This is a genomic window from Halorubrum orientale, assembly GCF_059623105.1.
Genome location: NZ_JBSPSR010000004.1, coordinates 57,672 through 113,026 on the forward strand (window position 1 = coordinate 57,672; position 55,355 = coordinate 113,026).

The 55,355-nt window shown below is 65.5% G+C and carries 56 protein-coding genes, 1 tRNA gene and 1 pseudogene (2 of these 58 cut by a window edge); 23 read left to right on the forward strand and 35 right to left on the reverse strand.

The annotated features are described in order from the left end of the window. The 5 genes from ACWUI7_RS05130 to ACWUI7_RS05150 all read right to left on the reverse strand — a co-directional run. Positions 1-230, reverse strand: the beginning of a protein-coding gene (locus tag ACWUI7_RS05130) for a chemotaxis protein CheC (RefSeq protein ID WP_496641155.1). Its footprint begins 1,006 nt before the window's first position; only the first 230 of its 1,236 coding nucleotides appear in the window; it begins with the start codon at positions 228-230; the stop codon falls past the left edge of the window. Then, the gene (gene cheY, locus ACWUI7_RS05135; protein ID WP_435161199.1) at positions 230-583 is read right to left on the reverse strand and encodes a chemotaxis protein CheY; all 354 of its coding nucleotides are present in this window, start codon (positions 581-583) and stop codon (positions 230-232) included. The genes ACWUI7_RS05130 and cheY overlap by 1 nt, the downstream gene beginning before the upstream one ends. 99 nt (positions 584-682) lie before the next feature. Then, positions 683-1,243, reverse strand: coding sequence for a DUF7500 family protein (locus tag ACWUI7_RS05140; RefSeq protein WP_496641156.1), 561 nt, complete (start codon positions 1,241-1,243; stop codon positions 683-685). Between the two features lie 78 nt (positions 1,244-1,321). Beyond that, entirely contained in the window at positions 1,322-2,299 is a 978-nt protein-coding gene (locus ACWUI7_RS05145) for a flagellin (RefSeq protein ID WP_496641157.1), read from the reverse strand. A 2-nt stretch (positions 2,300-2,301) separates the two neighbouring features. Continuing rightward, entirely contained in the window at positions 2,302-2,892 is a 591-nt protein-coding gene (locus tag ACWUI7_RS05150) for a flagellin (RefSeq protein WP_496641158.1), read from the reverse strand. A gap of 425 nt (positions 2,893-3,317) precedes the next feature. Between ACWUI7_RS05150 and ACWUI7_RS05155 the strand changes: the two genes are divergently transcribed. Beyond that, a complete protein-coding gene (locus ACWUI7_RS05155; protein WP_496641159.1) occupies positions 3,318-3,656 on the forward strand; it encodes an ArsR/SmtB family transcription factor in 339 nt (112 codons plus the stop codon). Between the two features lie 122 nt (positions 3,657-3,778). On the opposite strand, the gene ACWUI7_RS05160 is transcribed toward ACWUI7_RS05155, so the two are convergent. Beyond that, complete coding sequence (locus tag ACWUI7_RS05160; protein WP_496641450.1) at positions 3,779-4,507, reverse strand: RAD55 family ATPase; 729 nt, start codon at positions 4,505-4,507, stop codon at positions 3,779-3,781. Positions 4,508-4,685: 178 nt separating this feature from the next. Here ACWUI7_RS05160 and ACWUI7_RS05165 point away from each other — a divergent pair, with 178 nt between their 5' ends. Beyond that, positions 4,686-5,249, forward strand: a complete 564-nt coding sequence (locus ACWUI7_RS05165; RefSeq protein WP_496641160.1) for a HalX domain-containing protein — start codon at positions 4,686-4,688, stop codon at positions 5,247-5,249. A gap of 69 nt (positions 5,250-5,318) precedes the next feature. On the opposite strand, the gene recJ is transcribed toward ACWUI7_RS05165, so the two are convergent. Continuing rightward, positions 5,319-6,743 carry a RecJ family nuclease gene (gene recJ / locus ACWUI7_RS05170; protein WP_496641161.1) on the reverse strand — a complete coding sequence of 475 codons (1,425 nt, stop codon included), beginning with the start codon at positions 6,741-6,743 and terminating at the stop codon, positions 5,319-5,321. A 147-nt stretch (positions 6,744-6,890) separates the two neighbouring features. On the opposite strand from recJ, the gene ACWUI7_RS05175 reads away from it, so the two are divergent. Both ACWUI7_RS05175 and metX read left to right on the forward strand, forming a co-directional pair. Continuing rightward, entirely contained in the window at positions 6,891-8,204 is a 1,314-nt protein-coding gene (locus ACWUI7_RS05175) for an O-acetylhomoserine aminocarboxypropyltransferase/cysteine synthase family protein (protein ID WP_496641162.1), read from the forward strand. 2 nt (positions 8,205-8,206) lie between these two features. Beyond that, positions 8,207-9,502 (forward strand): homoserine O-acetyltransferase MetX, encoded by a 1,296-nt coding sequence (gene metX / locus ACWUI7_RS05180; RefSeq protein ID WP_496641163.1) that lies wholly within the window; start codon positions 8,207-8,209, stop codon positions 9,500-9,502. Between the two features lie 48 nt (positions 9,503-9,550). Here metX and ACWUI7_RS05185 read toward each other — a convergent pair whose 3' ends face one another. After that, complete coding sequence (locus ACWUI7_RS05185; RefSeq protein ID WP_496641164.1) at positions 9,551-10,039, reverse strand: DUF5807 family protein; 489 nt, start codon at positions 10,037-10,039, stop codon at positions 9,551-9,553. A gap of 303 nt (positions 10,040-10,342) precedes the next feature. Between ACWUI7_RS05185 and ACWUI7_RS05190 the strand changes: the two genes are divergently transcribed. Continuing rightward, on the forward strand, positions 10,343-12,790 hold the full coding sequence (locus ACWUI7_RS05190; protein ID WP_496641165.1) for a DEAD/DEAH box helicase: 2,448 nt from the start codon (positions 10,343-10,345) through the stop codon (positions 12,788-12,790). On the opposite strand, the gene ACWUI7_RS05195 is transcribed toward ACWUI7_RS05190, so the two are convergent. Next, entirely contained in the window at positions 12,791-13,618 is an 828-nt protein-coding gene (locus tag ACWUI7_RS05195; RefSeq protein ID WP_496641451.1) for an MBL fold metallo-hydrolase, read from the reverse strand. It abuts the gene before it with no gap. Between the two features lie 98 nt (positions 13,619-13,716). Between ACWUI7_RS05195 and ACWUI7_RS05200 the strand changes: the two genes are divergently transcribed. Next, on the forward strand, positions 13,717-14,757 hold the full coding sequence (locus ACWUI7_RS05200; protein WP_496641166.1) for a succinylglutamate desuccinylase/aspartoacylase family protein: 1,041 nt from the start codon (positions 13,717-13,719) through the stop codon (positions 14,755-14,757). A gap of 4 nt (positions 14,758-14,761) precedes the next feature. Here the strand turns inward: ACWUI7_RS05200 and ACWUI7_RS05205 are convergent, their stop codons facing one another. The 4 genes from ACWUI7_RS05205 to ACWUI7_RS05220 all read right to left on the reverse strand — a co-directional run bounded on the left by ACWUI7_RS05205 (position 14,762) and on the right by ACWUI7_RS05220 (position 18,220). Beyond that, on the reverse strand, positions 14,762-15,292 hold the full coding sequence (locus ACWUI7_RS05205) for a Tfx family DNA-binding protein (protein WP_496641167.1): 531 nt from the start codon (positions 15,290-15,292) through the stop codon (positions 14,762-14,764). A gap of 152 nt (positions 15,293-15,444) precedes the next feature. Beyond that, positions 15,445-15,909, reverse strand: coding sequence for a TRAM domain-containing protein (locus ACWUI7_RS05210; RefSeq protein WP_496641168.1), 465 nt, complete (start codon positions 15,907-15,909; stop codon positions 15,445-15,447). A gap of 53 nt (positions 15,910-15,962) precedes the next feature. Then, positions 15,963-16,310 carry a hypothetical protein gene (locus ACWUI7_RS05215; RefSeq protein ID WP_496641169.1) on the reverse strand — a complete coding sequence of 116 codons (348 nt, stop codon included), beginning with the start codon at positions 16,308-16,310 and terminating at the stop codon, positions 15,963-15,965. A gap of 38 nt (positions 16,311-16,348) precedes the next feature. Then, positions 16,349-18,220, reverse strand: coding sequence for an acetyl-CoA carboxylase biotin carboxylase subunit (locus tag ACWUI7_RS05220; RefSeq protein ID WP_496641170.1), 1,872 nt, complete (start codon positions 18,218-18,220; stop codon positions 16,349-16,351). Positions 18,221-18,304: 84 nt separating this feature from the next. On the opposite strand from ACWUI7_RS05220, the gene ACWUI7_RS05225 reads away from it, so the two are divergent. Next, the gene (locus tag ACWUI7_RS05225) at positions 18,305-18,592 is read left to right on the forward strand and encodes a DUF7987 family protein (RefSeq protein WP_496641171.1); all 288 of its coding nucleotides are present in this window, start codon (positions 18,305-18,307) and stop codon (positions 18,590-18,592) included. Between the two features lie 7 nt (positions 18,593-18,599). Here ACWUI7_RS05225 and ACWUI7_RS05230 read toward each other — a convergent pair whose 3' ends face one another. Both ACWUI7_RS05230 and ACWUI7_RS05235 read right to left on the reverse strand, forming a co-directional pair. Continuing rightward, the gene (locus ACWUI7_RS05230; protein ID WP_496641172.1) at positions 18,600-18,983 is read right to left on the reverse strand and encodes a DUF8022 family protein; all 384 of its coding nucleotides are present in this window, start codon (positions 18,981-18,983) and stop codon (positions 18,600-18,602) included. A gap of 1 nt (position 18,984) precedes the next feature. Next, positions 18,985-20,529, reverse strand: coding sequence for an acyl-CoA carboxylase subunit beta (locus ACWUI7_RS05235; protein WP_496641173.1), 1,545 nt, complete (start codon positions 20,527-20,529; stop codon positions 18,985-18,987). A 426-nt stretch (positions 20,530-20,955) separates the two neighbouring features. Here ACWUI7_RS05235 and ACWUI7_RS05240 point away from each other — a divergent pair, with 426 nt between their 5' ends. The 3 genes from ACWUI7_RS05240 to rpl12p are packed head-to-tail and all read left to right on the forward strand — an operon-like array spanning position 20,956 to position 22,976. After that, the gene (locus ACWUI7_RS05240) at positions 20,956-21,594 is read left to right on the forward strand and encodes a 50S ribosomal protein L1 (protein ID WP_496641174.1); all 639 of its coding nucleotides are present in this window, start codon (positions 20,956-20,958) and stop codon (positions 21,592-21,594) included. Beyond that, a complete protein-coding gene (locus ACWUI7_RS05245; protein WP_496641175.1) occupies positions 21,591-22,625 on the forward strand; it encodes a 50S ribosomal protein L10 in 1,035 nt (344 codons plus the stop codon). Before ACWUI7_RS05240 ends, ACWUI7_RS05245 begins: the two co-directional genes overlap by 4 nt. Before the next feature lie 15 nt (positions 22,626-22,640). Continuing rightward, the gene (rpl12p, locus tag ACWUI7_RS05250; protein ID WP_496641176.1) at positions 22,641-22,976 is read left to right on the forward strand and encodes a 50S ribosomal protein P1; all 336 of its coding nucleotides are present in this window, start codon (positions 22,641-22,643) and stop codon (positions 22,974-22,976) included. A gap of 595 nt (positions 22,977-23,571) precedes the next feature. Here rpl12p and panB read toward each other — a convergent pair. After that, the gene (panB, locus tag ACWUI7_RS05255) at positions 23,572-24,363 is read right to left on the reverse strand and encodes a 3-methyl-2-oxobutanoate hydroxymethyltransferase (protein WP_496641177.1); all 792 of its coding nucleotides are present in this window, start codon (positions 24,361-24,363) and stop codon (positions 23,572-23,574) included. A 129-nt stretch (positions 24,364-24,492) separates the two neighbouring features. On the opposite strand from panB, the gene ACWUI7_RS05260 reads away from it, so the two are divergent. After that, the gene (locus ACWUI7_RS05260) at positions 24,493-24,792 is read left to right on the forward strand and encodes a DUF5822 domain-containing protein (RefSeq protein ID WP_496641178.1); all 300 of its coding nucleotides are present in this window, start codon (positions 24,493-24,495) and stop codon (positions 24,790-24,792) included. A gap of 49 nt (positions 24,793-24,841) precedes the next feature. Here ACWUI7_RS05260 and ACWUI7_RS05265 read toward each other — a convergent pair whose 3' ends face one another. The 4 genes from ACWUI7_RS05265 to larE all read right to left on the reverse strand — a co-directional run bounded on the left by ACWUI7_RS05265 (position 24,842) and on the right by larE (position 28,168). Next, complete coding sequence (locus tag ACWUI7_RS05265; RefSeq protein WP_496641452.1) at positions 24,842-25,420, reverse strand: HAD family hydrolase; 579 nt, start codon at positions 25,418-25,420, stop codon at positions 24,842-24,844. 178 nt (positions 25,421-25,598) lie between these two features. Further along, positions 25,599-26,813, reverse strand: a complete 1,215-nt coding sequence (locus ACWUI7_RS05270; protein ID WP_496641179.1) for an alanyl-tRNA editing protein — start codon at positions 26,811-26,813, stop codon at positions 25,599-25,601. A gap of 108 nt (positions 26,814-26,921) precedes the next feature. Continuing rightward, complete coding sequence (locus ACWUI7_RS05275; protein ID WP_496641180.1) at positions 26,922-27,200, reverse strand: glutaredoxin family protein; 279 nt, start codon at positions 27,198-27,200, stop codon at positions 26,922-26,924. Next, positions 27,197-28,168, reverse strand: coding sequence for an ATP-dependent sacrificial sulfur transferase LarE (gene larE / locus ACWUI7_RS05280; RefSeq protein ID WP_496641181.1), 972 nt, complete (start codon positions 28,166-28,168; stop codon positions 27,197-27,199). The genes ACWUI7_RS05275 and larE overlap by 4 nt, the downstream gene beginning before the upstream one ends. A gap of 125 nt (positions 28,169-28,293) precedes the next feature. On the opposite strand from larE, the gene ACWUI7_RS05285 reads away from it, so the two are divergent. Beyond that, entirely contained in the window at positions 28,294-30,282 is a 1,989-nt protein-coding gene (locus ACWUI7_RS05285; RefSeq protein ID WP_496641182.1) for a MutS-related protein, read from the forward strand. Positions 30,283-30,310: 28 nt separating this feature from the next. Here the strand turns inward: ACWUI7_RS05285 and uvrA are convergent, their stop codons facing one another. After that, positions 30,311-33,265 carry an excinuclease ABC subunit UvrA gene (gene uvrA / locus ACWUI7_RS05290; protein WP_496641183.1) on the reverse strand — a complete coding sequence of 985 codons (2,955 nt, stop codon included), beginning with the start codon at positions 33,263-33,265 and terminating at the stop codon, positions 30,311-30,313. Between the two features lie 49 nt (positions 33,266-33,314). Continuing rightward, a complete protein-coding gene (locus tag ACWUI7_RS05295; RefSeq protein ID WP_496641184.1) occupies positions 33,315-35,531 on the reverse strand; it encodes a twin-arginine translocase subunit TatC in 2,217 nt (738 codons plus the stop codon). 96 nt (positions 35,532-35,627) lie between these two features. Between ACWUI7_RS05295 and tatC the strand changes: the two genes are divergently transcribed. After that, positions 35,628-36,791: a twin-arginine translocase subunit TatC gene (gene tatC, locus ACWUI7_RS05300; RefSeq protein WP_496641185.1), complete on the forward strand. Its 1,164-nt coding sequence runs from the start codon at positions 35,628-35,630 to the stop codon at positions 36,789-36,791. Between the two features lie 533 nt (positions 36,792-37,324). Here the strand turns inward: tatC and ACWUI7_RS05305 are convergent. Next, a tRNA-Val gene (locus tag ACWUI7_RS05305) sits at positions 37,325-37,398 on the reverse strand. 138 nt (positions 37,399-37,536) lie between these two features. On the opposite strand from ACWUI7_RS05305, the gene ACWUI7_RS05310 reads away from it, so the two are divergent. The 6 genes and pseudogenes from ACWUI7_RS05310 to ACWUI7_RS05335 all read left to right on the forward strand — a co-directional run bounded on the left by ACWUI7_RS05310 (position 37,537) and on the right by ACWUI7_RS05335 (position 42,709). Beyond that, positions 37,537-38,586, forward strand: a complete 1,050-nt coding sequence (locus ACWUI7_RS05310; RefSeq protein WP_496641186.1) for an AAA family ATPase — start codon at positions 37,537-37,539, stop codon at positions 38,584-38,586. Positions 38,587-38,588: 2 nt separating this feature from the next. After that, positions 38,589-39,251: a protein sorting system archaetidylserine decarboxylase gene (locus tag ACWUI7_RS05315; protein ID WP_496641453.1), complete on the forward strand. Its 663-nt coding sequence runs from the start codon at positions 38,589-38,591 to the stop codon at positions 39,249-39,251. 128 nt (positions 39,252-39,379) lie between these two features. Beyond that, positions 39,380-39,565, forward strand: a pseudogene (locus ACWUI7_RS05320) (HVO_2922 family protein); the annotation flags it as partial. Between the two features lie 73 nt (positions 39,566-39,638). Further along, positions 39,639-40,682: an ABC transporter ATP-binding protein gene (locus ACWUI7_RS05325; RefSeq protein WP_496641187.1), complete on the forward strand. Its 1,044-nt coding sequence runs from the start codon at positions 39,639-39,641 to the stop codon at positions 40,680-40,682. Then, positions 40,679-41,476 (forward strand): ABC transporter permease, encoded by a 798-nt coding sequence (locus ACWUI7_RS05330; protein ID WP_496641188.1) that lies wholly within the window; start codon positions 40,679-40,681, stop codon positions 41,474-41,476. The genes ACWUI7_RS05325 and ACWUI7_RS05330 overlap by 4 nt, the downstream gene beginning before the upstream one ends. Before the next feature lie 81 nt (positions 41,477-41,557). Further along, positions 41,558-42,709 carry a DNA primase gene (locus ACWUI7_RS05335; protein ID WP_496641189.1) on the forward strand — a complete coding sequence of 384 codons (1,152 nt, stop codon included), beginning with the start codon at positions 41,558-41,560 and terminating at the stop codon, positions 42,707-42,709. A gap of 15 nt (positions 42,710-42,724) precedes the next feature. Here the strand turns inward: ACWUI7_RS05335 and ACWUI7_RS05340 are convergent, their stop codons facing one another. The 7 genes from ACWUI7_RS05340 to ACWUI7_RS05370 all read right to left on the reverse strand — a co-directional run bounded on the left by ACWUI7_RS05340 (position 42,725) and on the right by ACWUI7_RS05370 (position 48,368). Then, positions 42,725-42,937 (reverse strand): DUF7472 family protein, encoded by a 213-nt coding sequence (locus ACWUI7_RS05340; RefSeq protein WP_496641190.1) that lies wholly within the window; start codon positions 42,935-42,937, stop codon positions 42,725-42,727. A gap of 92 nt (positions 42,938-43,029) precedes the next feature. Beyond that, on the reverse strand, positions 43,030-43,551 hold the full coding sequence (hjc, locus tag ACWUI7_RS05345; RefSeq protein WP_496641191.1) for a Holliday junction resolvase Hjc: 522 nt from the start codon (positions 43,549-43,551) through the stop codon (positions 43,030-43,032). 103 nt (positions 43,552-43,654) lie between these two features. Next, on the reverse strand, positions 43,655-44,203 hold the full coding sequence (locus tag ACWUI7_RS05350; RefSeq protein WP_496641192.1) for a hypothetical protein: 549 nt from the start codon (positions 44,201-44,203) through the stop codon (positions 43,655-43,657). A 66-nt stretch (positions 44,204-44,269) separates the two neighbouring features. Beyond that, positions 44,270-46,324 carry a receiver/sensor box histidine kinase gene (locus tag ACWUI7_RS05355; RefSeq protein ID WP_496641193.1) on the reverse strand — a complete coding sequence of 685 codons (2,055 nt, stop codon included), beginning with the start codon at positions 46,322-46,324 and terminating at the stop codon, positions 44,270-44,272. 78 nt (positions 46,325-46,402) lie between these two features. Next, the gene (locus ACWUI7_RS05360) at positions 46,403-47,062 is read right to left on the reverse strand and encodes a DUF2238 domain-containing protein (RefSeq protein ID WP_496641194.1); all 660 of its coding nucleotides are present in this window, start codon (positions 47,060-47,062) and stop codon (positions 46,403-46,405) included. Further along, positions 47,059-47,703 (reverse strand): hypothetical protein, encoded by a 645-nt coding sequence (locus ACWUI7_RS05365; RefSeq protein WP_496641195.1) that lies wholly within the window; start codon positions 47,701-47,703, stop codon positions 47,059-47,061. The genes ACWUI7_RS05360 and ACWUI7_RS05365 overlap by 4 nt, the downstream gene beginning before the upstream one ends. A 62-nt stretch (positions 47,704-47,765) precedes the next feature. Continuing rightward, positions 47,766-48,368: a metal-dependent hydrolase gene (locus ACWUI7_RS05370; RefSeq protein ID WP_496641454.1), complete on the reverse strand. Its 603-nt coding sequence runs from the start codon at positions 48,366-48,368 to the stop codon at positions 47,766-47,768. A gap of 107 nt (positions 48,369-48,475) precedes the next feature. Between ACWUI7_RS05370 and ACWUI7_RS05375 the strand changes: the two genes are divergently transcribed. Next, positions 48,476-48,937 (forward strand): hypothetical protein, encoded by a 462-nt coding sequence (locus ACWUI7_RS05375; RefSeq protein ID WP_496641196.1) that lies wholly within the window; start codon positions 48,476-48,478, stop codon positions 48,935-48,937. A gap of 16 nt (positions 48,938-48,953) precedes the next feature. On the opposite strand, the gene ACWUI7_RS05380 is transcribed toward ACWUI7_RS05375, so the two are convergent. Beyond that, positions 48,954-49,685 (reverse strand): ZIP family metal transporter, encoded by a 732-nt coding sequence (locus tag ACWUI7_RS05380; RefSeq protein WP_496641197.1) that lies wholly within the window; start codon positions 49,683-49,685, stop codon positions 48,954-48,956. A gap of 142 nt (positions 49,686-49,827) precedes the next feature. On the opposite strand from ACWUI7_RS05380, the gene ACWUI7_RS05385 reads away from it, so the two are divergent. From ACWUI7_RS05385 to ACWUI7_RS05395, 3 genes are all read left to right on the forward strand, one after another. Continuing rightward, positions 49,828-50,334, forward strand: a complete 507-nt coding sequence (locus ACWUI7_RS05385; RefSeq protein WP_496641198.1) for a universal stress protein — start codon at positions 49,828-49,830, stop codon at positions 50,332-50,334. Positions 50,335-50,445: 111 nt separating this feature from the next. Further along, positions 50,446-50,880 (forward strand): universal stress protein, encoded by a 435-nt coding sequence (locus tag ACWUI7_RS05390; protein ID WP_496641199.1) that lies wholly within the window; start codon positions 50,446-50,448, stop codon positions 50,878-50,880. 146 nt (positions 50,881-51,026) lie between these two features. Further along, positions 51,027-51,515, forward strand: coding sequence for a hypothetical protein (locus ACWUI7_RS05395; RefSeq protein ID WP_496641200.1), 489 nt, complete (start codon positions 51,027-51,029; stop codon positions 51,513-51,515). 503 nt (positions 51,516-52,018) lie between these two features. Here ACWUI7_RS05395 and ACWUI7_RS05400 read toward each other — a convergent pair. The 4 genes from ACWUI7_RS05400 to ACWUI7_RS05415 form a co-directional block, all read right to left on the reverse strand. Then, the gene (locus ACWUI7_RS05400) at positions 52,019-52,240 is read right to left on the reverse strand and encodes a hypothetical protein (protein WP_496641201.1); all 222 of its coding nucleotides are present in this window, start codon (positions 52,238-52,240) and stop codon (positions 52,019-52,021) included. A 179-nt stretch (positions 52,241-52,419) separates the two neighbouring features. Beyond that, on the reverse strand, positions 52,420-53,781 hold the full coding sequence (locus ACWUI7_RS05405; RefSeq protein WP_496641455.1) for an NAD-dependent succinate-semialdehyde dehydrogenase: 1,362 nt from the start codon (positions 53,779-53,781) through the stop codon (positions 52,420-52,422). Positions 53,782-54,043: 262 nt separating this feature from the next. Continuing rightward, positions 54,044-54,811: an SDR family oxidoreductase gene (locus tag ACWUI7_RS05410; protein ID WP_496641202.1), complete on the reverse strand. Its 768-nt coding sequence runs from the start codon at positions 54,809-54,811 to the stop codon at positions 54,044-54,046. A 105-nt stretch (positions 54,812-54,916) separates the two neighbouring features. After that, positions 54,917-55,355: the final stretch of an HTTM domain-containing protein gene (locus ACWUI7_RS05415; protein ID WP_496641203.1), read on the reverse strand. The gene runs 1,163 nt beyond the window's last position; the window shows 439 of its 1,602 coding nt (coding positions 1,164-1,602); its start codon lies off the right edge, out of view; it ends in the stop codon at positions 54,917-54,919.

The window sequence follows — 55,355 nt, forward strand, 5'->3', positions numbered from 1 at the left end:
GCGAGCACGGCCGCACCAGAGAGCCCGCCGGAGAGCCCGACGCGCACGCCGACCCACTCGCCGTCTGTGGCGGCCGCGGCCGGCGAGCCGTCGGCGGCTGCGACGCTCACACCCGTCACTTCGACGGCGAGCGCGGTCCCCGTCAGATCGGTGAGTGCGGCCGCGGCTCGCTCCGCTCCTCGCTCGGCGAGGCGGTTGCACGCGCCGAGCGCCCGGACGTCGACGCGCATCAGACCGCCGACCCAATTGCGTCGAGGACGTTCGGCTTCTGGAACGGCTTCGTGATGTACCCCTCAGCGCCGGCTTTGATCGCGGCTTTCATTTGCTCTTCCTGGCCGACGCTGGTACACATGATCACGGTCGCATCGGGGTCCGCGCCCGTGATCTCACCCGTCGCTTCGATCCCGTCGCGGATCGGCATCACGATGTCCATCATCACCACGTCCGGACCGTGCTCGTCGTACAGGTCCACCGCCTCGACCCCGTTTTCGGCCTCGCCGACGACCTCGAACGCGTCGTCGAGGATCTCCCGGAGGAGACTCCGCATGAACTCCGAGTCGTCTGCGATGAGTACGCGCGTCATGTACGACACACGGGCCGAACGAGCACTTAATCGCTCGCCCCCGGCTATCAGTAATGAGAATATACTGCCGACAGCGTGACCGTCCTCGCCGCGTCGCGGTCAGTCGATGCGGAACCCACCGGCGTCCTCGGCGGCCCGAACGAGGTCGGCGATCGAGTCGTCCGGTGCGAGGTCGTGGGTCGCCGCAAATGTCTTGATCGCTCCCGGCGGCACGTCGACCGGGCTATCGACGGCGGCGAGCAGCAGGCCGAGCGCCTCCGGCGGCGGTGACTCCGGACCCGCCGCGGCGACGAACCACGAACAGAGCGCGTCGAACGTCGCCGTCACGTCGTTCGAGACGAGCCGGTGACGAGCGGTGGTGCCCTCCGCGTGGAGGGTGAGGTCGACCCCATAGGTGAAGCCGTCGTCGTCGAACGACCCCTCGAGCCAGTCGTTGACGACCGCCTGCGTCACCTCGCTGCCGGCACTAGTGGCGTCCTCGGCGGTCGCATCGTCGCTCGCGCCCGACCGATCGGCCGGCTCGGGATCCGGAGCCGGATCGACCGTGGGGCGGCCCTCGGTGCCGACGACGTACCGGCTCTCGCCGATCTCGACAACGCTCTCGTCATCGGTAAAGTCGAGTTCGTCCGGATCGGCCGGCGGTGCGCCGTCGTCGGTCATACTGGCTGTGTCGGTGGGTGTGAAAATAGGCGTTCCGGGGAGCGGAATCCAGCGAGCGCGTGTCGGTGCGCTCGCGTGTTACAGGAGTACCGCCTCACCAACCTCACTGAAGAGGTCGGGAGCGCTGAGTTCGATGCGCGTCGTCGCCCCGGCGGGCGAGACGATGTCGACCGTCGCATCGTCGCCTTGCCCGAACGCGGTACCGTCCTCGAACGCGCCCGCGTCTGGGTTGGCGACGATCGTGTAGTCGTCGTTCTCGCTCAGGACGGGTTCGTCGACGAAGGTGTCGCCGTCAGTGGGCCGCACGGCGAACTCGTTCGCCCCAAGTTGGGAGGACTCGAACAGCGCGGCCGCAGAGTCTTCCCCATCGACGGTGACGGTGATGTTTGCGACCTCCGTCGTCTCGTCTTCGGTCAACGAGCTGTTGTACAGTTTGACGGTTATGTTGCTGCTGGCGTTAATCGTCTTCCCAGCGCGACTATCGTCAATATCAGTTATATTGATATTCTGGATTCCGTCGTCAGTAATGTTAGAGTTGTTGATCGTTCCATTAGCGATATCAGTACCGCTATCTTCGACGATCACTCGGAGCCTCCGATCGTCTGACTCCATCCCGTCAAGTCGATTGATGTCGCCTATTTCGACGTCGAACTCTCTGGTCTCGTTGATCGTGCCGTTTTCGTACGGACCGACCGCCAGTATCTTCGCGTCGGTGAACACGAGGTTCTCTTGCCCGCCAGGCCCGACGACCTGCAGGGTCGTCTCTGCTAGATCGATCTGGTCTGCACCGGGCGCGCCGGTGACCGCGATGCGGAGTTCATCGAGCGTCTCTGGAGGATCTGCGACGATGCCCACCTCACTGTTCACGTTGATCCGCTCTGAGACGAGTGCCGTGCTGTCTTCGCCCGTTGCCTCTGCTTGCGTCTGGAGGAACCCGGCGGTGTTGATCAGGACGCCGGCGGCGATCGCCGCCACCAGCACCATCGCGATGAACACGATGAGCGTCCCGATCCCCACCTGACCCCGTTCCTCGGGTGTGGTGATTGCTTCGAACATGGTTATAGCCTCACTGAGTTTTCGACCACAGTGCTTGGAATCCGGATCTCCGTCGTCATCGTCGCGCCGCTCTGCGTGGTGAACGTTACCGTCAGCGCGTCGCCTTCTCCGAGCCCGTACCCGAGGTCGTCGGCGGCGTTGACGCCGTTGCTGTCGGTGAGCGCGATCGTGACCTCCGCGCGGTCGCTCGCGTCGGTGAGCACGTTGTCCTCACCGCCGGTGAAGATGGTGACGTTCGTGACGTTACTGCTCAGGTCGAACGTCTCCTGCCCGCTCGTTCCCGTCATCTCGACCGAGACGGTGTTGAGATCGATGTTGTCCGCTCCGGGCGACCGCGCCAGAACGAACGTCAGGTGATCGACCGTCCCGTCTGCAGGGTCACTGAGGTACCCCGACTGACTGACGACCTGCAGGCGATCACTCACCTGCTGTGTGCTGTCTTCGCCCGTTGCCTCCGCCTGCGTCTGGAGGAACCCGGCGGTGTTGATCAGGACGCCGGCGGCGATCGCCGCCACCAGCACCATCGCGATGAACACGATGAGTGTCCCGATCCCCACCTGACCCCGCTCCTCCGCTCGGTTCGGTTCGAACATGGTTTGCTGTGAGCCCGCGGCCACCCCGAGGGCGTTATCAACGCAAATCCAGAAGATCTACATAAACACTCCCCGCCGATTATTCATCGTGATAAAACGGCGCATGCTAGCGGTTTTTGGGTTATTTTACAGCTATATATTCTAAATAAAGTCTCCGGCCACTCTGTGAGCCCTGTGTACAGCCGGTGACAATTCTGGCGACGGATCGACGAAGCGGCTAGTGATGCAGTCCCAAGACGCCGTCAACCAGCCGCCGGTGCTATCAGCGTCGAGAACGCGGTCTGTCTCGGTCCGACACACGCCAAGACACGAACCCGAGTCGGAGCGACTTGATTCGAAGACGACACGAGGGTGTCGACGACGCCTCAACCGCCTCACCGACCCACCGACATCTTTTTGTTCTAAAACTCAAGAGTGATATTGGTATGTCCGGGGACGAACTGATCGAAGTGCTCGGGAACAAGTACAACACGGACATCCTGACGGCCACCGCGGAGGCGAAATCCGCCCAGGACCTCAGCGACGAGCTCGGCGTCCCCATCGCGACGTGTTACCGCCGCATCGATGAGCTCGAGGACGCGGAGCTCATCGAGCTCCACGACCGACCGCTCTCGGCCGAGCACCGCCGCGTGAAGGTCTACCGCCGGACGGTCGATGGCGTCGCGGTCGACTTCCGCGAGGAACTCTCCGTCGAACTCGAAGAACGCTCGGTGGTCAAAAACCGTCTCGACGAGGTGTGGCGGGACCTCTCTGCGACGCAGTGACCGGATGTTCTGTCACACACCGAGACCAACTCGATACCGACGAAGTCGTCGTGGACACGTCGTAGTCGAGAAGAAATGCGACAGCCGTTTCCACCCCGCGTACAGACCCAGCGTCGGGACGCTCAAAACGACGGGCCGTCAGACTGGCTCATCATCGAGAATCCGCCGGCGCGTTCGTGGACGGTGATACCGCCATGACCGATCTCCATCGGGAAGATGTCCGTGTCGATGTCCTGTTTTCGCATCTTCGCCACCCACACGTACCGGGTGACGCCGGACTCGGTCGGCGTCTGGATGAAGTAAATGTTGCCGTCCGTGAGGAAGTTCTCCAAGCCGACCTCGGTGTCCGGAAACACCGCTCCCTGCTCAGCGATCAAAAGCGAGGTGAGTCCGTTCGCTTTGAGGATGTCCGAGAACTTCAGCAGGTAGGTCCGCTTTTCGTGTTCGTCCTCGAAAAAAAGCTGAAACATCGACAGCGAGTCGAGCACCAGTCGGTCGAACTCACCGCCCTCGACGGTCTCTAACAGCCGGTCAACGGCGGTCGAGAAGTCGGTCTCACGGAGCATCTCGCGTTTGTCTAACACGACAATCTCGCCGTCGTCGACGAGGTCTTCGAACCCCTCGAAGCCGACGGAGGTCGCGGCGGCGCAGATGTCGGCTTCGTCCTCCTCGAAGGAGACGTACACCCCGCGTTCGTCGTGGTCGGTCGCGCCCGTGTAGAGGTACTGGATACCGAAGATGCTCTTACCGGTGCCTGGATTGCCGGAGACGAGAACGGTCGACCGCTCCGTGATGCCGCCGGAGAGTATCGAGTCGAGGCCCTCGACGCCCGTCGAGACGAGGTCGGTCATCATCTAACCGACTCACGCAGGCTACGTATACTATGTGGTCCCGCCCGGCACCGTCCGAACCGATCCACGACGCCGACACAACCCTCGTTCGCTCGTAGGCGATACACTTATTCAGAGCTACGCCACGGATAACGTATGATACGAGGGGGCGTCGCAGTGCGTCACGGGGGAACGAGGCGTGAGTGAGGCGTCGGTCCTCGTCGTCGAGGACGAACCCGAGATCGCCACGCTGTACGAGCAGTTTCTCGACGATCGGTACGACGTGACCGTCGTGTCGACGGTCGAAGCAGCCGTCGAGACAGTGAGCTCGTCCTTCGATGCCGTGTTGCTTGACCGACGACTCCCCGACGGCGAAGGTAGTGAGGTGTTGACACACGTGCGGTCTGCGGGACACGACTGTCGGGTGGCGATGGTGACGGCCGTCGAGCCCGACTACGACATCATCGAAATGGGGTTCGACCTGTACGTGACGAAGCCCGTCGACCGCGAGAGTCTCCAAACCGCACTCGAGACGCTGCTCGCGCGATCGCAGTACGACGACCTGCTCCGGGAGGCGGCCGCGTTGGCGAGCAAGCGCGCGGTCCTCGAGGCACAGCGCGCGCCCGAGCAGCTCGAAGCGAACGCGGCGTACACGCGCCTCGTCGACCGACTCGAGGCCATCGATACCGACATCGACGACACCGCAGCGTCGCTGTCGCCCGCTGACTACCGGACGATGTTCCGCGACCTCGGTCGGCGCTGAGGCGACGATACGGTGGCGGCAGATACCGATGGACAACACAGCGACGAGAGACAGGGGAAGCGACCACGGTCACGAAAGCTGATCGCCGACGAGTGTGTTCGCCTGTTCGAGGAACACGTCACGCGCATCAGCCGGGATCGTCGCCCCGGCGGCGACGTCGTGACCGCCACCGTCACCGCCGACCGCACGGCTCGCGTCACGCATCACGGCCGAGAGGTCGAGCCCGCGCCGAACGAGGAGACCGGTTCCACGCGCGGAGACCTTCAGTTCCGTGGCGCTCGCCTCCGCGAAAGCGACCACGGGTTTGCTGCGGTCGACCGCCGACGAGCTAGCGGCCATTCCCGCGACGATCCCGACGATCGTCTCTCGAATGCGCGAGCCGGCGTCGAACCACTGGATGTTCGGCTCGTCGGTTACGCCCTCTGTCTTGACCCACTGAAGCCCCTCTGAGAGATTCCGTCGGTGTGATCGGAGCAGCCGATGCGCCTCCTCAAGTGCGGCGTCGCGATCACCGAGACACACCGCCAAGCCGACGTCGGCGCGGTCGTAGCGGGCCGTGGCGTTGAGCAGCGTCGAGAACTCGCTCACGTCGCGCAGGGCCGTGCCGACCGTCTCGTTGAGAAGCGTGTACGACGTCCCGACGAGTGCGTCGACCCGATCGGCTGGCACACCGGAGGAGACTGCCCGACGGATCAGCGCGGAGGCGAGCGTCTGTCGCTCCGCGTCAGTGAGATCGACCCACCGTCGCCAATCGCCGTCGGCGTCGGTCGCATCGACGTCGACGTCGCGGAGGAACTGGATCGCTCCAGCCTGGTCCCCGGAGATGCCTGGAATACGCACGTCCGAGGCGTACTCGAGAAGCTTCGGGAGCGGACGCGTCTGGCGGCCGTAGAGGTCGATGTCGGTCCGGCTCTGCAAGACGCCTGCGTCGACGCCGTCGGCGACGATAGCTTCGTTCGCACCGACGAGCCCACCGCCGCCATCCTGCATGTCGCCGACTGCACCGACCACCGCCAAGGCCGCGAGGTCGCGGTTGTCGACGGAGGGCCCCTCAAGCGCGCGGGCGAGGACGTAGCTCGCGCCCGCTCCAGAGAGCTCGCTCGCGCCATCGATCCCCTCGAGTAGTGGATTGAGATGGTACTGCGTGTCTGTATCGGCTGGTTGGTGGTGGTCTGCGATCACGGGAACGAAGTCGCCGCGTGTCTCGTGGGTGGCGATGGCGTCGAGCTGGCCGGACCCGAAGTCGGTGAATAATACGACCTCGTGGTCACGCGCGGCGATTCCCGCTATCGCATCGTCGTCGAGCTGTTTCTCGAAGACGACCTCGTGGGCGATAGACGCGCGTGCGAGCGCCGACGACGCGATCGCGGCGCTCGTGAGGCCGTCGGCGTCGATGTGCGAGACGAGGAGGACCCGGTCGGCCGCGCGAAGGCGGTCGGCACAGGCGTCGGCGCGTCCACGAAGGTCGGGGATCGGAGAGTCTGCGGCGGCCATCACGAACGAGGTGGGGCGTCATCGGGTATAAACACACGTCTCAGCCTCGACGACCACGTCGGGAGTCCACCGTCGCTTCGGCCGGAGTCCGGCAGTGATTGCCGTAACTGGCAGTTATATCCGGCTCAAGAGATATGCGCTACATACATGACACGCGGGTTTAGGACGCAGAGCCTCCACGCCGGTACGACACCTGACCCGGCAACGGGGGCGCACGCGACGCCGATCCACCAGACGACGTCGTACGTGTTCGAGGACGCAGACGTGGCGGCGGACCGCTACGCCCTCAGAGACGACGGCGACGTTTACTCCCGCGTCTCGAATCCGACGGTCCGCGCGCTCGAAGACCGCCTCGCCGTGCTCGAAGGAGGGTCAGGGGCCGTTGCCACCGCGTCCGGCATGGCCGCGTTCGACGCAGCCGTCACAGTGCTCGCACAGACCGGCGACTCTGTGGTCGCAAGCGCGGAGATGTACGGTGGCACGGCGACGTACCTCGAGACAATCGCGAACCGACGGGGCATCGAAACACGTCTTGTCGAGACCACCGACTACGCGGCGTACGCCGACGCGATCGACGAAACCACCGCCTTCGTCCACGTGGAGACGCTCGCGAATCCCTCACTCGTGACGCCGGACCTCGAGCGTGTCGCCGACATCGCCCACGATCACGCAGTCCCGCTTTTTGTCGACAACACGTTCGCGACCCCGGCACTCTGTCGGCCGGTCGAACACGGCGCAGACGTCGTCTGGGAGTCGACGACGAAGTGGATCTCCGGGAACGGTACAACCGTCGGGGGGATCCTCGTCGACGGCGGTACGTTCCCGTGGGACCATCCCGAGGCGGACTACGCAGAGCTCTCCGGGGAATCACCAGCATTCCCCGTCGACTTCGTCGACCGATTCGGCGACACGGCCTTCGCGAACGTCGCCCGCCAGCGAGGCGTTCGTCCAATCGGCGGCCAACAGTCGCCGTTCGACGCCTGGCAGACGCTTCGGGGCGTCGGGACGCTCCCGCTTCGGATGGACCGCCACTGCGAGACGGCCCGATCCGTCGCCGAGTTCTTGCGGGCGGACGACCGCGTCGACTGGGTGACGTACCCGGGATTCGACTCGCACCCGACACACGAGAACGCGGCGCGGTACCTTGACGGCTACGGGGGAATGATCACCGTCGGCCTCGCAGGCGGGTACGAGGCGGCGAAGACGCTGTGTGAGTCCGTCGAACTCGCGAGCTTCCTCGCCAACGTCGGGGACGCGAAGACCCTCGTTATCCACCCCGCCTCGACGACCCACGCACAACTCGAAGAACCGGCACAGCGAGCCGCCGGGGTCACTCCCGACATGGTTCGGCTCTCGGTCGGCATCGAGGCTGCCGACGACGTAATCACCGACCTCGATGCCGCACTCGAGACGGCAACGGCGACGGCAGCGAGTAGATCGCGACACGACGAGGGGGCGTAATCGTGGCCGCGACACCCACCGATGCCGGCGTCGCCTCGCTCGGGTCGTTCACCTTCGCGTGTGGACAGTCGATCCCGGAGCTGACCGTCGCCTACGAGACGTACGGCGAGTTCGACGGCGACAACGTCGTATTAGTGTGTCACGCGCTCACCGGTAGCCAGAACGTGGCGCGCACGCCAGACCGTGGGGCTGACGCCGGACAAGCGGGCCAGGCTCGTGCGTGGTGGGACGACGTCGTGGGCCCGGGGAAAGCCATCGATACCACGGAGTACTACGTGGTGTGTGCAAACGTCCCTGGATCGTGTTACGGCACGTCTGGCCCGTCGAGTACGCGCCCTGCCGACGTCGACCTCCCAGGCGACGACCCCGGCCACGACCGGTGGGGAACCGCGTTCCCACCGGTCCAGATAGCGGATTGGGCGCGGGCCCAGCGCCGACTACTCGATCATCTCGGGGTCGGCCGACTCCGGGCAGTCGTCGGCGGGAGCGCCGGGGGGATGAACGCGCTCGAGTGGGCAAAACGCTACCCCGACGACGTCGACCGGGTCGTCCCGATCGCTGCCGCGGCGCGGCTCGACGCACAGTGTCTCGCGCTCGATGCGGTGGCGCGGCGGGCGATCCGGTCGGATCCGAATTGGTGTGGTGGCGACTACTATAAGACGGATCACCCCGACCCTGACACCGGCCTCGCGCTGGCGAGACAGATCGGACACGTGATGTACCTCTCGAAGGCGTCGATGGCCCAGAAGTTTGGCCGACGCTCGGCGGGTCGCGACTCGCTGAGCCGCGACGACGGTGATCTCGGACTCGAAGCCGACCCGGCGGCCGCCTTCTTTCCGTACCGCGAGGTAGAGTCGTACCTCGATTACCAAGCCGACGGGTTCAGTGACCGCTTCGACCCGAACAGCTACCTCTATCTCACCCGCGCGATGGACGAGTACGACTTGGCGGCCGGATACGGAAGCGACGCAGACGCGCTCGCTGCCTTCGAAGGCGAGGCGCTCGTGATGAGCTTCACCGGTGACTGGCACTTCACTGTCGAACAGTCCGCCGCGGTCGCGTCCGCGTTCAGAGACCGCGAGGTACCGGTTGCCCACCACGTGATCGACTCCGATCACGGTCACGACGCGTTTCTCGTCGAACCGGAACACGTCGGCCCCCCACTGCGCGACTTCCTCGACGCAGGCGTCGACGGACGGGCCGTCGAGGACCACAACGGTGACGAGACCGCGCGTGAAGCGGTCGACGGCGACGACCGCGACCATGCGCCAGTACACGCCAGTCTCTTCAAAGGGTAGGCACCAATGGGCGACTGAGCCGGTCGCTGGCAGTTGAATCCGGAGAGCTTAGCCCGTGTCGCTGCGTTCGCCGACAACCCACCGGTCGGCGTAGCGTGCGCCACAGGCGCAGTGTGCGTACGCGTGGATCACGTCGCCGTCGGCGTAGCGTCCGCCGACCGCCTCGTTCTGCTCCTCGGCGAACGCGAGGACGAACCGGACCGCGTGATCCTCATCGACTGCGGCGACGGTCTCTTCGGCGGCGTCTTCGTCGGGTGTCGCGTCCGCGTTCGCATCTGGACAGACGCCGGCGTCGAGCGATCGAGTGATCGTACCGGACGTTCCCATCGCGTCCCCCGCGAACGACATCGCGTCCATCCCGGTTCCCGCCGCAAACGCGTCGCGGCCGGTTTCGCCGTCGAGAACGAGTTGGACACCGTCGTCGGTTTCGGTACCAACGTCACGAAGTCGGGAATCTTCCTCAAGGAAGACGTCACTGAGATACAACACCACGTCGTCAAGGCGGTCGCCAGCGAGGAACGCAGCCAGGTCGCTCATGCACGTGAGAGACCGTTGGTGGGTAAAAACGGCGCGGCTCGGGACAGCGGCGTCACCCGCAGAATAAGGATCGGCAAAAGGTTTATCAAGGGACCTCGAGATCCACCAGATGATGAGCGCGCGCACACCGACAGGAGACCGGCTCGCGGAGTGGGCGGCGCTGGTCGACGAAACCGTACCCGAGGACCGCCGACCCGATGAGTCCGACGACCGGTGACCCTCCAAGCGGACACGGTCACCTCGCGAGATCACTTCCACCTTGCTTCGCGAACCCTTTAGACGGAGCACGCCGAAGATTGGGTGATGGCGACCGAGGCTGATGGGTTGACACATCCGCTGGTAGTCGATGGCTTCCTCGAGCGTCGCCGATACCAGCTCCAGCTGGCCGATGCGGCGGGCGAAGCCCACACACTCGTGTGTCTGCCGACCGGCCTCGGTAAGACGACCGTGAGTCTACTCGTCACGGCCCGACGACTCCACGAGGCCGGCGGAACCGCACTGTTGTTGGCGCCGACGAAGCCGTTGGTACAACAGCACGCCGAGTTCTATCGGGAGGCGCTTTCGATCTCCGACGACGAGATCGCCGTGTTCACCGGTGAGGTGTCGCCCGACGACCGTGCTGCGGTCTGGGACGACGCTCGCGTCGTGATCGCGACCCCACAGGTCGTCGAGAACGACCTCGTCGGGAACCGGATTAGCGTGCAAAATGTCACCCACATCACGTTCGACGAGTGTCACCGCGGCACGGGCGACTACGCGTACGTCTACATCGCGGAGCGCTACCACGCTGACGCCGCCGACCCGCTCGTGACCGGTATGTCGGCCTCACCGGGCGGCGACACAGACGAGATCGAGACCGTCTGTGAGAATCTCGGGCTCCAGAACGTCGAGGTGATGACTGAGGCGGACGCCGATGTCGACGAGTACACCCACGACACGGACGTCCGCTGGGATCGGGTGACGCTCCCCGAGCCGGTACTCGAGATCCGCGACGCGCTAAACGAGGTGATAACCGACCGACTGGAGTCGTTGAAAGGGCTCGGGGTGACGAACAAGACGAGCCCGGACCTCTCACAGCGCGACCTCAACCGAATGCGTGGCCAGCTCAAACAGATGATGGATAACGACCAGTCCGATGGGTACACCGGGATGTCCACGCACGCGGAGGTGATGAAGCTCCGTCGCGCCGTCGAGCTCGTCGAGACGCAGTCGGTAGAGTCGGTCAGACGCTACTTCGAGCGCCAGCGCGAGGCTGCGCGCTCGTCCGGCGCCTCGAAGGCGAGCCAACGGATGGTCGCAGACCCGCGGGTCCGAGCCGCGATGCGAAAGGCCGAGTCGTTCGACGGCCTCCATCCAAAGTTCTCGAAGGCGCGGATCTTACTCGCGGAGACGCTGGGCATTCAGGGCGGCGACCGAGCGATCCTGTTCACCGAGTCGCGCGACACCGCGGAGGCGCTCGTCGAGTTTCTCGACGCCAGCTTCGACGTCCACAAGTTCGTCGGTCAAGGTGATAAAGAAGGCTCCGACGGGATGACCCAGACTCAACAGCAGGAGACGCTCGATGACTTCCGCGACGGGGCGTTCGAGGTGCTCGTCTCGACGAGCGTCGCCGAGGAGGGCCTCGACGTCCCCGAGGTCGACCTCGTCTGTTTTTACGAGCCGGTGCCGACGGCGATCCGGTCGATCCAGCGCAAGGGACGGACTGGCCGGCAGGCTGAAGGACAGGTCGTCGTGCTCATGGCCGAAGACACCCGCGACGAGGCGTTCTTTTGGATCTCGAAGCGGCGGGAAAAACAAATGACCCAACAGCTCGCCGAGCTCAAAGCCGCCACCGACGACGTTGAGGCCGCCGTCGACGACGGCCAGGCCGGTCTCGACGTGTTCGCCGAGGCCACCGACGAGCAGGCGGCGGACCACCCAGCCGACGACGAGGGGAGCGACACGGCGGCGACCGACGCCGGCCTCATCGACTTCGCCGCAGAAAGCCGTGAAAACGCCGGAGGTGGCGCAGGCGACGGAACAGACGACAGCGACGCGGTCGATGCAGTAGACGATAGCGACGACGGCATCGTCGCAACCGCCGGCCGCGAGACGGGTGTTGAGGTCGTTGTCGATCAGCGCGAGCTCGACTCCACGATCGCGAAGGACCTCTCGACGTGGGATGGGCTTACCACGCGGCTCGAGACGCTGGCGGTGGGCGACTACGTGCTCTCTGACCGTGTCGCCGTCGAACGCAAGTCGGCAGCCGACTTCGTCGACTCTGTACTCGATGCGGACCGGTCGCTGTTCACGCAGGTTGGCGAGCTCTCACGTGCGTACGCCAGACCGACGGTCGTCGTTGAGGGATCGAACCTCTACGGCCAGCGCAACGTTGAGCCGAACGCGATTCGCGGCGCGCTTGCGTCACTCGCAGTCGACTTCGGGGTGAGCGTGCTCCGGACCGAGAGCGAGGCCGACACCACCGCCCTGCTCGCGACTATCGCTCGCCGTGAGCAGGAGACGCGGGACCGCGAGGTGAGCGTCCACGGCGAGAAGACGACGAAGACCCGCACGGAACAACAGGAGTACGTCGTTTCTGCTATCGCCGACATCGGTCCGGTGACTGCCCGATCGCTTCTCGAAGCCTTCGGCTCGGTCGAGGCGGTGATGACTGCCGACGAGGAGCGCCTGCAGGAGGTCGACGGCGTGGGCGAGGTGACGGCCGAGCGAATCCGTGAGGTCGTCGCGAGCGCGTACGACGCGGGTGAGTGATCACAGCTCGTACGTCTCGCCGTCGACCGCGAGCGGCTCCTCGAAGGCCTCGTCGGGCGGGTAGTAGTGCGCGAGGTGGACGAGCCGGGTCTGGTCGGCCTTGAGCTCTGTGGCAAGTTCGAGCGCGCCCTCTCGGGTCATGTGCTTCGTGCCGAACGTGCGGGGGACGCCGGCGTCGGTCTCGTGACGGCCCCCGATCGGGTGGCTCGCACACGCTGACGCCGGGACGATCGCGTCCGCTAAGAGGAGGTCGGCGTTGGCGAGGGCCGTCCGCGACCGAGCGGGAATGTCGTAACTCGTGTCACCGGTGAGCGAGAGCTTCGCGCCCGTCTCGGGGTCAACGACGACGAGCCCGAAACACCGGAGCGGCGGGTGGTCGACAGGGACAAACTGCACCCGTAATCCGCACGTCTCGAAGGGCGCGAACGGCTCGCGCGCTTGAACGCTGATCCGGTCGCCGAGGTAGTCGTACTTCCGGCGTATTGTCTCGGCGACGCTCTCGTTCGTCGCAGGGTCGGTCTCGCTCGGTGCGTGCACTGGGAGGCCGTCGACGAGCCGATAGACGTTGCCGAGGCCGTCGAGGTGGTCGAAGTGGATGTGCGTGACGAGCCCGGCGTCCGGGAGTGCCACGTCGTGGTCCAAAAACTGCCGGCGGAAGTCGGGGCTAAAATCGATGAGTAGCGACTCGCCAGTCCGTTCGTTGGCGACGTGGACCGAGAAGCGCGACCGAGAGACCCCGCGCTCGCGGGCCGCCTCGCAGGTAGCACACGCACACCCCACGGTCGGCGTCCCCGTCGTGTCTCCTGTACCGAGCAGCGTGACCCGCATCTCGTCACACGCTCCATCCCACACGGACTTAGCGTCGGTGGTCGGCGGTCGCGTACCGACACCCAACGTATAACCCGCCACCGCCCGAGCCCCGCGATATGCACGACAGCAGCACGCTGGTTCTCGCCCGACTTCCTTCGGGTGTGCCAATTCGCACGACCGTTCACGTCTACGGCGAAGGAACGCTCGTCGACGGCGAGGGCGGCCCCACGCTCGTCGTCCCCGACGACGCCGGCCCCGTCGTCTACGCGCAAGCGGCCCAACACGGACGTGAGGTGAACGGGACGGCCGTCTTGCGTCGACTCCACGACCGACTGGTCAACGGGTCGGTGACGGACGACGGTCACGAAGCTGACGACGGAGCCCTCACCGGAACGCTCGTCTCGGTTCCTGTCGCAGACCCACTGACGTTCGATCACGTCTCGTACACGACTCCCGAAGTGCTCGACTCGGTGTCGCCGAACATGAATCGGTGTTGGCCCGGAGATGAAGACGGAACCCTCCATGAGCGGATGGCCGCCCGGCTCTGGCGGTTCGTGCGAGACGCAGACGCCGTCGTCGACCTCCACACAGGGTCCTCTGAGATGCTTACCCACACGGTCTACCTCCGAGGTGACGCCGACTGCCGTCGGCTCGCCGAGGCGTTCGGGACCGACCTGTTGTTAGCCGAGGCCGCAGGCGACGACGCCGACACGGAGTGGAGCGAGCGAAACTTCGACGGAAAGCTACGCGTCGCCGCCAGCCGGCGTGGAATACCGACGATTACGCCAGAACTCGCCCACAGCCGACAACTCGTCGAATCAGCCGTCGAGACGGGTGTCAAGGGAGTCATCGGCGTGTTCGAGTCGGTGGGCGCACTCGACGGTGAGCCGGAGCCGTGGGACGGCACCGTCGCACGCAACCACCTCGGCAGAGTCACCGCTGTCGACTCTGGGTTGTTCCGCCCGGCAGCCGGGCTCGCGATCGGGGACTCGGTGGCTGTCGGCGACGCGCTTGGAGAGGTGTACGACCCGACAACGTTTGAGACGCTCCAGCGACCAGTCGCCGACCGGGACGGGATCGTTTACACCGTGGCCCGCGATGCGACCGTCACAGCCGGCGCAACGCTCGTTGGCGTCGCCGAGCGGATCGACGACTGACGGCTCACCGCACTCGTATCTGGCCGTCGGCGCCGACCGTAACGTACAGTTGTTCGCGGACCTCGCGGCCGTACACCGCGTCGCCGGCGCGGTCACCGATCGTCTTCATCAGGTCGGGAGCCGTCTTGTTCACTTTCACGCCGGCCGCATCACAGGCGTCGTACACGCGCTTTGGGGCGTCATAGAGGTCGGTCCCCGGGGGGATTTCGACGTGGACGGGCGCGGCAAGCGCCTCGGCGAACGCCACCGTTTCTCGGGCCCGCTCGACATTGTCCCGCGCGCTCGCCTCGACGCTCGAGACGTTCGCTCGGGAGGTCCCGAGGCGCTCGGCGATGACGGCCTGTCTGAGCCCCTGCTCGCGGAGCGCGAGCACCTCGGCCTGGCGTTCGGTGAGCACACCCGCGTCGGCGTCGAACCCGGCGTGGGCCAACAACGCCGCTGCGTCGACGTCTTCGGGGTCCGGGGGCTTCGCCGGTCGACCGGCGCTGTCGGTCTCGCCGTCGTCGGGGGCGGGCGAGGCATCGTCTGCGACCATACCAGACGTAGGGCGGCATCGGTGAAAAAACGGTGGATCGGAGCGATCAGTCGATCAGAAGACAGGTGCATCGAGAGGCCCCAGGGTGTTTGGCTGGGCCGCAAATCGGCGGCGTATGGACTGTCCGTAGGCGAGCCGCGCCCCGAACGAGGCTAGCGGCCCCAGAAGTTCTCGCGGCTGCCGAGCCGCTCTCGGCCGCTGGATCGCGTATCGTCTGTGCCGTCCGTCTCGTCGGCCTCCGCGTCAGCGGGTTCTTCTATGTCGTCGCCGTCAGCCGGTTCGTCGGGAAGCCGTTCGACGACCTCCTTTGCCGTCGCGTGGCTCGATTTGACCCGGTGTATCGCCACGACTGCGCGGGCCGGCGGGAGCAGGCCATCGACAAGCACGATGAACCCGTCCTCGGTGCGACCGACACCGGCACCGCTCTCGTGGATGTCGTCGACCTCGACGACGACCTCCTCACCGGGCTGGACCGGCTGCTGTTTGAGCTCGTATATCGGCATGTCATAGTGATTACACCACTCGGCACCGCCTTTGTTGCCGTAGTGTTGACACCCCATCCCCTGGATTCGTTCGTCGAAGCTGGGGCAGTCGTCGGCGAGTGGACAGTCCGCCATACAGGAGGGAGACCGGCCGCCGTTGTAAACGTTTTCGGGTCTCAGAGCCGATACTAGAGGAACTCGCGGACCTCGGAGTACCACATGTCGTGGTAGTCGACCGCCCCGACTGCCTCGGCGACGTCGACGGCGATGGCGTGCCAGCACCGTGCCATCGGGTCGTCGGGGTCGAGGTTGTACGTCGCATCGGCACAGTCACACGCCCCGTCCTCAACGACGTACTCGTCCTCGTGGCCGACGACGATAGTAAAATCGCGATATCGTTTCACGCGCCCCTCAGCGACGGCCTCAAGGGCACGCTGGCCGCGGTCGCCGTGGTCGGCGACGATCGCGGCTGCGATCGGGCCGGTGAGCTCTCCGGCCTCCACGATCGCTGCCCGCCAGTCGTCGGCCGGCTCCATGTCCCGCCGTTCTCGGGCAGCCCGTTAAATCCCGTCGGTTACTCGAGAACGACGAGGACCTCGTCCATATCGACGCTGTCACCCACCGCGACGTGGACGCCGGCGACGGTGCCACCGCGGTCGGCCACAACGTCGTTTTCCATCTTCATCGCCTCCAACACGCAGACGACGTCGCCGGCGGCGACCGTGTCGCCTTCGGCGACTTCGACCGAGAGGATCGTCCCCTGCATCTCGGCGTCGATCGTCTCGCCGCCGTCACCGACCTCGGAGCTCGACGGACCGTCGTCGGTGCCCGGCTCTCGCGAGGGTCGTTCAGGTGACGGCGCCGGGGCAGTGTCGCCCGTCTCACCGGGATCGATCGGCGGTGTGTCGTGGGCCGCCAACTCGACGTCGAATCGCTTCCCGTTCACCTCGACGGTGTACGATCGCTCGGTCGCGGCAGCGTCGTCTGACGCCTCGGTCGGAGCGGTGGACGTTCCCCACCGCGTCTGGGCCTCGGCTATCCGGTCGGCGTCGACGGACTCGTCTAGGTACTTCGTCGTGTGGGTGCCCGCACGGAACCGGTCGTCGTCGATCATCAGTCGGTGAAACGGGACGATCGTCACGACGCCCTCGATGGCGTACTCCGCGAGTGCCCGCCGGGAGCGTGCGAGACACTCCTCGCGGTCGGCCCCCCACACGATCAGCTTCGCGATCATGGAGTCGTAGTCGGTGACGAGTTCGTCACCCTGCCGGAGCGCGTCGTCGACGCGGACGCCGATGCCACCCGGTGGGTCGTACACATCGAGACGACCCTCACTCGCCGGCTGAAAGTCGGCAGCCGCGTCCTCGGCGTTGATCCGGAACTCTATCGCGTGGCCATCGATCGAGACGGCCGACTGGTCGAGCGTCAACCCGTCGCTGGCCGCGATCCGGAGCTGTTCTTTGACGATATCGATCCCGGTGAGCGCCTCGGTGACGGTGTGTTCGACCTGAATACGAGTGTTGACTTCGAGGAAATAAAACGGGGTCTCTGGGCCGAGCGGCTCATCGGGGTCGCGGTCGGGGTCCTCTTCGACGAGGAACTCGACGGTCCCGGCGTTGGTGTAGCCGGCGGCGGCGACGCCTCGGCGAGCCGCCCTCCCGATGCGCTCGCGCAGGGCGTCGGAGAGCGCCGGGGACGGTCCCTCTTCTATCACCTTCTGGTGGCGGCGTTGTAGCGAGCAGTCGCGCTCACCGAGGTGGACGACCCGTGGCTCGCCGTCGTCGCTGGCATCGGTGTCCGCGATCACCTGAACCTCCACGTGCCGCGGCGTCTCGAGATAGCGCTCAAGGTAGACGGCATCGTTCGAAAAGTATGCCTCGCCTTCACGGCGCGCCGCCTCGAGTTGTGTCCCAGCCTTCGCTGGTTCCGTGACGATCTTCATCCCGCGGCCGCCGCCGCCGCCCTCAGCTTTGATCGCGATTGGGTAGCCGTGGGTCTCGCCGAACGTGTGGACGGCGTCGACATCGTCGATCGGCTCCGTCGTCCCGGGGACGATCGGCACGTCGGCGCCAGCCATCACCCGGCGAGCGGCGGTCTTCTCGCCAAGTTTGGTCATCGCGTCGCTCGACGGGCCAACCCACGTGAGCCCATCAGTTTCTTCGACTCGGGCGGCAAACGCGGCGTTCTCCGCAAGGAAGCCGTACCCGGGGTGGATCGCGTCGGCATCCGCTGCCAGCGCGGCCTCAACGATCGCCTCGCCGTCGAGGTACGAGTCGGCCGCGCGCGCTGGGCCGACGTTGTACGCCTGGTCGGCGGCGCGCACGTGGCCGGCATCGGCATCCGCGTCGCTGTAGACGGCGACCGTCTCGACACCGAGTTCGGCGCAGGCCCGCATCACGCGGACGGCGATCTCGCCGCGATTCGCGACCAGTACCGTGTCGAACATCGTGCCGCCCACTTCTCGGAAGGGAAACCTCACTCTGTCGGTCCGCGGCCGTTAAGTCGATGCCAATCGAGCGACTGGCTATCGATGCTCGCAGCAGAGAATCCGTACATGTTGCCGGCGGTGCTCCTCGGCGGTGCCGTCTACCTCGGGCTCTCCGTGGCGACGGACCTCTCGATCGTGGTCCGTGTAGGCGTCCTCGTCGGACTCGCGATCGTCGCGCCGATCGGGCTCAACACGGTCGTGCGTGCGGTTCGTGGCGGGTCGTCCTCGGCAGCAGATGAAGAATCAGACCGAGTGGGAGAGACAACAGACAGCCCCGTCTCGGGCGAGGGGTCCGCATCGGCCGTCGACGAGGGCGAGGACCTGCACTAATCCCTGATCAGAACCGGTCGCTCCGGCCGGCAGCCGTCCAAGGGTCCGAGGGCGCGGTCTCCGGAACCCGCGCCGGGCGGCCGCGGACGGCCGACAGCCGTCCCGCAAAGCTCCAGCGACGATCGGTCCACTCGTCGACGTGCCCGTCGGTAGCTGCCGCCGCCGCGGCCACGGCGCGGTCGTGACGGTGGGCGGCTATCACGGCGGCGATGGCCGCCGCTTCGTCTGGAGTCGGAGCCGGCGAGAACCGGATGTTGTCTGGTGTACCCGCACCCACCGCTGGCGTCGACGTGGTGGTTCGGTCGTCGTGATCAGTGTCGTCGCCGGGGGCGGTGTCGTCGTCGCCGGGGGCGGTGTCGTCGTCACTGTGTTCGATGTCGTCGACGGCCATCTCAGATCGGCAGGTTGCCGTGTTTCTTTTCAGGGTTCTCGGCGCGTTTACCGCGCAGCATCTCGAGGTCGTCGATCAGCCGAGCGCGGGTTTCGGTCGGTTCGATCACGTCGTCGACGAATCCGCGGTCGGCGGCGGTGTAGGGATTCGCGAACTCTTCGCGATACTCTTCGATGAGCTCCTGGCGGTGTGCTTCGGTGTCTTCGGCCGCCGCGAGTTCCTCGCGGTAGAGCACGTTTACCGCGCCCTGTGGCCCCATCACCGCGATCTCCGCGGTGGGCCAGGCGTAGTTGACGTCACCACCGAGGTGTTTCGACGCCATCACACAGTAGGCACCCCCGTACGCCTTGCGAGTAATAACGGTCAGGAGAGGGACAGTCGCCTCAGCGTAGGCGTACAGCAGCTTCGCACCGTGACGGATGATCCCGCCGTGTTCCTGGTCGGTGCCAGGCATGAACCCAGGCACGTCCTCGAAGGTAAGTATCGGGATGTTGAACGCGTCACAAAACCGAACGAATCGCGCACCCTTCTGGCTGGCCTCGATGTCGAGGGTGCCGGCGTTCACGCGGGGGTTGTTTGCGACGATACCGACGGAGTGGCCATCGAGCCGGGCGAACCCAACGAGGAGGTTCGACGCGAAGTTCGCGTGGACCTCGAAGAACGACCCTTCGTCGAGGACGCCGTCGATTACCTCGCGCATGTCGTACGGCTTTCGCGGCGCGTCCGGGACCACCGCCGTCAGCGACTCGTCGGCTCGGTCGGGGTCGTCCCACGGTTCGACCCGTGGCGGGTCCTCGACGTTGTTGGCCGGGAGGTACGAGAGCAGGTGCGCGATGCTGTCGAGTGCGGCCTCCTCGGACTCCTCGGCGACGTGTGCGACCCCGGAGGTACCGGTGTGGGTGACTGCGCCGCCGAGTTCTTCGAAGCTCACCTCTTCACCGGTGACCGTCTCGATGACGTCGGGGCCGGTGATGAACATGTGAGAGGTGTCGTTCACCATGAAGGTGAAGTCAGTGATGGCGGGCGAGTAGACGGCGCCACCGGCACACGGTCCCATGATCGCCGATATCTGTGGAACCACCCCAGAGGCCTCGGTGTTCCGTCGGAAGATCTCCGCGAAGCCGGCGAGTGAGGCGACGCCTTCCTGGATCCGCGCGCCCGCGGAATCGTTGAGCCCGACGATCGGGGCCCCAACCTCAACGGCCGTATCCATCAGCTTACACACTTTCTCGGCGAATACCTCTCCGAGCGAGCCTCCGAAGACAGTGAAGTCGTGCGCGAACACGAACGTCTTTCGGCCGTTCACCTCGCCGTATCCGGTGACGACGCCGTCGCCCGGAAGCTGCTGTTCTTCCATCCCGAAAGTGTGGTTCCGGTGGGTACGGAACTGGTCAAACTCATGGAACGTCCCGTCATCGACGAAGTACTCGATTCGCTCGCGGGCGGTCAGTTTCCCCTTCTCGTGTTGGGCGTCGATCCGGTCCTGGCCGCCGCCGTTTGCGGCTCGTTCACGGCGGTCCCGCAGCTCCTCTATCCGGTCCTCCATCGTCACGTCGGACCACCCTGCGTCATTATCTGAGGGGTCGGCGAGCGGCGGCAAAAGGATTCCCCTCTCCGACGAACACCCAATAGACGATCGTCGAATATCGTGGTGGGTAGTCACACTATGCACCAACAACTCACGCACGTGCCCGACTAGCCAGCTATGTCGTTCACCGTCGGATCTCGCGCACCGGAGTCAAGCAGGCATCGGTATCGGCCTAGCTCCAGGAAAGGCGTCGACGTCGACGTCGGCGAACGAGCGGCGAGCCGGCGTGGCTTCGGCCACACGAAGAAAACCGCCGCTGTGGGTGTCTCACACGGGCGTCTGGGCTTCGACGGTTTTAAGCGTCCGATGGGCCTCTCTCCGATGAGACAGGCTTCGCCTGTTTCACTGACCCGTAGGAGCGACCTGCGTACTACGGAGGTGAAAATGGCAGACACAATACAAGAGGCCGTGACCCTCGCACTCGACGAGGCCCCAGAGCGGAACTTCCGCGAGACGGTGGACCTCGCCATCAACCTGCGAGACCTCGACCTCAACGATCCGTCGAATCGCGTCGACGAGTCCGTCGTGCTGCCGGCTGGAACTGGACAAGAGACACGCATCGTCGTCTTCGCGGAGGGTGAGACCGCCGTCCGCGCCGCCGACGTCGCCGACGAGGTCCTCGACAGCGAGGAACTCGCCGACCTCGGTGACGATGACGACCGCGCAAAGGACCTGGCCGGCGACACCGACTTCTTCGTCGCCGAGGCCAACCTGATGCAGGACATCGGTCGGTACCTTGGTACCGTCCTTGGTCCGCGCGGTAAGATGCCGACGCCACTCCAGCCGGACGACGACGTCGTCGAGACCGTCAACCGAATGAAAAACACGGTGCAGCTCCGCTCCAGAGACCGGCGCACGTTCCACACGCGCGTAGGTGCCGAGGACATGACCGCCGATGCGATCGCTGACAACATCGACGTTATCGTCCGTCGGCTCGAGGCCGACCTCGAGAAGGGGCCGCTCAACATCGACGGGATCTTCGTGAAGACCACGATGGGTCCCGCGATGGAGGTGCCCGTATGAGCTCCGTTCGCCAGACTGAGACGATCCCGGAGTGGAAGCGCGAGGAGGTCAACGAACTCGTCGACTTCGTCGAGTCGTTCAATTCCGTCGGGGTCGTCGGCGTCACCGGCATCCCGAGCCGACAGCTCCAGGCGATGCGCCGTGACCTCCACGGCTCCGCCGACCTGCGCATGAGCCGCAATACGCTCATGACGCGCGCGCTGGAGGCAGTCGGCGATGGCGTCGACGAGCTGACCGACACCGTCGCCGGACAGGTGGCGCTCATCGGAACCAACGACAACCCGTTCGGGCTCTACAAACAGCTTGAGGCCTCGAAGACGCCGGCACCGATTAACGCCGGTGAGGTCGCCCCGAACGACATCCTCATTCCAGAAGGTGACACTGGCGTTGACCCCGGGCCCTTCGTCGGCGAGCTCCAGACCGTGGGCGCGGCTGCGCGCATCATGGACGGATCCATCGTCGTCACCGAGGACTCCATGGTCCTCGAAGAGGGGGAGGTCGTCGACGAAGACCTCGCGAACGTCCTCACCGAGCTCGGCATCGAGCCGAAGGAAGTCGGGCTCGACCTGAAGGGCGTGTACTCAGAGGGCGTTCGTTTCGAGCCGGACGAGCTCGCAATCGACGTCGACGAGTACCACGCAGACGTCGAGTCTGCAGCCGCCGCAGCACGGAACCTCTCCGTCAACGCGGCGTACCCGACCGCAACCACCGCGGGCACCCTGCTCGCGAAGGCGTCGAGCGAGGCGAAGGCCGTCGGGCTGTTCGCCGAGATCGAGAGCCCGGACGTCGTGCCCGACCTGATCGGGAAAGCCGACGCCCAGCTCCGCGCGCTCGCCGCGGCGATCGACGACGACGAGGCGCTCCCCGAGGAGCTCCGGGGCGTCGAAGCCGCCCCGGCCCCCGAGGCCGAAGCCGACACGGCCGACGACACCGACGAGGAGACAACCCAAGACGTCGAGGAGACCGACGACGACGCCGACGAAGACGACGGCGACGACGGCGGCGAGGGACTCGGCGCGATGTTCGGATAACACGAGGATACACCAATGGAATACGTATACGCAGCACTCATCCTGAACGAGGCAGGCGAAGCGCTCACTGAGGACAACATCACCGGCGTGCTCGAGGCCGCCGGCGTCGACGTCGAAGAATCCCGCGTCAAGGCGCTCGTCGCCGCGCTGGAGGACGTCGACATCGAGGAAGCCGTCGAGACGGCCGCCGCGGCGCCCGCAGCGGGCGCGGCCGCAGGCGCAGGCGGTGCCGCCGAGGCCGACGAGGAGGAAGCCGAAGAGGAGGCCGAAGAGGAAGCGGCCGACGAAGACGACGACGAGGACGAAGACGACGAGGCCGGCGGCGAGGGTCTCGGCGAACTCTTCGGCTGAGCCGGCGACACCGACTCACGCCACTCGATCAGTTCTACATTTTTATCAGACACAGAGCGGCCGCGCCGGTCGTCGACACGCATCCGAGAACCAGTACCAGCCGACTATCCATCCGCAGCGGTGGCGCGCGCCTCGTGAGGTCGCCGCAGGCGGCCTCACGAGCGCGTGCGAGGGATGAGCGAGGGAGCGAAGCGACCGAGCGAATCGGCTGGGGAGGGTGTGGCGCGGTATGTAGTGTCCGGAGCTGGTAGGTCGTCTCGGTCGCACCATCCACAGCAACGGATATGAGCGAATCGGCTGGGGAGGGTGTGGCTGAAACTGCGCCCGCGTGTCGCGCGGTCGTGTTGTTCACACGGCCACCACACACATAGAATCGGCTGGGGAGGGTGTGGCCGTAAGTAGTGTCCGGATATCGTGCGTTCCTGTTGGTTGCACTACCACTGTCACATACGGATTGAGGAGGGTGTGGCGATTTGGTGTCTGGGTGTCACAGGGTCGTACTGCTCAGGTCAATCACACAGCACCCACACACGCACTTGACGCGACTCCTCCGGTCACTCAAGAGACCCCACACGATCTGTCGACGACGACACACTCACTCATCGGCCTCACTACCCTGCTCGCCTGCGGGGAACGCACCCGTCTCGACCGCCTCCTGGTAGCGTTCGACGGCTGACCGCATCTCGGCGCCGACGTCACCGAACTGCTCGGCGAACGGCGGCGACCACTCACTGAGCCCGATCACGTCAGTTATCACGAGCACCTGCCCGTCACAGTCGGGGCCCGCGCCGATGCCGATCGTGGGGATCTCGAGCGTGTCCGTCACAGTCGCTGCAAACGCCGGTGGGACGTGTTCTATCACGAGCGCGAACGCACCGGCGGCCTCGTGTTCGACAGCGAGATCAAGGATCTCGGCGGCGGCCTCCTCGTCGGTGCCTTGTTTCGTGTACCCGCCGAGCTCGTTGACTCGCTGTGGAGTGAGTCCGAGGTGTGCCATCACGGGGATGCCGAGTTCGGTGAGTCGCCGGGTGAGTTCGACCGTGTGTGGTCCACACTCGAGTTTCACCGCGTCGGCACCCGCCTCGGCCAACAGCGCGCCTGCATTGCGGATCGAGTCGGCCTCGTCGACGCCAAACGAGAGAAACGGCATATCGGCGACGACAAGCGCGTCTGTGACGGTTCGCGTGACGGCCGCGGTCCGGGCGCGCACGTCGGCCATCGTCACCGGCAGTGTCGAGTCGTATCCCATGACGGCGTTTCCCATGCTGTCGCCGACGAGGATGACGTCGATTCCCGCCTCGTCGACGATGGCGGCAGTCGGGGCGTCGTACGCCGTGAGCATCGTGATCGGCTCCTCGCGGTCCCGGAGGCTCCGCGTCGTGGTCATCGATCGAGCGTGGGTCCGCTGGCGATTAAAACCGCGGGGTCCCGCGGTCAAGGGTCACCACGACGGCCAGTCCTCGAGCCGGTCGACGACGACCGCCACCGATATGCACCCCGGGGCGGTAGCTGAGGCGTGCAACCGGTCGAACGGACCGAAGTCGAGGGCGTCGACTACGGCTGGGTGATGCAGACGACGTTCGTGGTGACGATCCTCGTCGGCGCCCCGGTCGTCGCCGTGCTCTCGACGGGCGTCACACTGGAGACGTGGGGGGCCCGCGCCGCGTTCGCCGTGCGCGTCGGCGCGCCGATCTGGTTCCTCACCGCGGTAGCGGTCGCGACCTACGCGAAGCGGACGGACGCGGGCGACGGCGGCACGCCAGCTGCGTCGGAATCCGAGCGGGACGGTCCCGACGACGACCGCGACGACGCGTAGTCGGCGACGCGCGTGTGCCGGCAGCCGACGCCAGCTCCCCCCGAGTCGCTCACCGACCGAGCGCCTCAGAGACGGTCGCAAAGGGCACGCCGGCCCGGTCGGCGGTGAGTCGGTCGCTCGCAGAATCCCCGACGAAGAGCGTCCGTGCCGGCTCGACACCAAGCGCGTCGATCGCCGCGAGCAACGATTCTGGCTCGGGTTTGTGCGTCGCTGCGGTGTCACGACCAACGATGGCGTCGACGTGATCCGCGAGGTCGTGCGTCTCGACGGCGACCCGACAGGCGTCCTCGCAGTTGAGCGAACAGATAGCGACCGGTCGGTCGGCACCACCGGTCGCGAGCCAGTCACCGAGCGGGAGGCGGTTGGACGCGCGCGCGCCAGAGCGCTCGTGGCCGGCGATCGTCTCCTCGACCGCATCGTGGACCCCGTAGTCGGCGGCCGCATCGAGTAAGGTCCACAGGTCCGCTGTCGGAGCGACGAGCGCGTTGGCGGCGTAGGTGCCAATCACGTCGTCGGCGACCGCGTCCCAGTCGACCGCGAGGTCGACAAGCGTACCGTCGAGGTCGTACACGACCGCGTCTGGTGCGTGGAGCGCGTCAGACGCGGCTGTCTCCTGTGCGTCGAACATGTCAGACGCAGCTGCATACGGAGCGTCAAATTCAGATCGGTGCTCGGCATCGTTCGATCCCTCAGTGTCGGTCGGGCCACTGGAGCCGTCTGGGCCGGGTGACGGTGTGGGCATTAGCCGTCTCTACGAGCCCGGCGGTGACGTGATTTCGGGTCTGTGCTGCCGGCGCACTGTCGACTCACGGCTCACGGAGCCACACGACCAACTCCTCAGTGTCGACGTCAAGTCCGCCGCCCTGAGCAAACGTCGGCCCCCCACCGCCACCGCCGCCGAACACCTCGGTCGCCGCCGAGACCACCTCGCCTGCGTCTACGTCGGCCTCAGAGGTAGCCGCGATGACGAGGAACGGCGCGTCGCCCTCGCCGACGACCGCGGCCACGTCTGGGCCGTCTTCGGTCTCGAGTAGCGCTGTGGCGGGCTCTCGGAGGTCGTTCGGGTCGGCGTCGGCGATGGTGCCGACCGCCCACCGCTCATCCGCCCGCTCGACGGTTGGGAGGTCGGCGAGTCGCGCGGCGAGGAGGTCGCTGCGGGCGTCTCGAAGCGCGGACGACAGCCGGTCGGTCTCGTCTGTGAGACGCTCGACCGTCGTCGGTAGCGCCTCGAGGCTGCTGTCGGCTGCCGCGGCAGCGTCGCGGGCCGCCTCGTGGACCGTCGCGGCGCGGTCGATGGCGTCCGGTCCGACCGCGAACTCGACCCGAGTCACCCCTTCGCCTGGGTTCGACCGATCGAGGACGGTTATCGGTCCGATCGTCGCCGTGTTCGTGACGTGGGTCCCGCCGCAGGCGGCCACGTCCCAGCCGTCGATCGTGACGACGCGAACGCTGCCGCCGCCCATCGCGCCCTCCTCTGTCTTGGTGTTGAACGCGATGTCGTCCAGTGCGCGCGCCTCCTCGACCGGGTGTGTCTCCCACGAGACGTCGCGGCTCTCCCACACCGCACGATTTGCGAGTCGCTCGAGCTCGACGAGCGCCGCGTCGTTGAGCGGCTCGTCGCTCGTGAGGTCGACGCGGACCTTCTCCGGGGAGATATCAAATCCGGCGTAGCCGAGTCCAGTGCAGATCCGTCTGGCCGCGCCGTAGAGCACGTGTGAGGCGGTGTGCGCTCGCGTGCAGTACGTTCGAAACGCGTCATCGACGATCCCGGTCACCGTGTCGCCGGGCTCGGGAAGCGCCGCAAAATCGGCTGTACCGTCGAGGTGATGTACCACGGTGCCGTCGTGCGCCTGGACGTCTTCGACTGCGAGGCCCGCGATCGTCCCCCTATCGGCCGGCTGTCCGCCAGACGCAGCGTAGAAGTACGTCTCCTCAAGGACGACCGCGTGGCCGTCGACCGCCTCCACCGTCGACTCGAACTCGCGAACCGCCGGCTCGGCCGGCGCACGTGATGCCGTCATCGTCAGAGCGTTAGTCGCCGGCGATAAATAGATACGCGGCGCGTTGGTCGGGTGACCGGTGACGACGGGACAACCCAGCGAGGACAACTCGACCGGCGACCCCTCCGATCAGGTCGCCGCGAGGAGCTGGAGCCGCAGGGACCGCTCGTCGACCGTGTACTTGAACGCCGGCTGTCCGTCGACGAACCCGTACGGAACTCGATCACCGTACTCTGCGGCCAGTTCGGCATCGGTCTCGACGTCGACGAGCGCGAGGTCGATCGAGATGTCGGCGTCGGTTGCGACCTGTTCGACCGTCTCCACCGCCTCCACACACAGCGGACACGGATCCTTGGTGTACACCGTGACGGGAATCGGGCCCTGGTTGTCGGCCGAACGCCCGCTCATCGCGGATATCGCCGCCCGAGATCTGACGACTCAGCGTCCGACACATCGGAGTCTGACGACTCAGTGTCCGACACATCGGAGTCCGACGCGTCGTCGCTTCCGCCCGGGCTCACGCTCCCGGTTTGGTAGCCGGCCATGTCGAGGGTGACGTACTCGAAGCCGAGGTCACTGAGGTGCTCGTGGACCGCCTCGGCGAACGCCGGGTCGAGCGCCCGTGGCAGCTCCGTCGGGGCGATCTCGACGCGCGCGAGTCCGTCGTGGTCGCGGACGCGGAACCCCTCAAACCCCCACTCGCGGAGGAGTCGCTCGGCCTTCTCGACGCGAGAGAGCCGCGCCTCGGTGACCTCAAGCCCGGTCGGGATTCGCGAAGAAAGACACGCCATCGACGGCTTGTCTGCGACCGAGAGTCCGTACGCGTCCGCGATCGCGCGGACTTCTGCCTTCGTGATCCCGGCGTCGAGAAGCGGCGAGGAGACGTCGAGCTCGTCGACAGCGCGGAGCCCAGGACGGTGTCCTTCGCCGGGGTCGTCCGCGTTCGTCCCATCACACACCGTGTCGATCCCCAGCTCGCGGGCGCGATCGTACATTCGACCGAGTCGCATCGTCCGGCAGTGATAACACCGGTCGCCGTCGTTCGCGACGAAGTTCGGGTCGTCAAGCTCCGAGAACGTGACCGCGTCGTGACGGACGCCGATCTCGGCGGCAACACGTCGGGCGTCTTCGAGCTCTGCTGCGGGGAGCGTCTCGCTGCGGGCGGTACAGGCGACCGCATCGTCACCGAGAGCGTCGTACGCGAGCGCCGCGACGACCGACGAGTCGACACCACCGGAGAAGGCGACGAGGACGCCCTCACGCGTCGCCAGCGCGTCGCGTGCCGACCGGGCCTTCGCCGCGGTCTCTGCCTCAAGCGCGTCCGCATCCGCCGCAAGCGGGTCGCCGGGACCCACGATGGGCGATGGGTGATCCATGCCACCGATTCAGCGGTGGGAGAAAAAAGCCCGTCGGCGCCGGCCGGGGTGCAAGCCGAACCCCTACGATAGCTCCTGACCGGCACCCGCACGCTTTTGCGGATCGGCGCGATACCGACGGACGAATGGATCTCGAGGCGATCCCCGGGGTGGGTAAAAAGACCGCGCAGGCGCTCCGGACCCTCGAGGATCCGGTCACGGTCGTCAAGTCGGGCAACGTTGCCGCGATTGCTCGCGTGCCGGGAGTGACCGAGGCGCGCGCCGCCCGTGTCGCCCGTGGCGCGATCCGCCACCGCCACGACGACACCGACCGCGTCCTCGCGACAGACCGGGCGCGAGAGGTGTACCGCGACGCAATGGGATTGTTACAGTCCCGGACGGTCACGGAGTACGCCGAAAAGCGCCTGGAGACGTTTTACCCGAGTGGGTCGAGTTCGCGGATCGATGAGGTTCAGTCGTTCGTTGAAGAAGCGACTGAGCGCGAGCCGGAACCGGCGGTGCTCGGCGCGCTCGAGGGTGTCGAGCCGCTCGTCGACCCCCCACCGGTTCGGGTCCGTGACCGCTGTCTGGCAACCGCCGACGCCGAGGCGTTCGCTCGCGCGGAAGCCGCGGCTCCAGAGCTGTCGGTCGAGACTGTCGAAGCGACCCGCGACATCGCCGAGCTCGCTCGGTCCTACACCACTGTGATCGTCCTCGATGAGGCGTTCGCTGGGATGGACGTCGACGGCGACGTCAGGGTCCGGCCAGACGCGCTCGAGACCCCGGCCGAGACAGTCCCCGAGCGGCTCCTCACCTTCTTTGCGACGAACCGAGAGCGACTCGAAGCGGCCGCCGCGGTCCACGATGTCGCCACCCTCGACCCGGTCGCGGACCTCGACGCGCTCGCCGACGCGCTTGACCGACTCGACGATGATGGGACGATCGCCGGGGACACCGAACTCGACCGGCTCACCGCCGCAGTCGACGACCTCGACGCGGCCGTCGCGACCGCCGAGTCCGTCGCCGACGACCACCTCCGCGGGGTCATCCGTGAGCGCGACATCACCATCGAAGGGACCGATTTCCTCTCGCTCGTCGAGCAGGGCGCTCGCGTCGACTCGTTGCTCGACCGGGAGCTCGCCGACGAGTACGATACCGCGGTCGAGAAGGCGTGTGACCACCTCGTCGACGCGCTCCGGCTCGACCCAGAGGAGGCCGAGCTCGCCGGCCGCGTCTTCGGTGGTGACCCTTCGTTTCCGCTTGAGCACGCTGAGACAGCCGTCTCGCGGCTCCGATCCGAGCTGGCAGCCGGGCGTGATCGACGAGCGGCACGGCTGAAAGCCGAACTCGCCGCCGACCTCGGCGCGCTCCGGGAGCCGGTCGAGACGCTGGTGCGTGACGCACTCGAGCTCGACGTGGAGCTCGCAATTGCCCGATTCGCGCGCGACTTCGACTGTGTGCTCCCCGAGGTGTGTGACCCCGGGGAGGGGGACGGTCCGGATGTCCGGATCGAAGGCGGGCGCTCGCCGCTATTGGACGTCGAGTTTGCGTCCGTCGACCCGGTCGACTACGACGTCGACGGCGTGCGGCTGCTTTCGGGGGTGAACTCGGGTGGGAAGACCTCGACACTCGACCTCGTCGCTCTCGTGGTCGTGTTAGCACAGATGGGGATGCCCGTGCCCGCGTCGGCAGTGCGCCTCGAGCGGTTCACTGAGATCCACTACTACGCGAAGTCGCAGGGCACGCTCGATGCGGGCGCGTTCGAGGCGACGCTTCGCGACTTCGGCGACCTCGTCGACGGTGCGGACGGTCGCCTCGTGCTCGTCGACGAACTCGAGTCGATAACGGAGCCGGGCGCGTCCGCGAAGATCATCGCCGGTATCCTCGAGGCGCTCGACGAACAGTCGACCACGGCTGTGTTCGTCTCCCACTTGGCCCGGGAGATCCGCACGGCCGCCGCGACGACGCTTGCCGTCGACGGTATCGAGGCGGTCGGGCTCGTCGACGGCGAACTCCGGGTGAATCGATCGCCACGCGAAGGACACCTCGCGCGGTCGACTCCGGAGCTCATCGTTGAAAAGCTCGCCGAGGAGCGTGGCGGCGGGTTCTATGCGGGCTTGCTAGAGAAATTTTGAACCCGTCGGTGAATTCGCCATCGAGCGCTCAGTCGTCGTCGGCCGCGGTCGCCGGCTTCCGGCGGTCGTCACGCGGCCCCTCGAGGTCGACGTCGGGGAGCAGATCCCGCAGGTACCGGCCAGTGTGTGAGGCGTCCTCGTGGGCGACCGCCTCGGGAGTGCCGCTCGCGATGAGTTCGCCGCCCCCTTCACCCCCCTCGGGGCCGAGGTCGATCACTCGGTCGGCGTTTTTTACTAAGTCGAGTTCGTGTTCGATGACGGCGACGGTGTTGCCGCCGTCGACGAGCCGGTGGAGCACGTCGATGAGCTTTCGCTCATCTTCTTTGTGGAGGCCGGTCGTCGGCTCATCGAGCAGATACAGCGTGTCGCCGGTCGCTCGCTTGCCGAGCTCCTCGGCGAGTTTGATTCGCTGTGCCTCGCCGCCAGAGAGTGTGGTGGACGGCTGGCCGAGCTCCATGTAGTCTAGACCCACGTCTTGTAACAGCTGCAGGCGGCGGTTGAGCCCTCGGTGACTCTCGAAGAAGTCATGAGCCTCTTTGACGCTCATTTCGAGGACGTCCGCGATGGTGGCACCTTTGTAGGTGACGTCGAGCGTCTCGTCGTTGTACCGGGCTCCTCCGCACTCCTCACAGGGAACGTACACGTCCGAGAGGAAGTTCATCTCGATTTTTACGTTCCCCTGGCCGCCACACGCCTCACAGCGACCGCCTTTCACGTTGAACGAGAACCGGCCCTTCTCGTAGCCGCGTTGTTTCGCGAGTGACGTCTCGGCGAACAGCTCGCGGACGTAATCGAAGACGTCGGTGTACGTCGCCGGGTTCGACCGCGGGGTGCGGCCGATCGGTGACTGGTCGATGAGCCGCACCGTCTCGATCTGATCGAGCCCCTCGATGGTGTCATGCGCGCCGGGGTCGACACTTGTGTTGTCGTTCATCTCGCGCACAAGCCCCTTGTAGAGCACGTCGTGCATCAGCGTCGACTTCCCCGAGCCGGAGACCCCGGTGATCGCGGTGAGCGTGCCGAGCTCGATGCCCACGTCGAGATCACGGAGGTTGTGCTGGCGGGCGCCGCACACGACCAGTTCCCCGTCCGCCTCGCGGCGCTCGTCGGGAACCGGGATGGACTTACGACCGGCGAGATAATCGGCCGTGATCGAGTCGTCTGCGGCGACGATCTCGTCGAAGTCACCCTGCGCGACCACCTCGCCGCCGCGCTTGCCCGGGCCGGGCCCCATGTCGATGATGCCGTCGGCCCGACGCATCGTCTCCTCGTCGTGTTCGACCACGAGGAGGGTGTTCCCCAGGTCACGAAGGCCGACAAGCGTGTCGAGCAGCCGGTCGTTGTCGCGCTGGTGGAGGCCGATCGACGGCTCATCGAGCACGTAGAGCACGCCGACGAGACCAGAGCCAACCTGCGTCGCAAGTCGAATGCGCTGGCTCTCGCCGCCCGAAAGCGTCGACGCTTCCCGGTCAAGCGTAATATACTCCAAGCCCACTTCCTCCATGAAGCCGAGGCGAGCGCGGATCTCTTTTAGTATCTCCGTGGCAATCGTCGTCTCCCGCTCGGAGAGTTCGGCTTCGAGCCCCTCGAAGTGTTCGCGTGCGTCGGCTATCGAGAGCTGATTCACCTCGGTGATCGGCGTGTCACCGACGAGCACGTGTCGCGACTGCGTCTTCAGCCGGGTGCCGTCACATTCGGGACACGTCGTCACCGCCATGTACTCCTCGATGTGGTCGCGAGCGCGCTCAGAGTCGGTCTCGACGTGCCGACGTTCCAAGTTCGGAATGACTCCCTCGAAGCGCTCCGTCTTCTCGCGGGTGCCGTTCTTCGTGGTCCACTCGAAGTGAACGAGGTTGTCGGTGCCGTAGAGGAACTGCCGCCGGATCTCGGCGTCGAGCGCCTCGAAGGGCGTGTCCACGTCGACGCCAAAGTGGTCGGCTACGTTGTCGAGCTGCCGGGAGTAGTACGTGCGGTCGTAGCTCCACGGCTCGAAGACGTGTTTGAGTGGCTTCGAGGAGTCCTCAACGACGAGCGCCTCATCGACTTCCTTCGTCGACCCGATCCCTTCACACTCCGGACAGGCGCCGTAGGGGCTGTTAAACGAGAACGAGCGGGTCTCGATCGCCGAGAAGTGGAAGTCGGAGTTCGGGTTGCCAAGCGCTTCGGAGAACTCGACGACGAGACGTTCGTCGCCGTCGGCGTCCGCCGCCAGCGACCCGGTCGAGCGGCTGTTCGAGGCGAACGGGACGTCCGCCGGCGGGTCGGGGACGATCAGTTTCAACGCACCGTCGGCCTCTTCGAGGGCAGTTTCGACCGAGTCGGCGATCCGCGAGCGGGCCGTCGGTGAGACGACAACACGGTCGACTATCACGTCGATCGTGTGGTCGTAGTTCTGGTCAAGGTCAGGGTCCTCGGTCGTTAGGTCGACCGACTCGCCGTCCACCTCGACACGCGTGTAGCCGTCAGCCGCGAGCGACGCGAAGCGCTCTTCGAACGCTCCCTTCTGGTCGCGAACGATCGGCGCGGCGATTTTCGCACGGGTACCTTCGGGAAACTCAAGGATCTGTGCGACCATATCTTGTGCAGACTGCTCGCCGACCGCCTCGCCCGTGATCGGGTCGTGTTGGGTCCCGATGCGTGCGTACAACAGCCGGAGATAGTCGTGGAGCTCGGTGACCGTCCCCACCGTCGACCGCGGGTTGTTTGCGGCGTTCTTTTGATCGATCGAGATAGCTGGGGAGAGTCCCTCTACTGCCTCAACCTGCGGTTTGTCCATCTGGCCGAGGAAGTTGCGGGCGTACGCCGAGAGCGACTCGATGTACCGACGCTGGCCCTCGGCGTACACAGTGTCGAACGCCAGCGACGACTTGCCCGACCCAGAGAGGCCGGTGACAACGGTGAACTCCTCGCGCGGAATCTGGACGTCGAGGTCCTTGAGGTTGTGCTCTTTGGCACCGCGGACCTCGATGTAGTCCTTGCTCATTCTAGGCTCTATTGCGGACGCGTGAAGGAATACCCGTCGGTCAGGGCACTCACCGACCGACGACGTCCGCCGGGGGCGAGAGGTTCCGACGGCCGCCAGCGGTGACGACGAAAAGCACGCCCAGCCCGAGTCCGTACGCGAGCATGAGCGGAATCGTCACCAGGAACATCGTAATAACGTCTGCGGGAGTAAACACCGCGGCGAACACCATGATCCCGACGGTGACCTCCCGCCAGCGGCCGCGGAAGCCGTCGTAAGGCACGCCAGCGTTGTTCAACAACACCATCACGATCGGAATATCGGCGAGCAGCCCGATCCCGATCGTGGTGAAGATAACGAGCCACATGAAGTCGCTCACCTGATATGTGATGATCATGTTCGCGACTGCGGCGTCAGTGACGAGCCACCCGATGATACCGGGCGCAATCCAGCCGTAGCCGAGCACGAAGCCACCGATCAACCCGCCGAAGAGCGCCCCGGCCCAGAGGTACACCTGCCGGATTCGCCCGGCGACGAACCCCCGCTCACGTAGTGCTGGCCACGCAGCGTACAACAGTACCGGAAAGACCGCGAGCCCGCCCACGAGCAGCGACACTTTCACCATGAAGATGAGCGCCTCGACCGGGTGGAGGGTGATAATGTTGATGCCGCCGCCGACCGCAGCGGGAACCCGCGACTGGAGGTCAGCGCGCACGGCCGCCAAGCCACCGAGGTACAGCCACGTGAACGTCGCCGCCATCACGCCGCCAAACACCACGAGGAGAATAAACGACTTCGAGCGCAACGAATCGAGCACGAACCGCAGGTCGGTGTAGTACCCACCGATGTCGTCTTCGGCGTCCTCGTCGCCCGTCAGTTCCTCGAGGAACGTCGAAGAGGCGCGTGATGTCCGGTCACCAACACTGTTGACGAGGCCACCATCGTCGGCTGCAGACGCCTTGTCTGCACCCCCCTCTGCGTCGCCGTCCTCGGACGCCGCCCCGTCACCGTCTTCAGATGCCACCGCGTCGAACCGGTCGAGGATCGCCTGGGCCTTCGCCGGGTCGTCGTCGTCGAGGGCGGCCTGCGCCCGTGCGAGCGACTCGGCTTCCGACATCGCAGCGAAGGGCGCGTCTGGCGCCGCCCGAACACCGGCCGCGTCGAGCTCCTCGAGGTCGATGGCCGCCGGGTCGCCGTACTGGTAGCCCGCGCTCGTCGTGTCGAGGTCGGCGTACACCGCCCACAGGGTCGCGGCGGCAACGAACACACCGGCCCAGCCGACGGCGTACACGGCGAGTGCGGTGGTCGCGTCGATGCCGAGTTCGGTGCCGGGCGCGAGGAACCGCCAGTCGCTGCCGACAGATTCGAGGAGGGCGTTCACCCCCGTCCGACCACCGGTGGTATAAAAGGCGTACACGAGCCCAGCACCGAGGACGGCGGCGCCACCAACGACGTTCCAGTGGGATCGAATCGAGCCGAGCACGCGGACCCGGTCGGAACTGCGTTTGGCTGTGACCACGAGCTTCGATAAGTAGAGACTGAATCCGTACAGCGCGATGAGCGGGAACGCCCACATCAGCTGGGTGAACGGGTCGGGCGGAGAGAACACGGCACCGAAGACGAAGATGGCGACGACCGCGTACCGCCACTTGTCACGGAACGTCTCGTACGGGACGATCTCGGCGTACGAGAGCCCGGTGATGAGCAGCGGCATCTGGCCGGCAAGTCCGAACGACAACGAGAGGAAGACGATGAATTCCGTCCACATCACGATGCCGTAGGTCGGCTGGATCCCCGCCTCAAGGCCGAAGCCTGCCAGGAACGCGAACATAATCGGGAAGAACGCGTAGAGGCCGTAGGCGACGCCGAGCCCAAAGAGGCCGAACCCGAGCAGTGCGACCGCCGCGAGCTTCCAGCGGGCGATAGGCGACTGCGGGATCACGCCCCGGGCGCGAAGCTCATCGCGGCTGACGTAGCCGAGCGCCGGCAGCGCGACGATCGCGCCGACGACGAGACCGATCTTCGCCTGGAGGAGGATCACCTCGAATGGTGTTGTCGCGATGACGTCGACTTCCGCGGCGATAGCGTCGGCCATATTCGAGCGCGTCATCTCGTACAGCGCCTCCCAGATTGTGGTGCGCAGCGCCCAGAACGTGGCGAGAAAGCCGAGTAAGAAGACGATGAACACCTTTTGGAGATCCTTCTGGATCGACCGTAAGAACGCTCGCGCCGACGCCTGGCCGGCCGCGAGCGACCGTTGGGTGTCTTCGTCGAGGGCACTCGCCATACGCCGTGAGACGGCCGTCCGCGTTATCAACCTTTTCGACCGCGGCCATCGCTATCCGAAAAGGCCTATAATCACCCGGCGGCCACTCTAGGGTGAATGCCAGACGACGACCGGCCGCCAACGGAGCCGTCAGAGCCGGCGACGGGCGCACAGCCGTCCGACGCCGATCGGTCGGCAGCGGCCGACGCGTCAGGCGGAGACGCGTCGGGTGGAGACGCGTCAGGCGGAGACGCGTCGGGTGGAGACACACCGACCGGCGACGAGTCGGGTGGCGATGGCCGGAGGGACAGTGAGACTGACCAGCCGGGCGACGGAGAGACTGACTCGATAGAGGAGGCCGGTGCGTCAGACGACGACGCAGGCCGAGTGGCCGACCAGGAGAGTGCACGCCGTGGCGACGGCGGGATGCCGGCGGCCGCCGACGACGCCGCCGAGGCGGCGACCACGACCGGTGGGCCGCCGGAGTCGGTCGAGGCAGCGACCGTGGATGCGTCGGCCGCAGAACCCGTCGACACGCCGGACGACGTCGGAGGCATCGCCGGGCCGGAGTCCGACGAGGAGATGCCACTGGCCGCACACATCGAGGAGATGATGCGTCGCCTCGCGGTGGTGTTTCTCGTCGGTGGGCTTGCGACGCTCGTCGTCGTCACCGAGTCGACCGAGCTCATCAACTACTTTTGGGGCTACCACATTCCGGCGCCACTGGAGAATCGACCGCGTCTGTACGGCCCGCTCGAGCTGCCGCTCACGCGACTGAAAGTGGCCGGGCTCGCCGGTGTCGTCGTCGGGCTGCCGGCGTTCGTCTACGAGACGTACCGATTCATGCGACCGGGGCTGTACACGAACGAGCGCCGGTACTATCTCGCGGCGGTGCCGACGAGTCTCGTGCTCGGTGGCATCGGGATCGCGTTCGCGCACTTTCTCGTGTTGCCCGCGATATTCTCGTATTTCACCACCTACACGAGTGACGCCGCGACGATCGCATTCGGGCTCGCGGAGACGTTCAACCTGATCGTGATCCTCTTGGCGTTCATGGCGATCGTGTTCCAGATCCCGCTTTTCATCATGCTCGCCATCATGATGGATCTCGTCACTCGCCGGTGGCTCGAGCAGAAGCGGCTCATCTTTTGGGGGACATTCCTCGGAATCGCGTTCCTGTTCAGTCCCGACCCCACCGGGATGGCCCCGATCATCGTCACGCTGACCATGATCACGCTGTTCGAAGGAACGCTCGCGGCCCTCCGGTGGACCGGACGGTAAGACGAAGCCGGACTCCACAACCCATCACCTGCCAGCGATCCAACCGACACCGGTCGGCTCCACTCTCTCCACTCAAGCGGTGGCGCGCGCCTCGTGAGCGCGCCGGAGGCGTGCTCACGAGCGCGTGCGAGGGATGAGCGAGGTGCCGGAGGCACCGACGCGAATCGGTTGGGGAGGGTGTGGCGGTAATTGATGCCCGGAGGTCGTGCGGTCGTGTTGGGTGCACTACCATGGCCACATGCGTATTGGGGAGGGTGTGGCGGTAATTGATGCCCGGAGGTCGTGCGGTCGTGTTGGGTGCACTACCATGGCCACATGCGTATTGGGGAGGGTGTGGCGGTAATTGATGCCCGGAGGTCGTGACGTCGTCTCGGTCACCCAGTCACCACAGACGTACGGAATCGGCTCGAGCGGATTCGAACCAAATTCAGACGTGCTCGCTCACGTCGTTCGCTGTGCGCGACTGACAGGGTTCAAACCGCCCTCGGACACGCACAGTGCCGCCGCTCACGAATTGTTCGCGGCGCCAATAGTGGGCTCGGGCGGATTCGAACCACCGACCTCAGCCTTGTAAAGGCCGCGTCATAACCAACTAGACCACGAGCCCTCACCGATGAAATCGGCCGCGGGCTCAAAACGGTTTCTGTCTGGCTCGGCGACGATGGAACGGCAACCACGCCACGGGATACGAACATATCACGCGGGACCGACCGATTCTTGAGCGCTGAACACCGACTACTCACCAATGGACGGACCGTTATGGATCGACACGCACGCGCCTGCCCTCTCTGAGATCCGCCAGGCCGAGGCCCGCGATCACCTCCGACGAGCCGTCGACGAGCCCATGAACTTAGTCGTTCAGGGGCCACCGGGCGCCGGCAAGACGGCGGCGGTTCGCGCACTCGCCGGGGCGGCCCACGCCGAGCCCGAGAGTGATCTCATTGAGCTCAACGTTGCCGACTTCTTCGGCCGGACGAAAAAGCAGGTCCGGACGGATCCCCGGTTCGAGGGCTTTCTCACCGGGAAGCGTCGCATGGCGAAACGTGACATGATAAACCACGTGCTGACGGAGTCGGCCGCCTACGCACCAATGTCTGGGGCGTACAAAACGATCGTGCTCGACAACGCCGAGGCGATCCGCGAGGACTTCCAGCAGGCGCTCCGGCGGGTGATGGAAAAACACCACCGGACGACCCAGTTCGTGATTGCGACCCGCCAACCGTCGAAGCTCATCGCGCCGATTCGTTCGCGGTGTTTCCCGGTGCGGCTGCGCGCACCAACGACCGACGAGATTATGGACGTCTTAGCTACCATCTGTGAACGTGAAGAGGTCGCGTACGACACGGACGGTCTAGAGTTCGTCGCCAGCGCAGCCGGCGGTGACCTTCGACGCGCGATTCTCACCGCGCAGACGACGGCCGTCGAAGCCGACGCCGTGACCATGACGGCGGCCTACGAGACCCTCGGTGACGTCGGCGACGAGGACACGATCCGCGAGGCGCTCGCCGCCGCTCGCACGGGAGAGCTGAAGGACGCGCGAAAGACGCTCGACGACCTGCTCGATGAGGGCGGCTACGACGGGCAAGGGCTGCTCCGCGCGATGCTCCAGGCGGCACGCGCTGGGTCGGCATACACCGGAGCCGACCTCGCTCGGCTCCACGCACTCGCCGGCGAGGCGGACCTCGACCTCGCCGACGGAATGGACGACCGGCTCCACCTCACGCACCTGCTCGCGGCGTGGGCGGCCGGACGAACCGATCTCCAGGCCGGCTTCCACGAGCCGGTGGAGGCGTGACCGTGCGTCGCGCCCCGGCGCTCGCGACAGTGATGCCGTTTCCGGTGGTCGAAGCAGCCTGGCGGCTCGCACTGATTCCCGGGCTGCTCGCGGCGGCGACCCTGCCGTTTGCCCCCCCGATCGGGATCGGGTTCGCCGCGCTCACAGCTGGGATCCTCTGGTTCCACCGCGATCCGACACGCACGTCACCGGATCCGGACCAGGCCGTCGTCTCACCCGCCGACGGCACCGTACAGGAGGTCCGTGAGGAGGGATCGCAGCTTCGCGTCGGCGTGTTCATGAACGTTACCGACGTCCACGTCAACCGCGCGCCGATCGCCGGAACGGTCCGAGAGGTTCGTCACCGACCGGGCGCGAACCGGCCCGCCTTCACGAAGGAGTCCGACCGCAACGAGCAGGTCGTGATCGACTTCGGTACTTACGAGGTGATCGTCATCGCCGGCTGGTTCGCGCGGCGGATCCACCCGCACGTTGAGGCGGGTGACGAACTCAACCGTGGCGACCGCGTCGGACACGTCTCGTTCGGATCGCGCGCCGATGTCGTCTTCCCTGCCGCGGTCGACCGCGAGGACCTGCTCGTCAACGCGGGCGACGACGTCCGCGCCGGTGAGACGATCATCGCCGAACTGCCGACCGACGCCGGGGATGGTACCGGCGACGAGTGAGCCGAAACCGGCGACGAAGGCCAATTACGGAGGCGATGAGGACTGAGTACGGAAGCGACGCGGGCGGGCTGCACAGGGAAACCACTTAGTGCATGCTGACCGCAGGTTCTATCGTGATGACTGACACGAGCAAGGCAACCTTCGAGGTGTACACGGACGCCGCAGACGAGTGGCGCTGGCGGCTCGTCCACGACAACGGCAACGTCATCGCTGACTCTGGTGAGGGGTACGCCTCAAAACAGCGCGCCCGAAGCGGTATCGAGAGCGTACAGACGAACGCAGCCGGCGCGCCGGTCGAGACCGTCGACCGCTGAGACTGCCTCCTGCTACCGGCGATAGCGGACACGAACGGAGTTGCTTAACCCGCTCGCGGGCCATCGATCCGGTATGACGAACGCACTGGAGGTCGAGAACCTTCAGAAGAGCTACGGCGGCGTCAACGCGCTCCAAGGCGTGTCACTTACCGTCCCCGACGGCTCATTTTTCGGCCTGCTTGGACCGAACGGCGCGGGGAAGACGACATTTATCAACGTACTCGTCGGGCTCGTCCGCGCAACGGGCGGCAAAGCACGGGTGTTCGGTCACGACGTCGAAGCCGACTACCGAGAGGCACGCGACCGCATCGGACTCGCTCCCCAGGAGTTCAACGTCGACCGCTTTTTTCCGATCCACGAGGTGCTCGAGCACAAGGCCGGCTATCACGGTGTCCCTCGCGAGGAGGCCGCGGCGCGGGCCGAACATGCCCTCGAACAGGTGGGCATCTACGACAAACGAAACACCCGATTTGATTGGCTCTCTGGCGGCATGAAACGGAGATTTATGATCGCACGGGCCCTAGTGACCGACCCAGACCTGCTCATCCTCGATGAGCCATCCGCTGGCGTGGACGTTCAGCTCCGGCGCGACCTCTGGAACCTCGTGACAGAGCTGAACGAGGCGGGCACGACCGTCCTCTTGACCACCCACTACATCGAGGAGGCAGAGCGACTCTGTGATGAGGTGGCGATCCTCGACGGCGGACAGGTGCGAACCGTCGCATCACCGGACGAGCTGATGGACCGCGGCGCCGACCGGGTCGTCGTGACGCTGCGCGACCCGCCGACCTCACGACGCGCGCTTACGGACGTCGTTCCCACCGACGACCGGATCGAAGCCGTCGAAATCGAGGGCGACCAGATCACCGTCACCGCCCGCCAGGGTGGGTTAATCACACCGGACCTTGTTCGTGCGCTCGATGAGGCTGCGTACGGCATCCTCGACATGGAGATTGAACGGACTTCACTAGAAGAGGTGTTCGTCGAGATGACTCGTCCGACAGACCAAGACGCCGGCGACGGCACGCTCTCTACCGGCAACAACAGTACGGAGGGCGATGGCGACGCTACCGACGACCGGCCTGCCGAGTTAGTGCGCGACGGAGGAACTCGATGAGCGGCAGCGCGCGGTCTGTCGACCTCACCGGCTTCTACACGCTCACGAAACGAGAGATTCTGCGGTTTCTCCGGCGGCCGAGCAACACGTTCGCGCCTCCGTTCATCACGAACGTGCTCTACTTCTCCGTGTTCGGGGTGATCCTCGGTGAGCGTGTCGGCACGATAGCTGGGGTCCCGTACATTTTGTTCATCCTCCCCGGTCTCGTCGTGCTCGGTGCGGTGTCGAACAGCTTCGAGAACGCCTCCTTCTCTATTTTTCACGGCAGATGGAACGAGTACATCGACGAGGTCCTCACGTCACCGCTGTCGTACACGGGGATGGTGTGGGCGTACGTCCTCTCGGCTGCGACTCGCGGACTGCTCGTCGGGGGGCTCGTTGCCGCCATCGGGTGGGGGATCGTGTCGGCGCTCTTCCGGCCGGTCCCGCTCGAGCGACCGCTGTACCTGCTCGGATTCCTCCTCGTCATCACGTTGTTGTTCGCGAGCCTCGGCGTGATCGGGGGGCTCGCCGCGAGCGATTTCGACGATCTCACCGTCATGAACCAGTTCATTCTCCGGCCGCTCGTCTTCTTCGGTGCGGTGTTTTACTCACTCGAAGACCTCACACCGCTGTTGCGCGACGTCTCGCTGTTCAACCCGATGGTGTACATGGTGAACGGCGTTCGGTACGGGTTTCTCGGCGTCGCCGAGGTCGACCCAGCCAGATCGTTTCTCGTGCTCGTCGCGATGACCGCGGTCGCCGCGGCCATCGACGTGGTGTTGTTCAGCCGCGGGTACGGGCTGACAGAGTGAGCAAGCGGATGCGGTGAGCCCACACTGGACCGCAGCGGACCGCACCGCTTATTCGCCGGCGCTTACAACCAGCGAGCGGACATGGACGCGCTCCACGCGAAGTACCCGTTCTTCGAAGGAGCCCGCGATGCCGTCGCCGGCGCGTCGACCTCACTACCAGCGCTCGTCGCCGACGACGCGCCGGCCGTCGAGCGGGCCCGCGAGCGCGTCGAACGGGCACTTCTAGAGGGTACCGTCGAGCCCGAAGCAGGCGCGTTCGGTCGTGACGCGGTCGACCACGACGCCCAAGCGGAGCTGCTTTCGTACCCGATCGCACGGATTCTCGTCTCGCTGCTCGATTCTGCGCCTGCGATCGATAAATACGCCGCCGCAGAGGCCGCGACCGCCCGAGAGCGGATCGAAGCAGACCTCCCGAGCGACGACGTACTCGCCTCGACTGCGACGCCGACCGTCGACCTACAGACGGTGTTAGCCGAATTCGACCTGCAGACGGCGGTCACCGCGGAGTCGGCACGGCGCGGGCGAGAGCCAACCGACTACTGGGTCGACGTCGGCGCATATCTTCGCCTTTCTGACCCATCGTGGGGGGAGTCGTGGCGGCTCGTTAACCGACCGCTCGCCGATGGAGCGGTCCGGATCGACCGTACAGAACTGTTGCGGGCGATCGAGACAGCTATCGACCAGCGGGTCCGCAACGGGCTCCCATTCGAGCTGGCGGACGACGGTGTGATCCGCAGGGAGCTGGAGTCACGCGTTGACGAACTACGCCGACTGCTTCGGGAGCGCTCGTATGCGGGCCCGGTCGACGTGGTAGTCCCCGCGTTGTTTCCGCCGTGCATGCAGAACCTGATCGAAAAGGCCGAGCGCGACGTCCAACTCTCGGCGACAGAGAGCTTCGCGCTGATGGCATTTCTCGTCGGCATCGGAATGTCGCCGGACGAGGTCGTCGCGTTCTGTGCGGAGACGAGTCTCAACGCCGAGGGGATTCGCTATCAGACGGCATACCTCGCCGATGACCGTGGTACGCAGTACCCGCCGCCGACGTGTGAGACCCTCGCAAAGCTCGGTATCTGTCACAACGAAGACGATCATATGCGGGTCGCACCGGACCCACTCGGCTACTACGAGGCTGCGGTCGAGGCGGCCGACGGCGACCTCACCGACTGGCGTGAGGTAGCCGGCGTGGCGGAGTCGGCTGAAGACGCGGTACCAGATGGCGGTCGGACCGAGTGATACGGCAGAACAAACTCAGATGTCGCCGTTCGCGCGCATGAGGTACGCCCCGACGAGCGCCATCAACAGGACGAATCCAGCGAGAAGTCCGACCAGCGCGAGCGCGCCCGCCTCGGGGAGCGACGAGCCGTCAAACGTCACGCCGATGGCGACGAGACCGCCGACGAACACCGCCGCCGCAAGAAGCGAGACGGTGATCTGTCGACGCAGCTCCGCATCGATTTCCATGCCTCCGGTTTCTATCGGCACTAAAAAAGGACTTCGATGGCGCCCGTCGCGGGCGGGTGACGACGGAAGCGTGATAGCGGGGTGAGAGCCGTTCACAACACGTCGAGGGCCTCTTCGACTGGCATGTGACCGTCGCGGACGGCTTCTAACACCGTACGGCGCTCCGCATCGGGGTCGGTTCCGACCGCATCAAGAGTGACCTTTTGTGTCACACCAACGAACTCGGGGAAGTCGGTCCCGTCGGCGAGCGCAGTCGTTTTTTTAACCCGGTAGGACCCGGCGTCGGTGGTGTACAGCTCACCGGGGTGAAAAAAGTACCAGTCCTCGCGGTCGAATCGCACGGCAATACGTGCTTTCGCACCGAAGTTCTGTGCGAAATACAGCAGTGACTCCACCTCCTCACCCGTGAGGTAGATGGGGTTACCGGCACTGGATTTCGCCTCGATGGCGTAGAACGTCTCGCCGTCGCCAGCAAGCACGTCGGGTAACTCTCGCGTCGTGGCCGCGCCGCTTGCGGGGGCCCGCATCACGGCGAATCCCGCCTCATCAAGGGCGTTTACCAGCTCGCGCTCCCGGCGGTCTCCTTTACGATTCGCTGACACGTCGGTGCTCACCTCGCACGCTCACGCACCGTCTAGCCGCGAGGAGGCTAAAAGCGCGGCGGGTCGCCGGTGCACGTAGGTGGATCACGAGACTGGTGACGGGGTCTTACTATGTTCAGCCGAAAAAACCGTTGAAGCGGTCGAATGCGCCTAATACCCACAACATCATGCCTCTGGTGAAGTCCCCCTCCGACTCGAGACGGATAGCGCCGGCCACGTACTGCTGTCTCGCCTCGATTCCCGGGTCGTCTGATACAATGATCGCACCGAGCGCTGAGGCCGTCGTCGACACGATAAGCCGGTCACCGCTGTCACCAAGCGTGACAAACTCCGGATTACGTACCGACTGTATCGTGCCGTCCGCGCGTGGTTCGAGGACAAACGAGTCCACTTCGCCAGAGGAATCCATCGAATCGTTCTCGAAGACGAACACGACGACTTCGGCGTCGTCACCAGCAGGGAGCACGTCACGGAACCAGCCGGGCACCGCATCGAGGTTCTGATTATAGATGGTCGCGAGGTCCGCGATTGTGTACGCACCCGGTGGGGTGTAGTCGAGTTGAACAGCGTCTCCATCCAACGGGGCCGGACCAACGACGGCGGCACCGACCGGAGCAGCGGCGACCACACTCACGAGCAGGATGGCGACGAATACGGCTCTCATCCTGCCCCCTCCGCTGCCAGGCGACATAAATATAGCTGGCCGCACACGGAAGCGGGTCTGTGCCGATCACACCACGATATCGACGCCCGACACGGTGAACTGGGCGCCCCCGGGGGGACTCTCCTCGACGGTTACCGCCCAGCCGTGGGCCGTCGCAATCTGGTCGACGATCCGGAGACCGAACCCCGTTCCGTCGGGGTGACTCGAGTAACCCGCCTCGAACACGCTCTCGCGGTCGGCTGCGGGGATACCGGTACCGTCGTCAGCGACAGCAAAGCCGTCCTCGTGGACCCGAACCCGAACCGTGATCGGCACCGTCTCGTCCGCCCGCCCGTGTTGGAGGCTGTTCCGGAACAGGTTCTCGAGGAGCTGACGGAGCCGGGTTCGGTCGGCGACGATCGTGGCGTCGTTCTGCACTTCGAGCGTGGCGGCGCCGTGCGTACTCACCTGACCCCAACACGCCTCGGCGAGTGCATCGAGTGCGACCGGTTCAGGCTCGCCGATCACGTCACCGGCCCGCGCAAGCGTGAGCAGATCGTCTATCAGCTCGGCCATGCGGTCGTGTGCGCGCTCGACGGTCTCGAGGTGTTCGAAGTCACTCTCCGCTCTGGCGAGTGACACCCTCCCCGTCGCGACAGTGAGCGGGTTTCGGAGGTCGTGACTCACGACGTCTGTGAACTCTTGGAGCCGCTCGTTCTGCCGCTCGAGCTCGTCACGGCGACGACGGAGCTCTGTTTCCTGTGCGTGCTCTTCGAGGGAGGTCTCCGTCGCGGTCGCGAGGATGCGCGCGAGAAACGTGTCGGTCGCATCGAACGCTCCCGGGACGGTCTCGCCGACGGAGATGGTGCCATACTCGCCGAGTGGGAGTATCATCAGACTTCGGAGGCCGCTGCCGCGGTCGACCGCGGCGGTATCGGCTTCGATGTCGTCGTATACCTGCATCTCGCCGGCGTCGAAGCACACCCAGTTGAGACTACCGGAGTCAGGCGTGAACACCGGTCGCTCAGAGAACAGCTCGTCGACCATCTCGGAGGCTGCTATCGGGACGAGGCCGCCTCGACCGTCGTCATAGAGTCTGACCATGACGACCGAGAAGCCGAGGATGTCTTCGGCCGCACAGACGACCTCCTCGGCGATCGCCTGCTGTGAGTCGGCACGGACCAGCTCACGCGTTGCATCGTGGAGGCGCTCGAGTCGGTTCTCGCGGGTTTTGAGAGTCTGTTCGCGGTCGACGCGGTCGAGAGCGGCCTCGAGTTGGTTCGCGAGGATCTCGACGAGGAGGACGTCCGTCTCAGAAAAATCCGCGGGCTCCGGTGAAGAGATGACGAAGACGCCGTGCTCGCCGAGAGGGTGCAACACGACACTCGCCGCCGGCGTCGACTCCGTGAGTCGATCGTCGTCGGCCGTCTTCGGGAGGTGTAGCGGTTCGGCCGCTCGAAAGGCCTCCCAAACGAGGTGCGCCCGTGAGCCCGGCTCGCTCGACCGATGGTACGTCGGTGGCTCGTCGAACAGCTCGGGGACGGCGTCCGCGTGCGCAACGAGCTCGAGCCGGGTCTCGTCTGCGTTCAGCAGGTGGACACCCGTCAGCGGTGCATCGATGAGGTCGTCAGCCGTGTCGACCGCAAGCTGGGCCGTCTCGGTCGGTGTCTGTGTGTATGTGAGCGCGTGGGTCCGATCGCTGAGGGCTTCGAGTCGGCGGGTCCGTTCGGCCAGCTGGCGACGCGTGTGGGTAGCGTCGACTGCGTGTCGAATCCGGTTCGCGAGGATGGTGTACTGCTCGGTTCCCGATTCCTTCCGGAGCCAATCCGTGGCGCCCGCGTCGATGGCGTCGGTCACGACGGAGGCAGTATCTGTTCCGCTGAAGACGATGACCGGCAGCTCCGGCCACTGCTCTCGAACCGATCGGAGGAACTCAACCCCGGTGCGGCCGGGCATATCGTGGTCGGTGACAACACAGTCGACCGAGTGTGCACGGAGCGCTGCCATCCCTGCGTCGGCGTCAGGGGCGGTCTGGACGTCGATTCGGGGGGCAGCTTGCTCCAGTAGCGTCGCGGTCAACTCGGCGAACCCAGGGTCGTCCTCAACGTGGAGGACATAGACCGGTTCGTTGGATTCGCCCATACACACCAGGACACGTGAGCAGGCGATAATAATCGTTGCGACCGCAGACTCTCGTCTCGACAGTGAGGCGACGGTGGCTCACCCCGAGCCGCGCTCAAGCACCTCGAGAAGCGTTTCGACCGTCCCGGAGAGGTACACCTGTCCGAACGCCGCGACCATAACGGCACCCGCGGCGTTAAACAGCAGGTCGCCGATCGTATCGTCAAGCCCGTGCTGTGCGAGCGGCATGTTGACGCCGGTCTGCGTGGCGAAGACGTCGAGGCCGAACTCGAAGAGTTCCCAGACGACGCCGAACGCCATGACGAGCACGAGGATGAACGCGAAGGCGAACCGGCGCGGCAGCTGGATGTCGTCGTGGTGGACGTCCAGCGCGCGTGTCACGGTGTAGCCGACACCCGCGACAATCGTCGCCGACAACGCGTGTGTGAGATGATCCCACCACTCGATGGTCGCGTACAACCCCGCCGACCCGAGAGTGTGTGCGAGCACGGCAAGGGTGATCCAGAGGCCTAACCACGGGTCAAGCGGGACCGCATAGTTCCGCTCGAGGAGCGCCGGGGTGAGCGTGACCGCAAGCGCGAGACACCCATTCGTGATGGCCTTTGGCCGCGAGTACAGGACACCGTACACGATGACGGCGACCAGCACAGCCTGAAGGAGACGGGTGAGCCGCCGTTGGGTGCGTACCGAGGGACGCGGCAACGACCGACGACGAACTGCGGCGAGCGGCGGGCTCACCGTCGGATCACCGCCTCGATCCGCCGACGAAGCTGTGCATCCCGGCGCGACAGGTACGCGTCGAAGAGCAGACCGGCCGCGAGCCCGGCGAGTGTCACCCAGAGGAACTCGATCATCAACGCCTCGTTTGCCGCCTCAGCCGAGCTGTTTGGGGTGATGAGCAACGTCGTCCCGACCCACCGATCGAGCGTCCACCGAACGATCGCCCACACGCCCGCCGACGCGAGCGTCGCACAGACGACGAAGACAACGGCGAACCACCGAGTGAGTCGGAGCGAACTGAACGCCCGAAGCTCGACGGCGACGACGAGCGCAAACCCAGCGACAGAGAGTGACGCACCGACGGTGCTGACCTCGCCGCCGACGAGTCCACGGATGAGGATGGGAGCGAGTGCAAGTACGAGGAGCTCCCAAGGAAGCATCGCCCACCATGACCGCGCGGCAATCGGTGGGATGAGGACGATCAGTGCGGTGACGGCGACGAAGACGATCCACCCAACGTCGCGGTCAAGGACGCTCTCGATGAAGACGACCGCGAGGGCGCCGACCAGTATCCACGCGACGACCGCGTTGAGTCGTCCCTCCCGTAGGAGCCGTGTGAGTGCATCCGGACGATCGGTCGGTTCGCCGTCGTCACCCATACACCTAGGCGTTCGGCGTGCTGACACAAAACGACGCGGGACGGCTCGTCACCGCCACGCGTTCACAGCCGATACCGGTCGGGCACGTATCGACGTACCCGACTCGGAGCGTACCCGACGATCACAGGGGCAAACGAGGCGAGCCGGCGGCGGAGTAGGGCGTACACGCCGCCAACAGCGAGCGCGAGTCCAGCAACGAGCTGGAACGGACCGTCGAGGACGACCCAGAGCGGGACACCAAGCGCAGAGAGCGCCGCGAGATCACTAGGCGAGCCGTCGTACTGGATCCAGCGTTTCGGTCGGCGCCACCGCGCGCGAACGTGGTCGTAGACGGCCCGCTCGGAGGTCGCCTCCCACGGGCGTAGCTCGAGTCCCCCGCCGTATCGGTCCATCCGACAGTGGGTCGTCGCGGCGACGAGGAAGGCGGCGACAGCGACGCTCACGGCAGTCGGGACGAGGAGCGCGACGACGAGCGCCGGGAACGCGACCAGCGCGTACAGCGTCGGGTAGTGGAGCGTGCGTCGGTGCCCTGCGTACAGATCGAGGTCCGGCGCGACGCTCCCCGCGAGCGAGCCCGTCAGCGCGGCGGGAGCGACCTCGGGAGCGAGGAGTGACACCGGTGTCGCGAGCGCCAGCCCGACCATCGCGTGTGTCGGGAGCATCATGAATAGGCGCATCTACGCGCTTAGACGTCATATGTACTTCGGCCGGCCGACGGAGAGGTGAGAGACCGGCCCGGGAGACTTTGTGCCGGCGGCGTGTAGAGCCGACGATGCGTCGGCTCCTGCTCGTGGTCCTCCTCTGTGCCGTAGGCGTGTACGCGCTCGGGCCAGGGTCGCTTGCGACGATGGGCACAGAGGTGACCGTCGAACCGACGACCGACGACAACGCGGATCGCTTCGCGCTTGACGTGAGCGAGCCGCGGCTGTGCGGGCCGAGCTGTGGGGCCGCCGACCTCACGCTCACGAACACGCGATCGACGCTCGCGACGAACGTCTCGGTTCGGGCGGCCGTCTTCCCCGGACAGACGGCCGAGGGAGCCCCACTCTGGACGCGGACGGATCTCGTCGGTGATCTCGAACCCGGTGAGACGCGAACGCTGACGCACCGGGCCAGCTGGGACGACGGCGCTGTAGAGCGGGTGCGGACGGCCAGCGGCTGGGTGACGGTTGAAGTCACTGTTAGGTCCGACGGGGCGACCACGACCTTCGTCGGGACACACCAGCTCGGGTGAGGTCCGACCGCCGCGCTCACCCGCCTCGCGCGAAGACGATGAATAACGCGAGCCCGACACCGGCGAGGAACGCGACCGCCGAGTGTGACGCCTTGTACGAGCGGGCTTCGGGGAGCAAGTGAGCTGCAGAGAGGTATACCAGAACGCCCGAGACGAATCCTAACAGGAGCCCGAGCGCACGTGAGTCGAGACCGCTGACGAGTGGGTACGCGAGGAACGCCCCGAGTGGCGTGGTCGCCGCAGCGACGAAGAACGCGTATACCGCCGCAGCGCGTTCGGTGAATCCCCCTTTCAGGAAGACGAGGTACGTGATGGCGCCTTCGGCGAGTTCGTGGACGACGAGACCGGTTCCGGCGAGGACGCCGGTGAGCAACGAGATATTGAACGTGACGGTGTAGACGACCCCATCGACGAGCGAGTGGGTCCCGATTCCCTCGGCGGCCGTCACGCCGAACGCGAGGGTTTCTTCACCGGTATATCGGGCGATGACGACGTTCGAGAGGTACAAAAAGAGGAAGCCGGCAAGCGCCCCAAATCCGGCGTCCGGGTGGGCGGTGACCGCGGTTGGAAACGCGAGCACGAGCGGCGTGGTGAGGAGTACGCCGGCGGCAAAGCACATGAAAAACGGGAGCGACCGCTCTGCTTGCTCACGGTAGCGGACGATCGCGACGATGCCAAGCGTGTTCACCACGGCAGCGACGACGGCGAACGCGGCGATCCACGCGAACGTAGTTTGAAAGAAGATCACGGATGAGTGGTTGTCTAGCCAACACAAAAACGATCTGTGTGCGTGTCCCATCGGGAGAATCTGTCGACGTACACGAACGATCACAACAGCTAACATACAAGAGAGCGTACAATATCGTCCGGGAGTCGCCCGGGTGAGACCAATGTACGATCACATCCTCTTCCCGACTGACGGGAGCGACGGCGCGAGCGCGGCACTTGACGAGGCGAGAGCGTTGGCCGAACTCTGTGACGCGACGGTACACGTGCTCTATAGCATCGACACCCGGCCGCCGGGAATCGGCTTAGGCAGCGACCCACAGACAGACAACCCCTCCGGAATGGTAGGAAAAGTGACCGGCGGCCCGGGCGGGATGGCCGACGAACGCGAGAGTACCGCGGAGCTGCACGCCGAGGTCAAAGCGCGTGCAGCCGAGTTCGTTGAGACGGCAAGCGAGGAGTTTGGTGACGTCGAAACCGAGGCCGTCGTCAAAAGCGGCACCCCCCACGAGGTAATCTTAGCGTACGCAGACGAGAACGACATCGATGCCATCGTGATGGGGACACACGGCCGGACAGGACTCGACAAGTACCTGCTCGGGAGCGTCGCCGAGAAGGTCGTAAGACTCGCCGACGTCCCGGTGTTGACCGTGCGTGCCGGCGGCGACTAAGTTGAGACCGAACGGGCGTGGACACCGTCACGATCCACTCGCGATTGCAACACAACCACCCGACCGCGCGTGACGGGAGGTTTTATGTCGATTAGTCGTGTAGAGTAATGCATGTACTCTAATATACTAGCACCTACCGACGGGAGCGATCGGGCCGAGGCGGCCATCGAGGAGGCAGCCGACCTCGCAGCCGTGTGTGATGCGCGCGTACACGGCCTGTTCGTGACCGACAGCGGGCCACTCGAACATATCGACGGCAAGTATCCGCAGGCGGTCTCCGATATTCGACGGCTGGGCGAGGAGGCGGTCGAGCGCGTCGCCACGGCTGGCGCCGACCGGGGCGTCGAAACGACGACCGCGGTAATGTCGGGGACGGTCCATCGTGCGATAGCCGAGTACGTCGATGACAACGATATCGACGCCGTAGTGATGGCGACACACAGCCGTGAGGGAGTCGGTCGACACTTCCTCGGATCGGTAACAGAGCGAGTCATCCGGACCGTCGACGTCCCCGTCGTCGCCGTGACCGGTCCAACAGAGGCGTGAACGTCGGTGGCGAGTCGGTGGTGGACGACGAGAGGGGCCTTGATGCCACCGCTCACCGTACACGGTCGACCGACACGTAGAACGTACACGGTCGATCGGCACGTAGAAGGGTTTTAGCCCCTCTAGCACCCAGATTACAGTATATCATGGCGACCTCCAATCGCGAAGACAACGACCGTTTCTCGTCGTATCGCGACCGATTCGACGCGCTCGATGCGACCATCGCATCGATAATGGACCGGTGGAGTATTCCTGCGTTGCGGGTCGCCGTCGGTGTGGTGTTCGTTTGGTTCGGCGCGCTGAAGGTGCTCGGTGTGTCGCCGGCGGCTGACCTCGTCGCCTCTACGGTGTACATCTTCCCGCCGTCGGTGTTCGTACCGATCCTCGGGGTATGGGAGGTACTAATCGGGATCTGTCTGCTCTATCCGCCGCTGACCCGTGTGGGCTTGTTGCTGTTGGCGTTCCAGCTACCGGGGACGTTCCTACCGATGGTGTTGCTCCCGGACGTCGTCTACGTCACTTTCCCGCACGCGCTGACCGTCGAGGGCCAGTACATTGTGAAGAACCTCGTGATCATCGCTGGCGCGCTCGTGCTCGGCAGCACGGTCAGAAGCGACCGAAAATCAGACACCTGAGTCGACCACACGGAGGACTGTCACGGTGGCGCGCGCCTCGTGAGCTCGCCGGAGGCGGGCTTGCGAGCGCGTGCGAGGGATGAAACGAGTCGCCAATGGCGACGAGTGAATCGGCTGGGGAGGGTGTGGCTAAAGAAGTGTCCGGGTGTCGCGCGGTCGTATCGATGACGCAGCTATCCTCACACTCGTACAGAATCGGCTGGAGAGGGTGTGGCTAAAGGAGTGTCCGGGTGTTTTGCGGTCGTGTTGATCACATAACTGCCGCCACAGATGTACAGAATCGGCTGGGGAGGGTGTGGCTGCAATTCGTGCCCGGATGTCCTGGACCGTCTCACTCACATCGCCGGCATCGTACACGTATTGCGAGGGGGTGGCTAATGGATGTCCGTGTGTCACGGAGTCGTGTTCGCGTTGTTCACGCAACCACCGTCTTTTTCACATCATCGGAGAGCAAATCGACCCAACACAGGTGACACGGATCCCGCTCGTGTGCCACGGTATTGTCACGTAGGGCGCCCACCAGACGCACCCCACTTCAGGCAATACATAGACGAGGAGATGCCGAGGACGACGGCCACAGCGAGCAGTGAAAATCCAAGTAGACTCCCACCAGAGAAGCCAACGATCGCAAACCCCACGATGGCCAAGACGACACTCGCGAGGATTCCGATCGTACCGAGACACTCGTCGGGACGAGGGATGCCGAAAAACGCGAACGGTTGCATCTTACCTACCCCTCTCTCCGGGGCGCCATCGATCAGCAGACCACACAGACGGCTCGGACTCGGCGGGGACAAGGCGGCTCATCACGGGTCACCACCAGACTGTTTGACTCACTACCACGAATGCGTATCGGGAATTCCCTGCACGAAAGAATCCCGTTACACCTCGCCGAGACGCCCGCTCACTCCACCCAAACCGTCTTTCGGTTGACGAACTCCTGGATACCGATCGCCGACAGCTCGCGGCCGTAACCCGAGTCGCCGACGCCGCCGAACGGCACACGCGGATCGGATTTGACCAGTTGGTTCACGTACACGCAGCCGGCGTCTATCTCGCGGGCGAGCGATTCGCCACGCTCGCGGTCGGTCGTCCAGACGCTCGCACCGAGACCGAAGGGTGTGTCGTTTGCGACCGCGACCGCCTCGTCTTCGTCGGCGACGCGGTAGACCGATGCGACGGGACCGAACAGCTCCTCGGAGTCAGCCGGGCAGTTCGCCGGTACGTCCGAAAGCACCGTCGGCGGGTAGTACGCGCCGTCGCGATCGAGGGGCTCACCGCCGGTGAGGACCGTCGCGCCCGCCTCAATACTCGTGGTGACTTGGTCGTGAAGCGTCTCGAGGAACCGGGGGCTCGCCTGCGGGCCGACGTCCGTCGACGGATCAAGCGGGTCGCCGACGGTCAGTGCCTCGGTCTCAGCGACGAGTCGATCGACAAACGCATCATAGACGTCGTCGACAACGACGAACCGTTTGGCGGCGATACACGACTGTCCGCCGTTCTGGTTGCGCGCCCACGCGCCGCGTTCGGCGGCCGTCTCAAGATCGGCATCATCGAGGACGACAAATGGGTCGCTCCCGCCGAGTTCGAGGACGGTCTTTTTCAGCTGATCGCCGGCTGTCGACGCCACGGCGCGTCCTGCCGGACCGCTGCCAGTCAGCGTCGCTGCCTGTACCCGGTCGTCGGCGATGACGTCGTCAACGAGATCCGAGGGTGCGAGCACCGACTGAAAAACGCCCTCCGGATAGCCAGCGTCACGGAACAGCTGCTCCAAGGCGAGCGCACAGCCCGGGACGTTCGAGGCGTGTTTGAGTACGCCGACATTCCCGGCGGTGAGGTACGGTGCCGCAAAACGGATCACCTGCCAGAACGGGAAGTTCCAGGGCATCACCGCAAGAACGACTCCGAGCGGGTCATACACCGTCTTGGCCGTGGTTCCGGGCGGACTCGCGTAGTGCTCAGCCGAAAGATATGCGCTTGCGTGCTGAGCGTAGTGTTCACACCCCCACGCACACTTTTCGACCTCTGCACGCGCCTGTGCGATCGGTTTCCCCATCTCGCGCGTCATCAGCTCGGCGTACTCGTCGGTTCGCTCCCGCAGGAGCTCTGCGACGCGTTCGAGGTGTGCTTCACGCTCGCGGATCGGGCGGTCGCGCCACGAGTCGAACGCCTCGTCGGCGCGCGAAAGCGCATCTTCGACGTCGGCTTCCGTGGCCGGCTCGTACGTCTCGACCGTCTCCTCGGTGGCCGGGTTCACCGCGGTGATGGAGTCCATGAATACACGCGGAACTGACGGGCGTCGGTGAAATAAACGTGTGTCAAGGGGCAACCGATAGTAGTCCCGCCCAAGCACCGAATCCCCCTGAATCCGGTCGACTACCGCGGGTAACGAATCCGTGACACTCGAGATGGGAATCACAGAGCGGGTGCATCCGAGCGTGGACAGTGTTATTGTATATGGTTACACCGAGGTCCAGTCTCGAGCGCCGTCACCGGCCTCGAACACCCCCGCCGGTTCCGCTGCTCACTCAGAACCGCTCGTGGATGTCCTGTCGGAAGAGATTGAGTTCGGCGACCGCTGTCGGCGAGTCCTGTGCGAGCGCGAAGGCGATCGCGTCGGCGACGTCGTCGACGCCCACAGTCGTCGACGGATCGAGCGCCTCGGCGTTCAGTTGGTCACGGAACTCCGAGCCGAACTCGGTGCGAACGCCCGTCGGGTTCACGATCGTGACGGCGACGCCATCGGGCCCGACCTGCCCGGCGACGCTCTTGGCGAATCCCCGAAGCCACCACTTCGAGGCAGCATACACCGGACTCGACGTGCTCGGATAGATACCCTTGTAGCTGCCGACGAACACGACCGTCCCGCCGTGCTCGCGCAGTGCGGGGAGCGCCGCACGGGTCGTATAAAAGGCTCCGTGGACGTTCGTCTCGGTCACTGCCTCGAACTGCTCGACCGGAAGCGCATCGACCGCGTCGGTGTGCTCCTCGCCGATACCGGCGTTGACGACGACGCCGTCCAGTCGCCCGAACCGTTCTTCGACCGCGGTAAACAGCGCTTCGACTGCCGCGCGGTCGGTGACGTCGGTCGGGACGACGGCGGTCTCGACGCCGGCCGACCGGCAGTCGTCGGCAACTGCCTCAAGTCGCTCGGCCCGCCGAGCCGCGAGCACGACGCGCGTCCCGTCGGCCGCGAGTCGGCGCGCGGTCGCTGCACCGATGCCCGCGCTCGCACCCGTCACGACCACGACAGGTGCATCGTCGGCCGTCTCGTCGGTGGCCGCTGACGCACTCATCGGCTTCTCCGGGAGACGCATCGATCGATTGTGTGAGTCACACTCATTGCTACGTCATCGAGGCCCAAAGACTGTCGGGGCCGGGCTCGCAACTGAGTCCCCACATCACCCGTTTGCCCCGGCCGCACACGACTGCTCGACAATCGGCCGACTCGTCGGCGACCCAGCCGGTCCACCGGCAGCGAACGACTGCGTGAACTGGATGACGGTCACTCGGTTGACTGACGCGTTGTGAAGCGACACAGTCCGCGCACAAGCCCAGTCGGCGTACCCGGTTGCGAGAGGACCGTCGGGAGCCGAACGACCGACAGCCGACATGAACTTGCGGTGGCGGACACTCGGATAGACGGTTCCATGGTCAGGCGACCGGTCCGCCGTCTCGCCCGCTATCCGGACCGTCGAGCCGTTCGCGAGCCGGACGTCCGTCGTGTACCAGCTGTACGAAGTCGTCGGGTCCGGCGCGTACAACCCCCACCGCTGCTGGTTAATTTGCTCGTCGTCGAGCCGGTCTGGTAGGTCGACTGCGCCGACGGTGCCCGCAGCG

Excerpts from the sequence above, each read along its gene's own strand:
- ACWUI7_RS05155 (WP_496641159.1), top strand. The coding sequence starts at position 3,318 with ATGTCCGGGGACGAACTGATCGAAGTGCTCGGGAACAAGTACAACACG.
- ACWUI7_RS05355 (WP_496641193.1), bottom strand. The coding sequence starts at position 46,324 with ATGGGCGAATCCAACGAACCGGTCTATGTCCTCCACGTTGAGGACGAC.
- rpl12p (WP_496641176.1), top strand. The coding sequence starts at position 22,641 with ATGGAATACGTATACGCAGCACTCATCCTGAACGAGGCAGGCGAAGCG.
- ACWUI7_RS05150 (WP_496641158.1), bottom strand. The coding sequence starts at position 2,892 with ATGTTCGAACCGAACCGAGCGGAGGAGCGGGGTCAGGTGGGGATCGGG.
- ACWUI7_RS05340 (WP_496641190.1), bottom strand. The coding sequence starts at position 42,937 with ATGGAAATCGATGCGGAGCTGCGTCGACAGATCACCGTCTCGCTTCTT.
- ACWUI7_RS05350 (WP_496641192.1), bottom strand. The coding sequence starts at position 44,203 with ATGAGAGCCGTATTCGTCGCCATCCTGCTCGTGAGTGTGGTCGCCGCT.
- ACWUI7_RS05270 (WP_496641179.1), bottom strand. The coding sequence starts at position 26,813 with ATGACGGCATCACGTGCGCCGGCCGAGCCGGCGGTTCGCGAGTTCGAG.
- ACWUI7_RS05285 (WP_496641182.1), top strand. The coding sequence starts at position 28,294 with ATGGATCTCGAGGCGATCCCCGGGGTGGGTAAAAAGACCGCGCAGGCG.
- ACWUI7_RS05370 (WP_496641454.1), bottom strand. The coding sequence starts at position 48,368 with ATGATGCTCCCGACACACGCGATGGTCGGGCTGGCGCTCGCGACACCG.
- ACWUI7_RS05190 (WP_496641165.1), top strand. The coding sequence starts at position 10,343 with ATGGCGACCGAGGCTGATGGGTTGACACATCCGCTGGTAGTCGATGGC.
- ACWUI7_RS05245 (WP_496641175.1), top strand. The coding sequence starts at position 21,591 with ATGAGCTCCGTTCGCCAGACTGAGACGATCCCGGAGTGGAAGCGCGAG.
- ACWUI7_RS05200 (WP_496641166.1), top strand. The coding sequence starts at position 13,717 with ATGCACGACAGCAGCACGCTGGTTCTCGCCCGACTTCCTTCGGGTGTG.
- ACWUI7_RS05395 (WP_496641200.1), top strand. The coding sequence starts at position 51,027 with ATGGCGACCTCCAATCGCGAAGACAACGACCGTTTCTCGTCGTATCGC.
- ACWUI7_RS05390 (WP_496641199.1), top strand. The coding sequence starts at position 50,446 with ATGTACTCTAATATACTAGCACCTACCGACGGGAGCGATCGGGCCGAG.
- ACWUI7_RS05335 (WP_496641189.1), top strand. The coding sequence starts at position 41,558 with ATGGACGCGCTCCACGCGAAGTACCCGTTCTTCGAAGGAGCCCGCGAT.
- ACWUI7_RS05235 (WP_496641173.1), bottom strand. The coding sequence starts at position 20,529 with ATGGAGGACCGGATAGAGGAGCTGCGGGACCGCCGTGAACGAGCCGCA.
- ACWUI7_RS05375 (WP_496641196.1), top strand. The coding sequence starts at position 48,476 with ATGCGTCGGCTCCTGCTCGTGGTCCTCCTCTGTGCCGTAGGCGTGTAC.
- ACWUI7_RS05400 (WP_496641201.1), bottom strand. The coding sequence starts at position 52,240 with ATGCAACCGTTCGCGTTTTTCGGCATCCCTCGTCCCGACGAGTGTCTC.
- ACWUI7_RS05240 (WP_496641174.1), top strand. The coding sequence starts at position 20,956 with ATGGCAGACACAATACAAGAGGCCGTGACCCTCGCACTCGACGAGGCC.
- larE (WP_496641181.1), bottom strand. The coding sequence starts at position 28,168 with ATGGATCACCCATCGCCCATCGTGGGTCCCGGCGACCCGCTTGCGGCG.
- ACWUI7_RS05145 (WP_496641157.1), bottom strand. The coding sequence starts at position 2,299 with ATGTTCGAAGCAATCACCACACCCGAGGAACGGGGTCAGGTGGGGATC.
- ACWUI7_RS05330 (WP_496641188.1), top strand. The coding sequence starts at position 40,679 with ATGAGCGGCAGCGCGCGGTCTGTCGACCTCACCGGCTTCTACACGCTC.
- ACWUI7_RS05230 (WP_496641172.1), bottom strand. The coding sequence starts at position 18,983 with ATGGCCGTCGACGACATCGAACACAGTGACGACGACACCGCCCCCGGC.
- ACWUI7_RS05160 (WP_496641450.1), bottom strand. The coding sequence starts at position 4,507 with ATGACCGACCTCGTCTCGACGGGCGTCGAGGGCCTCGACTCGATACTC.
- ACWUI7_RS05215 (WP_496641169.1), bottom strand. The coding sequence starts at position 16,310 with ATGGAGCCGGCCGACGACTGGCGGGCAGCGATCGTGGAGGCCGGAGAG.
- panB (WP_496641177.1), bottom strand. The coding sequence starts at position 24,363 with ATGACCACGACGCGGAGCCTCCGGGACCGCGAGGAGCCGATCACGATG.
- ACWUI7_RS05205 (WP_496641167.1), bottom strand. The coding sequence starts at position 15,292 with ATGGTCGCAGACGATGCCTCGCCCGCCCCCGACGACGGCGAGACCGAC.
- ACWUI7_RS05225 (WP_496641171.1), top strand. The coding sequence starts at position 18,305 with ATGCTCGCAGCAGAGAATCCGTACATGTTGCCGGCGGTGCTCCTCGGC.
- ACWUI7_RS05210 (WP_496641168.1), bottom strand. The coding sequence starts at position 15,909 with ATGGCGGACTGTCCACTCGCCGACGACTGCCCCAGCTTCGACGAACGA.
- ACWUI7_RS05140 (WP_496641156.1), bottom strand. The coding sequence starts at position 1,243 with ATGACCGACGACGGCGCACCGCCGGCCGATCCGGACGAACTCGACTTT.
- ACWUI7_RS05325 (WP_496641187.1), top strand. The coding sequence starts at position 39,639 with ATGACGAACGCACTGGAGGTCGAGAACCTTCAGAAGAGCTACGGCGGC.
- ACWUI7_RS05175 (WP_496641162.1), top strand. The coding sequence starts at position 6,891 with ATGACACGCGGGTTTAGGACGCAGAGCCTCCACGCCGGTACGACACCT.
- cheY (WP_435161199.1), bottom strand. The coding sequence starts at position 583 with ATGACGCGCGTACTCATCGCAGACGACTCGGAGTTCATGCGGAGTCTC.
- recJ (WP_496641161.1), bottom strand. The coding sequence starts at position 6,743 with ATGGCCGCCGCAGACTCTCCGATCCCCGACCTTCGTGGACGCGCCGAC.
- ACWUI7_RS05195 (WP_496641451.1), bottom strand. The coding sequence starts at position 13,618 with ATGCGGGTCACGCTGCTCGGTACAGGAGACACGACGGGGACGCCGACC.
- ACWUI7_RS05220 (WP_496641170.1), bottom strand. The coding sequence starts at position 18,220 with ATGTTCGACACGGTACTGGTCGCGAATCGCGGCGAGATCGCCGTCCGC.
- ACWUI7_RS05365 (WP_496641195.1), bottom strand. The coding sequence starts at position 47,703 with ATGGGTGACGACGGCGAACCGACCGATCGTCCGGATGCACTCACACGG.
- ACWUI7_RS05275 (WP_496641180.1), bottom strand. The coding sequence starts at position 27,200 with ATGAGCGGGCGTTCGGCCGACAACCAGGGCCCGATTCCCGTCACGGTG.
- ACWUI7_RS05265 (WP_496641452.1), bottom strand. The coding sequence starts at position 25,420 with ATGTTCGACGCACAGGAGACAGCCGCGTCTGACGCGCTCCACGCACCA.
- ACWUI7_RS05185 (WP_496641164.1), bottom strand. The coding sequence starts at position 10,039 with ATGAGCGACCTGGCTGCGTTCCTCGCTGGCGACCGCCTTGACGACGTG.
- ACWUI7_RS05410 (WP_496641202.1), bottom strand. The coding sequence starts at position 54,811 with ATGAGTGCGTCAGCGGCCACCGACGAGACGGCCGACGATGCACCTGTC.
- ACWUI7_RS05385 (WP_496641198.1), top strand. The coding sequence starts at position 49,828 with ATGTACGATCACATCCTCTTCCCGACTGACGGGAGCGACGGCGCGAGC.
- ACWUI7_RS05310 (WP_496641186.1), top strand. The coding sequence starts at position 37,537 with ATGGACGGACCGTTATGGATCGACACGCACGCGCCTGCCCTCTCTGAG.
- uvrA (WP_496641183.1), bottom strand. The coding sequence starts at position 33,265 with ATGAGCAAGGACTACATCGAGGTCCGCGGTGCCAAAGAGCACAACCTC.
- tatC (WP_496641185.1), top strand. The coding sequence starts at position 35,628 with ATGCCAGACGACGACCGGCCGCCAACGGAGCCGTCAGAGCCGGCGACG.
- ACWUI7_RS05295 (WP_496641184.1), bottom strand. The coding sequence starts at position 35,531 with ATGGCGAGTGCCCTCGACGAAGACACCCAACGGTCGCTCGCGGCCGGC.